This window comes from Hydrogenophaga sp. ANAO-22 (genome assembly GCF_042466645.1).
Classification (GTDB): Bacteria; Pseudomonadota; Gammaproteobacteria; order Burkholderiales; family Burkholderiaceae_C; genus Hydrogenophaga.
This window is the reverse complement of the sequence record NZ_CP159956.1, coordinates 5,505,267-5,561,787: the sequence shown is the minus strand read 5'-3', so window position 1 is coordinate 5,561,787 and position 56,521 is coordinate 5,505,267. Positions and strand designations below refer to the sequence as shown.

The 56,521-nt window shown below is 67.6% G+C and carries 50 protein-coding genes, 1 other RNA gene and 1 pseudogene (2 of these 52 only partly in view); 19 read left to right on the top strand and 33 right to left on the bottom strand.

Annotation, left to right across the window (positions count from 1 at the left end):
- Positions 1–1,461 carry the 5' portion of an NAD+ synthase gene (locus ABSY19_RS27010; RefSeq protein ID WP_382157455.1) on the bottom strand. Its footprint begins 219 nt before the window's first position, so the window shows 1,461 of its 1,680 coding nt (coding positions 1–1,461); the start codon lies at positions 1,459–1,461; its stop codon lies off the left edge, out of view.
- A 56-nt stretch (positions 1,462–1,517) separates the two neighbouring features.
- On the opposite strand from ABSY19_RS27010, the gene ABSY19_RS27005 reads away from it, so the two are divergent.
- The gene (locus tag ABSY19_RS27005; RefSeq protein ID WP_382157453.1) at positions 1,518–2,687 is read left to right on the top strand and encodes a GNAT family N-acetyltransferase; all 1,170 of its coding nucleotides are present in this window, start codon (positions 1,518–1,520) and stop codon (positions 2,685–2,687) included.
- 11 nt (positions 2,688–2,698) lie between these two features.
- On the opposite strand, the gene ppa is transcribed toward ABSY19_RS27005, so the two are convergent.
- On the bottom strand, positions 2,699–3,238 hold the full coding sequence (ppa, locus tag ABSY19_RS27000) for an inorganic diphosphatase (protein WP_382157451.1): 540 nt from the start codon (positions 3,236–3,238) through the stop codon (positions 2,699–2,701).
- A gap of 302 nt (positions 3,239–3,540) precedes the next feature.
- Between ppa and ABSY19_RS26995 the strand changes: the two genes are divergently transcribed.
- A complete protein-coding gene (locus ABSY19_RS26995) occupies positions 3,541–5,604 on the top strand; it encodes a sodium-translocating pyrophosphatase (protein ID WP_382157449.1) in 2,064 nt (687 codons plus the stop codon).
- A 16-nt stretch (positions 5,605–5,620) separates the two neighbouring features.
- On the opposite strand, the gene ABSY19_RS26990 is transcribed toward ABSY19_RS26995, so the two are convergent.
- Positions 5,621–5,746, bottom strand: coding sequence for a hypothetical protein (locus ABSY19_RS26990; protein WP_382157447.1), 126 nt, complete (start codon positions 5,744–5,746; stop codon positions 5,621–5,623).
- Between the two features lie 356 nt (positions 5,747–6,102).
- Positions 6,103–6,171: pseudogene (locus ABSY19_RS26985) on the bottom strand (hypothetical protein); the annotation flags it as partial.
- Between the two features lie 192 nt (positions 6,172–6,363).
- On the opposite strand from ABSY19_RS26985, the gene ABSY19_RS26980 reads away from it, so the two are divergent.
- The 4 genes from ABSY19_RS26980 (at position 6,364) to glp (ending at position 10,340) form a co-directional block, all read left to right on the top strand.
- On the top strand, positions 6,364–7,194 hold the full coding sequence (locus ABSY19_RS26980) for a metal-dependent hydrolase (protein WP_382157445.1): 831 nt from the start codon (positions 6,364–6,366) through the stop codon (positions 7,192–7,194).
- Between the two features lie 94 nt (positions 7,195–7,288).
- Complete coding sequence (gene moaA, locus ABSY19_RS26975; protein WP_382157443.1) at positions 7,289–8,404, top strand: GTP 3',8-cyclase MoaA; 1,116 nt, start codon at positions 7,289–7,291, stop codon at positions 8,402–8,404.
- A gap of 8 nt (positions 8,405–8,412) precedes the next feature.
- Entirely contained in the window at positions 8,413–9,036 is a 624-nt protein-coding gene (mobA, locus tag ABSY19_RS26970) for a molybdenum cofactor guanylyltransferase MobA (RefSeq protein ID WP_291118881.1), read from the top strand.
- A 26-nt stretch (positions 9,037–9,062) separates the two neighbouring features.
- Positions 9,063–10,340: a gephyrin-like molybdotransferase Glp gene (gene glp / locus ABSY19_RS26965; RefSeq protein WP_382157441.1), complete on the top strand. Its 1,278-nt coding sequence runs from the start codon at positions 9,063–9,065 to the stop codon at positions 10,338–10,340.
- Between the two features lie 6 nt (positions 10,341–10,346).
- Here the strand turns inward: glp and ABSY19_RS26960 are convergent, their stop codons facing one another.
- From ABSY19_RS26960 to ABSY19_RS26945, 4 genes are all read right to left on the bottom strand, one after another.
- Positions 10,347–13,433: an efflux RND transporter permease subunit gene (locus tag ABSY19_RS26960; RefSeq protein ID WP_382157439.1), complete on the bottom strand. Its 3,087-nt coding sequence runs from the start codon at positions 13,431–13,433 to the stop codon at positions 10,347–10,349.
- A gap of 16 nt (positions 13,434–13,449) precedes the next feature.
- A complete protein-coding gene (locus ABSY19_RS26955; RefSeq protein WP_382157437.1) occupies positions 13,450–14,607 on the bottom strand; it encodes an efflux RND transporter periplasmic adaptor subunit in 1,158 nt (385 codons plus the stop codon).
- A gap of 115 nt (positions 14,608–14,722) precedes the next feature.
- Positions 14,723–15,157, bottom strand: coding sequence for a ribonuclease HI (gene rnhA, locus ABSY19_RS26950; RefSeq protein WP_382157435.1), 435 nt, complete (start codon positions 15,155–15,157; stop codon positions 14,723–14,725).
- Between the two features lie 41 nt (positions 15,158–15,198).
- Positions 15,199–15,978, bottom strand: coding sequence for a class I SAM-dependent methyltransferase (locus ABSY19_RS26945; protein WP_382157433.1), 780 nt, complete (start codon positions 15,976–15,978; stop codon positions 15,199–15,201).
- 102 nt (positions 15,979–16,080) lie between these two features.
- Here ABSY19_RS26945 and gloB point away from each other — a divergent pair, with 102 nt between their 5' ends.
- Together gloB and ABSY19_RS26935 are read left to right on the top strand one after the other, a co-directional pair.
- Positions 16,081–16,854: a hydroxyacylglutathione hydrolase gene (gloB, locus tag ABSY19_RS26940; RefSeq protein ID WP_382157431.1), complete on the top strand. Its 774-nt coding sequence runs from the start codon at positions 16,081–16,083 to the stop codon at positions 16,852–16,854.
- Positions 16,851–18,518 (top strand): transglycosylase SLT domain-containing protein, encoded by a 1,668-nt coding sequence (locus ABSY19_RS26935; protein ID WP_382157429.1) that lies wholly within the window; start codon positions 16,851–16,853, stop codon positions 18,516–18,518. The genes gloB and ABSY19_RS26935 overlap by 4 nt, the downstream gene beginning before the upstream one ends.
- A 23-nt stretch (positions 18,519–18,541) precedes the next feature.
- Here the strand turns inward: ABSY19_RS26935 and ABSY19_RS26930 are convergent, their stop codons facing one another.
- The 5 genes from ABSY19_RS26930 to dnaX form a co-directional block, all read right to left on the bottom strand.
- Positions 18,542–19,606: an ABC transporter substrate-binding protein gene (locus ABSY19_RS26930; RefSeq protein ID WP_382157427.1), complete on the bottom strand. Its 1,065-nt coding sequence runs from the start codon at positions 19,604–19,606 to the stop codon at positions 18,542–18,544.
- Positions 19,607–19,749: 143 nt separating this feature from the next.
- Positions 19,750–20,154 (bottom strand): MAPEG family protein, encoded by a 405-nt coding sequence (locus tag ABSY19_RS26925; protein WP_291120797.1) that lies wholly within the window; start codon positions 20,152–20,154, stop codon positions 19,750–19,752.
- Between the two features lie 32 nt (positions 20,155–20,186).
- Positions 20,187–20,798 carry a recombination mediator RecR gene (gene recR / locus ABSY19_RS26920; protein ID WP_291120795.1) on the bottom strand — a complete coding sequence of 204 codons (612 nt, stop codon included), beginning with the start codon at positions 20,796–20,798 and terminating at the stop codon, positions 20,187–20,189.
- Between the two features lie 30 nt (positions 20,799–20,828).
- Entirely contained in the window at positions 20,829–21,161 is a 333-nt protein-coding gene (locus ABSY19_RS26915) for a YbaB/EbfC family nucleoid-associated protein (protein WP_066266019.1), read from the bottom strand.
- Between the two features lie 38 nt (positions 21,162–21,199).
- The gene (gene dnaX, locus ABSY19_RS26910; RefSeq protein ID WP_382157425.1) at positions 21,200–23,113 is read right to left on the bottom strand and encodes a DNA polymerase III subunit gamma/tau; all 1,914 of its coding nucleotides are present in this window, start codon (positions 23,111–23,113) and stop codon (positions 21,200–21,202) included.
- Positions 23,114–23,186: 73 nt separating this feature from the next.
- Between dnaX and ffs the strand changes: the two genes are divergently transcribed.
- From ffs to ABSY19_RS26895, 3 genes are all read left to right on the top strand, one after another.
- Positions 23,187–23,283, top strand: an RNA gene (gene ffs / locus ABSY19_RS26905) — signal recognition particle sRNA small type.
- 16 nt (positions 23,284–23,299) lie between these two features.
- A complete protein-coding gene (locus tag ABSY19_RS26900) occupies positions 23,300–23,653 on the top strand; it encodes a DOPA 4,5-dioxygenase family protein (RefSeq protein WP_382157423.1) in 354 nt (117 codons plus the stop codon).
- 10 nt (positions 23,654–23,663) lie between these two features.
- Positions 23,664–23,996 carry an SMR family transporter gene (locus tag ABSY19_RS26895; protein WP_382157421.1) on the top strand — a complete coding sequence of 111 codons (333 nt, stop codon included), beginning with the start codon at positions 23,664–23,666 and terminating at the stop codon, positions 23,994–23,996.
- A gap of 1 nt (position 23,997) precedes the next feature.
- Here the strand turns inward: ABSY19_RS26895 and ABSY19_RS26890 are convergent, their stop codons facing one another.
- From ABSY19_RS26890 to ABSY19_RS26880, 3 genes are read right to left on the bottom strand one after another with little or no spacing between them, the layout of a single operon-like run.
- Positions 23,998–25,260, bottom strand: a complete 1,263-nt coding sequence (locus tag ABSY19_RS26890; RefSeq protein ID WP_382157419.1) for a TIGR03862 family flavoprotein — start codon at positions 25,258–25,260, stop codon at positions 23,998–24,000.
- The gene (locus ABSY19_RS26885; protein ID WP_382157416.1) at positions 25,257–28,607 is read right to left on the bottom strand and encodes a UvrD-helicase domain-containing protein; all 3,351 of its coding nucleotides are present in this window, start codon (positions 28,605–28,607) and stop codon (positions 25,257–25,259) included. The genes ABSY19_RS26890 and ABSY19_RS26885 overlap by 4 nt, the downstream gene beginning before the upstream one ends.
- A complete protein-coding gene (locus ABSY19_RS26880; protein ID WP_382157414.1) occupies positions 28,604–31,231 on the bottom strand; it encodes a PD-(D/E)XK nuclease family protein in 2,628 nt (875 codons plus the stop codon). Before ABSY19_RS26880 ends, ABSY19_RS26885 begins: the two co-directional genes overlap by 4 nt.
- Before the next feature lie 124 nt (positions 31,232–31,355).
- Here ABSY19_RS26880 and trxA point away from each other — a divergent pair, with 124 nt between their 5' ends.
- The 4 genes from trxA to ABSY19_RS26860 all read left to right on the top strand — a co-directional run bounded on the left by trxA (position 31,356) and on the right by ABSY19_RS26860 (position 35,306).
- A complete protein-coding gene (gene trxA / locus ABSY19_RS26875; RefSeq protein WP_291120781.1) occupies positions 31,356–31,688 on the top strand; it encodes a thioredoxin TrxA in 333 nt (110 codons plus the stop codon).
- Between the two features lie 184 nt (positions 31,689–31,872).
- On the top strand, positions 31,873–33,135 hold the full coding sequence (gene rho / locus ABSY19_RS26870; RefSeq protein ID WP_159594444.1) for a transcription termination factor Rho: 1,263 nt from the start codon (positions 31,873–31,875) through the stop codon (positions 33,133–33,135).
- Positions 33,136–33,221: 86 nt separating this feature from the next.
- The gene (locus tag ABSY19_RS26865) at positions 33,222–33,476 is read left to right on the top strand and encodes a type B 50S ribosomal protein L31 (RefSeq protein WP_382157412.1); all 255 of its coding nucleotides are present in this window, start codon (positions 33,222–33,224) and stop codon (positions 33,474–33,476) included.
- Positions 33,477–33,572: 96 nt separating this feature from the next.
- Positions 33,573–35,306, top strand: coding sequence for an ArnT family glycosyltransferase (locus ABSY19_RS26860; protein ID WP_382157410.1), 1,734 nt, complete (start codon positions 33,573–33,575; stop codon positions 35,304–35,306).
- Here the strand turns inward: ABSY19_RS26860 and phoR are convergent.
- The 7 genes from phoR to pstS form a co-directional block, all read right to left on the bottom strand.
- Positions 35,296–36,615: a phosphate regulon sensor histidine kinase PhoR gene (gene phoR, locus ABSY19_RS26855; protein WP_382157408.1), complete on the bottom strand. Its 1,320-nt coding sequence runs from the start codon at positions 36,613–36,615 to the stop codon at positions 35,296–35,298. The two genes, ABSY19_RS26860 and phoR, sit on opposite strands and share 11 nt — an antisense overlap.
- Positions 36,612–37,343, bottom strand: coding sequence for a phosphate regulon transcriptional regulator PhoB (gene phoB, locus ABSY19_RS26850; RefSeq protein ID WP_382157405.1), 732 nt, complete (start codon positions 37,341–37,343; stop codon positions 36,612–36,614). Before phoB ends, phoR begins: the two co-directional genes overlap by 4 nt.
- Positions 37,340–38,041, bottom strand: coding sequence for a phosphate signaling complex protein PhoU (phoU, locus tag ABSY19_RS26845; protein ID WP_382157403.1), 702 nt, complete (start codon positions 38,039–38,041; stop codon positions 37,340–37,342). Before phoU ends, phoB begins: the two co-directional genes overlap by 4 nt.
- Positions 38,042–38,074: 33 nt before the next feature.
- Positions 38,075–38,869: a phosphate ABC transporter ATP-binding protein PstB gene (pstB, locus tag ABSY19_RS26840; protein WP_382157401.1), complete on the bottom strand. Its 795-nt coding sequence runs from the start codon at positions 38,867–38,869 to the stop codon at positions 38,075–38,077.
- Between the two features lie 42 nt (positions 38,870–38,911).
- Positions 38,912–39,766: a phosphate ABC transporter permease PstA gene (pstA, locus tag ABSY19_RS26835; RefSeq protein WP_382157399.1), complete on the bottom strand. Its 855-nt coding sequence runs from the start codon at positions 39,764–39,766 to the stop codon at positions 38,912–38,914.
- Positions 39,767–39,777: 11 nt separating this feature from the next.
- A complete protein-coding gene (pstC, locus tag ABSY19_RS26830; RefSeq protein WP_382157397.1) occupies positions 39,778–40,758 on the bottom strand; it encodes a phosphate ABC transporter permease subunit PstC in 981 nt (326 codons plus the stop codon).
- A gap of 108 nt (positions 40,759–40,866) precedes the next feature.
- Entirely contained in the window at positions 40,867–41,898 is a 1,032-nt protein-coding gene (pstS, locus tag ABSY19_RS26825; protein ID WP_382157395.1) for a phosphate ABC transporter substrate-binding protein PstS, read from the bottom strand.
- Positions 41,899–42,108: 210 nt separating this feature from the next.
- On the opposite strand from pstS, the gene ppx reads away from it, so the two are divergent.
- A complete protein-coding gene (gene ppx / locus ABSY19_RS26820) occupies positions 42,109–43,593 on the top strand; it encodes an exopolyphosphatase (RefSeq protein ID WP_382157393.1) in 1,485 nt (494 codons plus the stop codon).
- Between the two features lie 99 nt (positions 43,594–43,692).
- Positions 43,693–44,148: a hypothetical protein gene (locus tag ABSY19_RS26815; protein ID WP_382157391.1), complete on the top strand. Its 456-nt coding sequence runs from the start codon at positions 43,693–43,695 to the stop codon at positions 44,146–44,148.
- On the opposite strand, the gene ABSY19_RS26810 is transcribed toward ABSY19_RS26815, so the two are convergent.
- The 5 genes from ABSY19_RS26810 to ABSY19_RS26790 form a co-directional block, all read right to left on the bottom strand.
- Complete coding sequence (locus ABSY19_RS26810; protein WP_382157389.1) at positions 44,149–44,631, bottom strand: SixA phosphatase family protein; 483 nt, start codon at positions 44,629–44,631, stop codon at positions 44,149–44,151.
- 19 nt (positions 44,632–44,650) lie between these two features.
- Complete coding sequence (gene ppk1, locus ABSY19_RS26805; RefSeq protein ID WP_382157387.1) at positions 44,651–46,729, bottom strand: polyphosphate kinase 1; 2,079 nt, start codon at positions 46,727–46,729, stop codon at positions 44,651–44,653.
- A gap of 76 nt (positions 46,730–46,805) precedes the next feature.
- Positions 46,806–47,906, bottom strand: a complete 1,101-nt coding sequence (locus ABSY19_RS26800) for a glycosyltransferase family 4 protein (RefSeq protein ID WP_382157384.1) — start codon at positions 47,904–47,906, stop codon at positions 46,806–46,808.
- A 30-nt stretch (positions 47,907–47,936) separates the two neighbouring features.
- Complete coding sequence (locus tag ABSY19_RS26795; protein WP_382157382.1) at positions 47,937–48,851, bottom strand: UDP-2,3-diacylglucosamine diphosphatase; 915 nt, start codon at positions 48,849–48,851, stop codon at positions 47,937–47,939.
- Positions 48,851–49,693 (bottom strand): GNAT family N-acetyltransferase, encoded by an 843-nt coding sequence (locus ABSY19_RS26790; protein ID WP_382157380.1) that lies wholly within the window; start codon positions 49,691–49,693, stop codon positions 48,851–48,853. The genes ABSY19_RS26795 and ABSY19_RS26790 overlap by 1 nt, the downstream gene beginning before the upstream one ends.
- A 161-nt stretch (positions 49,694–49,854) precedes the next feature.
- Between ABSY19_RS26790 and ABSY19_RS26785 the strand changes: the two genes are divergently transcribed.
- Positions 49,855–50,427 (top strand): DOMON-like domain-containing protein, encoded by a 573-nt coding sequence (locus ABSY19_RS26785; RefSeq protein WP_382157378.1) that lies wholly within the window; start codon positions 49,855–49,857, stop codon positions 50,425–50,427.
- 11 nt (positions 50,428–50,438) lie between these two features.
- Positions 50,439–51,641 (top strand): exo-beta-N-acetylmuramidase NamZ domain-containing protein, encoded by a 1,203-nt coding sequence (locus ABSY19_RS26780; RefSeq protein ID WP_382157376.1) that lies wholly within the window; start codon positions 50,439–50,441, stop codon positions 51,639–51,641.
- A gap of 4 nt (positions 51,642–51,645) precedes the next feature.
- Here the strand turns inward: ABSY19_RS26780 and ABSY19_RS26775 are convergent, their stop codons facing one another.
- The 5 genes from ABSY19_RS26775 to ABSY19_RS26755 all read right to left on the bottom strand — a co-directional run.
- Entirely contained in the window at positions 51,646–52,137 is a 492-nt protein-coding gene (locus tag ABSY19_RS26775) for a GNAT family N-acetyltransferase (RefSeq protein ID WP_382157374.1), read from the bottom strand.
- Complete coding sequence (gene glmM / locus ABSY19_RS26770; protein ID WP_382157372.1) at positions 52,134–53,477, bottom strand: phosphoglucosamine mutase; 1,344 nt, start codon at positions 53,475–53,477, stop codon at positions 52,134–52,136. Before glmM ends, ABSY19_RS26775 begins: the two co-directional genes overlap by 4 nt.
- A 66-nt stretch (positions 53,478–53,543) precedes the next feature.
- Entirely contained in the window at positions 53,544–54,374 is an 831-nt protein-coding gene (gene folP / locus ABSY19_RS26765; RefSeq protein ID WP_382157370.1) for a dihydropteroate synthase, read from the bottom strand.
- 71 nt (positions 54,375–54,445) lie between these two features.
- Positions 54,446–56,365, bottom strand: coding sequence for an ATP-dependent zinc metalloprotease FtsH (gene ftsH, locus ABSY19_RS26760; RefSeq protein WP_382157368.1), 1,920 nt, complete (start codon positions 56,363–56,365; stop codon positions 54,446–54,448).
- 144 nt (positions 56,366–56,509) lie between these two features.
- Positions 56,510–56,521, bottom strand: partial view of an RlmE family RNA methyltransferase gene (locus tag ABSY19_RS26755; protein WP_382157366.1) — the 3' end only. The gene runs 660 nt beyond the window's last position; 12 of the gene's 672 nt are visible here — the last part of the coding sequence; its start codon lies beyond the right edge, outside the window — the gene reads right to left on this strand; it ends in the stop codon at positions 56,510–56,512.

Here is a 56,521-nt window from a genome sequence, read left to right as displayed (position 1 = left end):
GTATTCCGGCAGGCTGTCCTGGTCCTTCTGATCGGGGCGCAGCTCGGCGCTGGGTGGGCGCGTAATGATGCGTTCCGGAATCGGGTTCGCACCCGTGCCATAGGGATCGTGCGCGTTGCGCCAGCGGGCCAGCTTGAAGACCATGGTCTTGGCCACGTCCTTGATGACGGCAAAACCGCCGGCCATGTCGCCATACAGCGTGCAATAGCCCGTGGCCATCTCGCTCTTGTTGCCGGTGGTCAGCACGATGCTGCCGAACTTGTTGGACAAGGCCATGAGCAGGGTGCCGCGGATGCGCGCCTGCAGGTTCTCTTCCGTCGTGTCTTCGGGCAGGCCGGCGAACTCGCTGGCCAGGCTGGCCTTGAAGGCTTCGAACTGGGGCGCAATGGCGATCTCGTCGTAGCGCACGCCCATGCGCGCAGCCATGTCGCGCGCATCGATCCAGGAGATGTCGGCCGTGTACGGCGACGGCATCATCACCGTGCGCACACGGTCCTTGCCCAGCGCGTCGACCGCGATGGCCAGCACCAGCGCCGAGTCGATGCCGCCCGACAGGCCCAGGATGGCGCCTGGGAATCCGTTCTTGCCCAGGTAGTCGCGCACGCCCAGCACCAGCGCATGCCATAGGTCGGCCTCCGGGCTGTGGGCGCGGTCGGTCTCGGCGGTGATCTGCCAGCCAGCCCCATCCCGCGTGAAGGCCACATCGAACAGCGTCTCCTCGAAGCTCACCGCGCGACCAGCCAGGGTGCCGTCGGCACCGAGCACGAAGCTGCGCCCCTCGAAGACGATCTCGTCCTGCCCGCCCACCAGGTGCGCGTAGACCAGCGGCAGGCCGGTGGAGCGCACCCGCTCGCGCATGGTGGCTTCGCGCTCGCCGCCCTTGCCGGCATGGAACGGCGAAGCATTGATGACGGCCAGCAGGTCGGCGCCGGCGGCCCGGGCGTCGGCGGCGGGGGCGTCGAACCAGGCGTCTTCACAGATCAGCAGGCCCACGCGCACGCCTTCCACCTCGATCACGCAGGGCGCGTGGCCCGGCACGAAGTAGCGGCGCTCATCGAACACCTGGTAGTTGGGCAGCTCGCGCTTGGCGTAGGTGTGGGTCACCAGGCCCTCGCGCAACACGCTCGCCGCGTTGTGCAGGTAAGCCACGGCCACGCTGCGTTCACGCCGTTCGATCGTGGCCCCAGGCGCCCGCGCCGGATGTCCCACCACGATGTGCAGGCCTTTGAGGTGGGCCGTCCCGGCCGCGATGACTTTGAGGGCATCATCACACGCATCGATGAACGCCGGCCGCAGGAAAAGGTCCTCGGCCGCGTAACCGCAGAGGGCCAACTCGGGCGTGAGCAGCAGGCGCGCGCCACGGGCATGGGCCTGGGTGGCGGCGTCGACGATTTTCCGGGCGTTGCCCACCATGTCGCCCACCACGAAGTTGAGCTGGGCCACGCAAATGGAGAGAGTCATGGGGTCTGGAAACCTTGCTGGAGAGACCGCGAAAACGCGGTGGGCGGGAGCCGTGTTTGTCTGAAATCGATTATGTCACCCGGGTCTTCGCCTCGCCGCAGGCGGTCGATGCCGGCGCCTGGAACGCGTTGCTGGACAACGAGCCCGACCCCAGCCCCTTCATGCGCCATGAGTACCTGTCGGCGCTGCACGAAAGCGGCAGCGCGCGAGAGGCCACCGGCTGGCAAGCCCAGTTCGTGACACTGTGGCGCGGCGACGTGCTGCACGCGGCCTGCCCGATGTACCTGAAGAGCCATTCCTACGGCGAGTACGTGTTCGACTGGGCGTGGGCCAACGCGTACGCCCAGCATGGCCTGGACTACTACCCCAAGGCGCTGGTGGCCGTGCCGTTCACGCCGGTGCCGGGTGCGCGCCTGCTGGCCCGCGATCCGGCTTCGCGCGCGGCGCTGGTGAAGGCCTTGATCGAGCACACCCGGGAGGAACAGCTGTCGTCGTTGCACCTGCTCTTCGCGCAACCCCGCGACATCGACGCGTGCCACGCCGCCGGCCTGATGCTCAGGCACACCGTCCAGTTCCACTGGACCAACCAGGATGCGCAAGGCCAGCCCTTCGACGACTTCGAGCACTTCCTGGCCAGCCTGCAGCAGGAAAAACGCAAGAAAATCCGGCAGGAACGGCGCAAGGTGGCCGATGCGGGCGTGCGCTTCCGCTGGTCGCGCGGCGCCGACATATCAGAGGCCGACTGGGACTTCTTCTACCGCTGCTACGAGCGCACCTACCTCGAGCACGGCAACGCGCCCTACCTGAGCCGGGATTTTTTCCGCCGCATGGCGACCACCATGCCGCAACACTGGCTGCTGTTCATCGCCGAACGCGAAGGCCGGCCCATGGCCTGCAGCCTGATCGGCATCGACGACCACACCCGCGTGGCCTACGGGCGCTACTGGGGTGCGCTGGAGCGCGTGGACTGCCTGCACTTCGAGGCCTGCTACTACCAGCCATTGGCCTGGTGCATGTCACACGGCTTTGTCCGTTTCGAAGGGGGCGCCCAGGGCGAACACAAGATGGCGCGCGCCCTGCTGCCGGTGAAGACGACCAGCGCCCACTGGCTGGCACATCCCGCGTTCGCGGACGCGGTGGAACGCTTCCTGGAACGCGAAGGCCAGGGGATCGGGGAGTACCTCGATCACCTGGCCCTGCGAAATCCGCTCAAGGCAGCGCCTTGAGCCTGGGTTGATCAGGCCTGTTTGGCCTTGTTGTAGTTCGCGATGCCGTCCAGGATTTCCTGGTGGGCGGCGTCCTTGCCTTCCCAGCCGATCACCTTCACCCACTTGCCGGGCTCGAGGTCCTTGTAGTGCTCGAAGAAGTGCTGGATGGTGTTCAGGCGCATCGGGTTCAGGTCTTCGGGCTTCTGCCACTGGGTGTAGATCGACAGGATCTTGTCCGTCGGCACGGCCAGCACCTTGCCGTCTTCGCCGGCCTCGTCCTGCATCTTCAGGATGCCGATCGCGCGGCAGGGCACGACCACGCCGGGAATGAGGGGCACGGGCGTGATCACGAGCACGTCGACCGGGTCGCCGTCGCCAGAAATCGTCTGCGGCACATACCCGTAGTTGGTCGGGTAGTGCATGGCCGTGCTCATGAAGCGGTCCACGAAGATGGCGCCGGTTTCCTTGTCCACCTCGTACTTGATCGGGTCGGCGTTCATTGGGATCTCGATGATCACGTTGAACGATTCGGGAACGTTTTTGCCTGGGGTGACGTTGTCAAGGGACATGTTGATAAGGTCGTGGTTTGAAAAGGGGCTTTTCGGTCCGGCAGGCCTGCCGGCGAACAAAGGCGCGCCTGGATTCGGCCCGGCGCGCCTAGGATTTACCCTGATTTTACCGACTCCAGGCTGACAAACCTGGCCACAAGGAGTGGCCAAGTGGCATTTCCCCGCTAAATTCAAGGGGTTGGCCAATCGCCCTGTTTCAACGCTGTGCAACGCAGCGCAAACCGGCAGCGAGGAAGCAACGCAGCGGGGGCAGCCCCGGAGGCGTTGCCCCCTCCAAGTCGAAACAAGCAGGAGTAATTCTCATGGTTGGACAATCTGCGCTGATCTTTGCGTTGGTCTGCGGGCTGGTGGCCGTCATCTACGGCTTCTGGTCCCGCAGCTGGATTCTTTCTCAGGACGCGGGCAACGCCCGCATGCAGGAAATCGCCGGAGCCATTCAGACCGGCGCCGCGGCTTATCTCGCCCGGCAGTACAAGACGATCGGCATCGTCGGGGTGGTGCTGGCCATCCTCATCGGCGTCTTCCTCGACGGCCCCACCGCCATCGGCTTCGTGCTCGGCGCCGTGCTATCGGGTGCTTGCGGCTTCATCGGCATGAACATCTCGGTGCGCGCCAATGTGCGCACCGCGCAAGCGGCCACCAAGGGCATCGGCCCGGCGCTGGACGTGGCCTTCCGCGGCGGCGCCATCACCGGCATGCTGGTCGTGGGCCTGGGCCTGCTGGGCGTGTCCGGCTTCTTCTGGTTCCTGGTCGGCAACGGCAACCTCACGCCGGCGGCCGATCTGGCCAAGCTGCTGAACCCGCTGATCGGCTTTGCCTTCGGCTCCTCGCTGATCTCCATCTTCGCGCGCCTGGGCGGCGGCATCTTCACCAAAGGTGCCGACGTGGGCGCCGATCTGGTGGGCAAGGTCGAGGCTGGCATTCCGGAAGACGACCCGCGCAACCCGGCGGTGATCGCCGACAACGTGGGTGACAACGTGGGCGACTGCGCCGGCATGGCGGCCGACCTGTTCGAGACCTACGCGGTCACGCTGATCGCCACCATGGTGCTCGGCGCCCTCATGGTCGCGGCCGCGCCCATGCAGGCCGTGCTCTATCCGCTGGTGCTCGGCGGGGTGTCCATCCTGGCCTCCATCGTCGGCTGCTTCTTCGTGAAGGCCAGCCCGGGCATGAAGAACGTGATGCCCGCGCTGTACAAGGGCCTGGCGATCGCCGGCGTGCTCTCGCTGATCGCCTTCTGGTTCGTGACCGGCTGGATCATGCCGGACAACGCCATCACCGCCACCGGCAGCCAGTTGCGCCTGTTCGGTGCCTGCGCCGTGGGCTTGGTGCTGACCGCCGCGCTGGTCTGGATCACCGAGTTCTACACCGGCACGCAGTACTCGCCGGTCAAGCACATCGCCCAGGCCTCGACCACCGGCCACGGCACCAACATCATTGCCGGCCTGGGCGTGTCCATGCGCTCCACCGCCTGGCCGGTGCTGTTCGTCTGCGTCGGCATCGTGGCCTCCTACACGCTGGCGGGCCTGTACGGCATCGCCATCGCCGCCACCGCCATGCTGAGCATGGCCGGCATCGTGGTCGCGCTGGACGCCTACGGCCCCATCACCGACAACGCCGGTGGCATCGCCGAAATGGCCGAGCTGCCCAGCAGCGTGCGCGACATCACCGACCCGCTGGACGCCGTGGGCAACACCACCAAGGCCGTGACCAAGGGCTACGCCATCGGCTCCGCCGGCCTGGCCGCGCTGGTGCTGTTCGCCGACTACACCCACAAGCTGGAAACCTACGGCCACCAGATCAAGTTCGATCTGAGCGACCCGATGGTGATCATCGGCCTGTTCATCGGCGGCATGATCCCCTACCTCTTCGGTGCCATGGCGATGGAGGCCGTGGGCCGCGCCGCCGGCTCGGTGGTGGTGGAGGTGCGCCGCCAGTTCAAGGAGATCCCCGGCATCATGGAAGGCACGGCCAAGCCCGAGTACGGCAAGGCAGTCGACATGCTGACCACGGCGGCCATCAAGGAGATGGTGATCCCCTCGCTGCTGCCGGTGGTGGTCCCCATCCTGGTGGGCGTGTTCCTGGGCCCGAAAGCGCTCGGCGGTCTGCTGATGGGCACCATCGTCACCGGCCTGTTCGTGGCCATTTCCATGTGCACCGGCGGCGGCGCCTGGGACAATGCCAAGAAGTACATCGAAGACGGCCACCACGGCGGCAAGGGCAGCGAGGCGCACAAGGCCGCCGTGACCGGTGACACCGTGGGCGACCCCTACAAGGACACCGCCGGCCCGGCCGTCAACCCGCTGATCAAGATCATCAACATCGTGGCACTGCTGATCGTGCCGCTGCTGCCGCTGGCGGCCTGATCCCGTTCTCGACGGTTCAAAGGGCCCGCTTCGGCGGGCCTTTTTTCTGGGCCGCCCCCGCCAGCAGGCGGACCACCGCGCTGGCACTGGGGGTGAGGCGATCGAGCTGGGCCGCTTCGCCCCGCTCGATCGCTTGCAGCACCAGCTCCTGGATGCCCCCACGGCCGCCACCGCCATGGTGGGCGTGAGCACCTCACGCTCGGCGTTGATGGTCTCGAGCATGAAGTCGGCCAGGTGCTGCATCACCTCGCGGCGCACCAGCGCCCCCGCCGGCCCGAGGTGATGGATCTCGACGAAGAGCATGCGGATGAGCTGCGGGCCGCTGGCCAGGTGCGCGAAATACGCGCCCAGGGCGTGCTCGACCTGGTCCTGCCAAGGCTGTTCGGGCCGCACGGCCTCGCGCAAGGTGCGCAGCGCGGACGCACTGGCCGCGCGGTACAGCTCGAGAAAGCAGGCGTCCTTGTCGGTGAAATGCTCGTAGAACGTCCGCTTGGACACGCCCGCCTCGGCCACCACGGCCGCGATCGACGTGGCCGCCAGCCCCTGGGCCGCCGCCACCGTGGCCATGGCCTGCAACAGGCGCCCACGGTGCTCGTTCGGCACAGAGGCGTCGTCGCTGAGGGGGCTTTTCGGTTTCATGGACGGGCATCTTAGGGCCTGCACCCCCGATCGCTCACCGCTTGACAGCCCGCACCGAAACACTCACCATGGGAATCTGGTACGACTCGGTACCAATCTATTTACCCCCTCACCCACGCCATGACCGAACTCGTTGTCCGCCGCCTGCTGATCGATCTGGAGCAACCCGTGGCCCGCCACTGGTGCGGCGGCGACGCCTTTCTCACCGCCTGGTTCAACGCGCTGTCGATGAGCTTTCCCATCGGCGAACAGTTTTTCATCGACTCGGTGCGCAACGGCTTCAAGACCCTGCCGCCCGAGCGCCAGACCGGGCTGCAGGCCGAGGTCCAGGGCTTCGTGGGCCAGGAAGCCACCCACCGGCGCATCCACGCGCTGTTCAACGCACAGATCGAGAAGCACGGCCTGGTGAACGACTGGGAGCCCCGGGCGCGCGAGCGCCTCCAGTTGCTGGAGGGCACCGACCCGCGCCACGGCCTGGCCATCACGGCGGCCAACGAACATTTCACCGCCCTGTTCGCCGAGTGGCTGTTGTCGCACCCCCAGTTGCTGGACGGCAGCGAACCCCGGTTGAAGACCCTGTGGCTGTGGCACAGCGCCGAAGAGGCCGAGCACAAATGCACCGCCTTCGACCTGTACCAGGCGCTGGGCGGCAGCCACACCTGGCGCACGACCTGGATGCGCCGCATCACGCTGGTCTTTCTCACCGACACCTTGCGCCAGACGGTGAACAACCTGAAGCGCGACGGCACCCTTTGGCGCTGGAGCACCTGGCGCAGCGCGGCCCGCCACATGCTCGGCCGCGACGGCCTGCTGCGCCAGTCCTTCAAGCCCTGGCGCGCCTACTTCCGCCGCGACTTCCACCCGGACCAGCAATCCAGCGAGCTCTCCGCCCACTGGCTGCGCGACAACACCGCGCAATACACCCGGGTGGGACGCGCCGAGCCGGCCTGACCCGGGCCGCCTCGGCCGGAAATGCCCTCGTGGCAACACCGGTACCCCCAGGCATGGCGGTGCGCTCCGGTGGTCGCTCGCCCATAATCGGCCCATGTCCGAACGTGTCATTCCCCTGATCGACCAGCGCCTGGCCTCGGTGCCCGCGCGCGTGCCCCCGGTGGCCTCGGCCCCCACGGGCTGGCTGGTCGACGCGCTGGGCCGCCCTCTGCGCGACCTGCGCATCAGCGTGACCGACCGCTGCAACTTCCGCTGCAGCTACTGCATGCCGAAGGACATCTTCGACAAGGACTACCCCTACCTGCCGCACAGCTCGCTGCTGACCTTCGAGGAAATCACGCGCGTGGCCCGCCAGTTCGTCGCGCACGGCGTGCAGAAGATCCGGCTCACCGGCGGCGAACCGCTGCTGCGCAAGAACCTCGAAATCCTCATCGGACAGCTGGCCGCGCTGCGCACGGTGGAAGGCGAACCGCTGGACATCACGCTGACCACCAATGGCTCGCTGCTCGCGCGCAAGGCACACGCCCTCAAGGCCGCCGGCCTGCAACGCGTGACGGTCAGCCTGGACGGCCTGGACGACACCATCTTCCGCGCCATGAACGACGTGGACTTCCCCGTGGCCGATGTGCTCGACGGCATTGCCGCCGCGCAGGCCGCGGGCCTGGGCCCGATCAAGGTCAACATGGTGGTCAAGCGCGGCACCAACGACCACGAGATCCTGCCCATGGCGCGCCACTTCAAGGGCACGGGCATCGTGCTGCGCTTCATCGAGTACATGGACGTGGGCGCCACCAACGGCTGGCGCATGGACGAGGTGCTTCCCAGCGCGGAGGTGGTGCAACGCATCCACCGCGAACTGCCGCTGGTGCAACTCGGCGCATCGGCCCCCGGCGAAACCGCCGAGCGCTGGGCCTATGCCGACGGCTCGGGCGAGATCGGTGTGATCAGCAGCGTGACGCAGGCCTTCTGCAGCGACTGCAACCGCGCCCGCCTGTCCACCGAAGGCCAGCTCTACCTCTGCCTCTTCGCCAGCCAGGGCCACGACCTGCGCCACCTGATCCGCGGCGATGCCACCGACGAGCAGCTCGCCAGCGCGATCGCGGCGATCTGGCAAGGCCGCAGCGACCGGTACTCCGAACTGCGTGCCAGCCTTCCGCCCGAAGCCAGCACCGGCGCCCGGCGGGTCGAAATGAGCTACATCGGCGGTTGAGCAAACAGATGATCCATTCCCATCAAATCACGGGCCTCGTGCTCGCCGGCGGCCGCGGCTCACGCATGGGCGGCGTCGACAAGGGCCTGCAGAACTTCAACGGCACGCCGCTGGCGCTGCACGCCTTGCTGCGCCTGCAGATGCAGGAAGGCGGGCTGGTCGGCGGTCAGATGGTCAACGCCAACCGCAATCTGGCGGCCTACGAGGCCTTCGGCGTGCCGGTGTGGCCCGACACCCTGGACGGCTACGCGGGTCCCCTGGCCGGCTTCATGACCGGCCTGGAGCGCTGCGAAACGCCCTACCTGCTCACGGTGCCCTGCGACACGCCCCTCTTCCCGCTCGACCTCGCCCAGCGGCTGGCTCAGGCGTTCGAGGACGAGACCACCGAAATCGCCATGGCCGGCGCCCTGGAGGAAGACGGCCAGCTGCGGCCCCAGCCGGTGTTCTGCCTCATTCGGGTGGAGCTCATGGAAAGCCTGCTGGTCTTCACCCAGGCCGGCGGGCGCAAGATCGACCGCTGGACCGACCAGCACCGCACGGTGATCGTGCCCTTCGACCGGCCGGGCGACGACCCCAAGGCCTTCTTCAACACCAACACCCTGGCCGAACTGCACGCCCTCGAAAAGGGCTGAGCGCTCGGCCCTCCGTTCGTTTGTCCATGAAATCCATCGAGCAGATCGCGGCCGAATTGCAGGGCTACGACCCGCAGGCCATCAGCGCCGAACGCGTCAACGACTTCCTTGCCCGCCTGGTCGAGCCGGTCACCGCCACCGAAGACCTGGGCGTGTTCGACGCGCTGGGCCGCGTGCTGGCGCAGGACGTGGTCTCGCCCATCAGCGTGCCGCCGCACGACAACTCCGCCATGGACGGCTTCGCCTTCGACAGCGGGCAGCTGCGCCCGGACGAACCGCTGGGCCTGCGCGTGGCGGGCACGGCCTTCGCGGGCAAGGCCTGGGCCGGCACCGTGGGTGCGGGCGAGTGCCTGAAGATCATGACGGGCGCCATCATGCCGCCTGGGCTGGACACCGTGGTGCCGCTCGAATTCGTGAAAGCGGAAGGTGATCGCGTCGTGGTGCCGCCCAACGTGGTGAGCGCGGGCGACAACCGCCGCCTGCTGGGCGAAGACCTCATGGCCGGCGAAGCGGCCTTGCGCCAAGGCCAGACACTCGGCCCGGCGGCGCTGGGCCTGCTGGCCAGCCTGGGCCTGCCCACCGTGAAGGTGTTCCGCCGCGTAAAGGTGGCGTACTTCTCCACCGGCGACGAGATCCTGAGCCTGGGCGAAACGCCGCGCGAAGGCGCGGTGTACGACAGCAACCGCTACACCGTCTTCGGCCTGCTCACGCGCCTGGGCGTGGAGGTGGTCGATATGGGCGTGGTGCGCGACGAGCCCGCCGAGCTGGAAGCGGCCTTCCGCACCGCCGCGCTCAAGGCCGACGCCATCATCACCAGCGGTGGTGTGAGCATGGGCGAGGCCGACCACACCAAGGCCATGATGAAGCAGCTCGGCGACGTGGCCTTCTGGCGCATCGCGATGCGCCCGGGCCGCCCCATGGCGGTGGGCCGCATCGACGAGGCGGGCAAGAGCGCCGTGCTGTTCGGCCTGCCGGGCAACCCGGTGGCGGTGATGGTCACCTTTCTGGCCTTCGTGCGCCCGGCCCTGCAGCGTCTCATGGGTGCTTCACCCAGCGAACCGGTGCTGCTGCAGGCGCGCAGCGGCGAGGCCCTGCGCAAGAAACCGGGCCGCACCGAGTACCAGCGCGGCATCGTCACCCGCGCACCCGACGGTGCGCTCAGCGTGCGCACGACGGGCAATCAGGGTTCGGGCGTGCTCAGCTCGATGGTCGAGGCCAACGGCCTGATCGTGCTGCACCACGGCCAGGGCAACGTGGCCGTGGGCGACCCCGTGGACGTGATGATGTTCGACGGCGCGATCTGACCCTGCTCACTTGGCCGGGATGGCGGCCTCGTGGTGGCCGTCGTGCTGCGCGGCCTTCGCCCTCGAATGGGACTTGTCGCGCGAGAGCAGCGTGTACATGGTGGGCACGACGAAGATGGTCAGCAGCGTGCCCACGCTCATGCCGCCCACGATCACCCAGCCGATCTGCTGCCGGCTCTCGGCCCCCGCACCGGACGCCAATGCCAGCGGAATGGCGCCCAGCACCATGGCGCCGGTGGTCATCAGGATGGGGCGCAGGCGCAGCGCAGCCGACTGTTTGACGGCCTCGAATTTTTCCAGCCCCTGGTCGCGCAGCTGGTTGGCAAACTCCACGATCAGGATGCCGTGCTTGGTGATCAGGCCCACCAGCGTGATGAGCCCGATCTGGCTGAACACGTTGATCGTGCCGCCCGTCAGCTTGAGCGCGAGCAGCGCGCCCATCATGGACAGCGGCACGCTGAGCATGATGATGAAGGGGTCGACGAAACTCTCGAACTGCGCCGCGAGCACGAGGTAGATGAACAGCAGCGAGAGCGCGAAGACGATGGCCAGCGAGCCCGAGGCGTTGCGGAACTCGCGACTCTGGCCGTTCAGGTCGGTGGTGTAGCCGGCGGGCAGCACCTCGCGCGCGGTCTTGTCCATGAACTGCAGCGCCTCGCCCAACGAGTAGTCGGGCGCCAGGTTGGCCGTGAGGGACGCGCTGCGGCGCTGGCCGAAGTGGTTGAGCTCGCGCGGCACCACCACCTCGCTGATCTTGACCAGCGAGGCCAGGGGAATCATGGCGTCGTTGCGGCCGCGCACGAACAGGCGATCGATGTCTTCGGGCGTGCTGCGGTTGCCCGAGACGGTCTGCACCACCACGTCGTACTGCTCACCGTCGCGCTTGTAGCGCGTGACGATGCGGCCGCCCAGCATGGTCTCGACGGTGCGCGCGATGGCGTCCACGTTCACGCCCATGTCGGCCGCGCGCTCGCGGTCCACGTCCATGCGGATCTCGGGCTTGTTCAGGCGCAGGTCGGTGTCGATCTGCACCAGGCCCGGGTTCTTGCTCAGCTCGTCCTGGAAGCGGCGCACGGTTTGCGCCAGGTTCTCGTAGCTGTCGGAGGTGACGATCACGTAGTTGATCGGGCGCTCGCGAAAGCCCTGCCCGAGCGAGGGCGGCGTGATGGGAAAGGCGCTGATGCCCGGCAGCGACGCCAGGCGCGGCGTGATCTCGCGCGCGATGCGCTGCGTGGAGCGCTCGCGCTCTTCCCAGGGCAGCGCGCGCATGAACACCACGCCCTGCGCCACCGAGGGGTTGCCCACGTTGACGAAGATGCGGTCGAATTCGGGGTAGTCCTGGGCGATGTTCTCGATCGCCTCCGCGTACTTGCGGGTGTAGGCCAGCGTGGCGCCATCCGGGCCGTTGATGTTGGCCAGGATCACGCCGCGGTCCTCGATCGGCGCGAGCTCCTGGCGCATGGTCTGCAGCATCCACGCGCTGACCAGCGCGCTGCCGGCCATGACCGCCACCACCAGCCAGCGAACCCGCAGCGAGGCGCCCAGCACCCGGCTGAAGCCGCGCGTGACCGCATTGAGCACGCGCTCCATGCCCCGGTCGAACCGGCCCGGGTTGGGGTTGTGCCGCAGCAGCTTGGAGCACAGCATGGGCGAAAGCGTGAGCGCCACGAAGCCGGAAACCACCACCGCCCCGGCCAGCGCCAGCGCGAACTCGGCGAACAGACGGCCGGTGCGGCCGGGCGTGAAGGCCAGCGGCGCGTACACCGCCGCCAGCGTGAGCGTCATCGCCACGATGGCAAAGCCGATTTCCCGCGCGCCCTGGATCGCCGCATCGAAGGGCTTCATGCCCTCCTCGATGTGCCGGTAGATGTTCTCCAGCATCACGATGGCGTCGTCCACCACCAGGCCGATGGCCAGCACCAGGGCCAGCAGCGTGAGCGTGTTGATGGAGAAACCGAACATCGCCATCAGCGCGAACGCGCCGATCAGGCTGACCGGGATGGTCATGAGCGGAATGATCGAGGCGCGCAGCGTGCGCAGGAACACGAAGATGACCAGCGCCACCAGCACCACGGCTTCGGCGATGGTGGTGTAGACCGCCTTGATCGAGCGGTCGATGAAGACCGAGTTGTCGTTGGCGATGTCCACGTTCACGCCGGCGGGCAGGTCCTGCTTGACCTTCTCCAGCATCTGCCGCACGGCGGCCGAGAGCTCCAGCGGGTTGGCGGTCGCCTGCCGGATCACGCCGAGCGAGACCGCGTCGCGGCCATTGAGCCGCACCGAGGTGCGTTCGTCCTGCGGCGCCTGCACCACGCGCGCGACGTCGGCGATGCGGATGGTCTGGCCGTTGACGTTGCGGATCGCCACCGCCGAAAACTGCTCGGGCGTCTGCAGGTCGGTGGCGGCGGTCACGTTGAACTCACGCAGCGTGCTCTCGATGCGGCCAGCCGGCACTTCCAGGTTGGAGCGGCGCAGGGCGTCTTCCACGTCCTGCACGGTCAGCGCGTAAGCGGCCAGGCGGTCCGGGTCCATCCAGATGCGCATGGAATAGCGGCGCTCGCCGTACACGCGCACCTCGGCCGCGCCGGGCGCCGTTTGCAGCACGGGCTTGGCCAGGCGGTTGGCGAAATCGCTGAGCTGCAGCGCGCTGTGGGTGTCGGAGGTAAGGGCCAGCCAGATCACGGGCGAGGCGTCGGCCTCCACCTTGGCGATCACCGGCTCGTCCACGTCCTGCGGCAGGCGCTGGCGCACGCGGCTGACCTTGTCGCGCACATCGGCGGCGGCCGAGTCGGGGTCGCGCTCGAGCTTGAAGCGCACCGTGATCTGGCTCTGTTCCTGGCGGCTGATCGAGGTGATCACGTCCAGCCCCTCGATGCCCGCGAGCGAGTCTTCCAGCGGCTTGGTGACCTGCGACTCGATCACCTCGCTGGACGCCCCGCCGAAGCGCGTGGAGACCGTGACGGTGGGCTCATCGATCTTGGGGTACTCGCGCACCGTCAGGCCGTTGAACGACACGATGCCCACCAGCAGGATGAGCAGGGACAGCACCGAGGCGAACACCGGGCGCCGGATCGAGATCTCAGGCAGTTGCATGCGAGTTCCTGAGGGTTCAGCGCGCCGGCGCCGGGGCCGTTTCAGCGGCGGCAGGCGCAGCCATGTTCACGACCCGCACCGCGGTGCCATCGCGCTGCAGCCGCTGCTGGCCGGCGATCACCACGGTGTCGCCCTGCCGCAGGCCGCTGACCACCTCGACATCCGAACCCCGGCGCGCGCCCAGGGCCACTTCCACCCGGCGCGAGTGGCGCTTCTTCGCGTCGCCCTCGCCCTGTTCGTCGAGCACGTAGGCGTACTGCTTGCCGGCCTGGGGCACCAGGGCTTCCTCGGGCACCACCAACGCGCGCTCGTTGACCGAGAAGACGATCAGCACGCGCGCGAACATGCCGGGACGCAACACGTTGTCGGCTGCGGGCGGCATGACGGCCCGCACGGAGATGGAGCGGCCATTGGCGTCGAGCAGCGGGTCCACGGCCAGCACCTTGGCTTCGAACGAGCGGTTCGGCAAGGCATCGAGCTGCACCTGCACCACCTGGCCCGGGGCGAGCTGGGTCTGGTAGCGCTCCGGCAAGCGGAAGTCCACCGTGAGCATGGACGTGTCCTCGAGGTTCACGAGGTTGTCGCCGTCCTTCACGTAGGCCCCCAGGTTGATGCTGCGCAGGCCCACGGTGCCCGCGAACGGGGCGGTGATGCGCATGCGCTGCAGCCGCGCGTCGGCCAGCGCCACCTGGGCTTCGGCCACCTGCAGGTTGGCCTGGCTTTCCTCCACCACGCGCTGGGCCACGAAGTTCTGCGCCACCAGCTCCTGGTTGCGCTTGAGGTTGGCGCGCGCGATGGACAACTGGGCCTGCGCCTGGCTCAACTCGGCGCGCTGCAAGGTGTCGTCGAGTTGCACCAGCAACTGGCCCGCCTTGACCCGGGCGCCGTCCGCGAAGACGATCCGGGCCACCCGGCCGCTGGTCTCGGGCTTGAGCGTCACGCTCTGGCGGGAGCGCAGGGTGCCCACGGCCTGGGCGTCGTCCTGCAGCCGGATGGCCTTCACCCGCGTCACCTCCACGCCGGGTGCGCCACCGGCCGTTGCACCGGAAGCGCCCGGTCCGGTGCCGGCCACAGGCGGGGCTATGGCATCCCGGTTCTGCAGCCACCAGGCCGCACAGGAGGCCAGACCGATGCCAACGACGGCCACCACCACGTAAAGCGCTTTGTTCGCCATGGATTCCACTGCCGGGGAAAAGGACGCCTTACCCCCGTGGGGCATGGCACAGATCGATGAAACGAAATGTAGCAGTGGGTGGGGGCCGCCGGTGACGGGATTTCCCCTGTAGGACTCAGGCCGGCACGCCTCGGTTGGCCAGGGCGTCGGCCCGTTCGTTGCCCGGGTCGCCGGCGTGGCCTTTGACCCAGTGCCATTCGATCTGGTGGGGTCCGGCATGCACCAGGCCATCGAGCTTGCGCCAGAGGTCGGCGTTCTTCACCGGCTGCTTGGCCGCCGTGACCCAGCCCTTGCGTTTCCAGCCGTGGATCCACTCGGTGATGCCCTGGCGCACGTACTGGCTGTCGAGGTACAGCGAGACCCGGCAGGGGCGCTTGAGCGCGGCCAGGCCTTCGATCACCGCGGTGAGTTCCATGCGGTTGTTGGTGGTTTCGCGCTCGCCTCCCCACAACTCCTTCTCGAAACCCTCTGACTTGAGGTACACGCCCCAGCCGCCAGGCCCGGGGTTGCCCTTGCAGGCACCGTCGGTGTAGATCACCACATGGTTCAAAAAAAACTCCTGAATACAAAAAGGGAGGGGCGCGGCGGCGTTCAGTGCCGGTGGGTCACCGACACCGGGGCGGCCGAGGTGGCGCGCCTGGGCTTCCAGGCCGGGCCCAGCAGGCGCATGCCGCGCACGCGCTTGACCGCCACCGCGAAATACACCGCGCCGAAGATGGGCCACCAGCGGGCACCGGCGCGGTCCAGCCAGGCGTAGCGCTGCAACCAGGTGTCGGTGCGCATCGCCGGGCGGTAGCAGCCAAAGCGGTCCGACTCTACTTCAAAACTGAGCAGCCTCAGCCAGTCGCGCAGGCGCCAGGGACCGATGAAATCCCCTGCTTCAGGCAGGTACAGGCTGGAGGCGCCGAAGGCGTTGAGGCCCACCCGGGCGCAGAACCGGCCGCGCCCCTGGCGCAGGCCCCACAGGCTCGTGGGATTGAAGCCCGAGATCACCACCCGGCCTTCGGGCACCAGCACGCGCTCGACCTCGCGCAGCACGTGGTGCGGGTCGGCGCTGAACTCCAGCGTGTGGGGCAGCACCACCAGGTCCAGGCTGGCCTCGGGGAACGGCAGGGCGGCCGCGTCGGTGATCAGGGCCACGCGCGGGGCGCGGCCCTCGGCCCTGGCCGGCAGCACCTCGGGCAGCGCCAGCCAGCGGTGCGGCATGCGGTTGGCCTGCAGGCCCTCCAGCTCGGGCAAACCGAGCTGCAAGGCGTTGTAGCCAAAGAGGTCGGCCACCGCCAGGTCGAACTGGGCCTGCTCCCACGCCAGCAGGTACTGGCCGGGCGCGGTCGAAAACCAATCGGTCAACCCTATAATTTTTGCGGTCATGTGCGGTGGGGCCGAAGCCGGTTCCGGCAGGAAGTCTGCGACACTGCAAACCACCGGGAAGGCCAGCCCCGCACTCTACACGCCCTACCCGACATCCGTCCCATGCACCTCATTCCGATCCCGGCCTTCAGCGACAACTACATCTGGGCCCTGCACGACGGCGCCCAGGCGCTGGTCGTGGACCCTGGCGAAGCCGCGGGCGTGGCCCGGTGGCTGGCACAGGAAGGCCTGCGGCTGGACACCATCCTGATCACCCACCACCACGCCGACCACACCGGTGGCGTGGCCGAACTGCGCGAGGCCACTGGCGCGCGTGTGATCGGCCCGGCCTTCGAGCCCATGCCCGAGCCGCTGCAGCGCGTCGGCGAAGGCGAGTCGGTGGAGGTGCTCGGCCTGCGCTTCGAGGTGATCGAGGTGCCGGGGCACACTGCCGGCCACATCGCCTACTACACACCCGCCCTGGACGGCGCACCGCTGCTGTTCTGTGGCGACACGCTGTTCTCGGGCGGTTGTGGACGCCTGTTCGAGGGCACGCCGGCCCAGATGCTGGACTCGCTCACCCGGCTGGCCGCCCTGCCCGCCTCCACCCGCGTGTGCTGCACCCACGAGTACACGCTGTCCAATCTCAAGTTCGCGCAGGCGGTGGAGCCCGGCAATGCCGAGCTGGCGGCCTACACCGCCCACTGCCAGGCGCAACGCGCGCAGAACTTTCCCACGCTGCCCAGCTCCATCGGGCTGGAAAAACAGATCAATCCTTTCTTGCGCACCGGCGAAACCGCCGTCGTGCGCTCCGCCCAGGCCCACGAGCCGGGCACTGCCACCGATGCCGTGTCGGTTTTCGCCACGCTTCGCGAATGGAAAAACGTTTTCAGATGACCCCTGCCTTCCCGACCGCCCTTCCCGCTCCCGCCTGTGCTCCCCTGTCCACCGGCCCCGCCCGCCGCTGGCTGACGCTGGCCGGCACGGCCCTGGTGCTGCTGGTGTCCGGCTGCGCCACCACGGCGCTGCCCGAAGCCGGCAGCGGCGCCACCGGCGCGCCCAACGCCACGCCACCCGTCGCCGCCAACGCGCCGCGCCTGCCCTCGTACCGCCTGCCCAGCGATGTGCCCCTGAGCACCATCGGCACGGCCGAAACCGCGCTCTCCAGCGTGACGACGCTGGACGCCCCGGCCGACCTCTGGGACCGCATCCGCCGTGGCTTCGCCATGCCCGACCTCGAAGGCGACCTGGTGCGCGACCGCGAGCAGTGGTACGCCACCCGGCCCGACTACATGCAGCGCATGACGGAGCGCTCCAGCCGCTACCTGTTCCACATCGTGGAGGAGATCGAGCGCCGCAACATGCCCATGGAGCTGGCCCTGCTGCCCTTCATCGAAAGCGCCTTCAACCCGCAGGCCGTCTCCAGCGCGCGCGCCGCAGGCATGTGGCAGTTCATGCCCGCCACCGGCCAGTCGTTCGACCTCAAGCAGAACGCTTTCCGCGACGATCGGCGCGACGTGCTCGCCTCCACGCGGGCCGCGCTCGACTACCTGCAGCAGCTGTACGGCCGCTTCGGGGACTGGCACCTCGCGCTGGCGGCGTACAACTGGGGCCAGGGCAACGTCAACCGCGCCATCACCAACAACCAGCGCCTGGGCAAGCCCACCGGGTACACCGACCTCAACATGCCGGCGGAAACGCGCCTGTACGTGCCCAAGCTGCAGGCGGTGGAGAACATCCTGGCGCGGCCCGAGGCCTACAACACCACCCTGCCCCTGATCGGCAACCACCCCTTCTTCGACACCGTCGCGCTGGAGCGGGACATGGATGTCGCTCTCATCGCCCGCCTGGCCGAGGTCGCGGAAAAAGACTTCCGCGCGCTCAACCCCTCGCTGCGCCAGCCCATCGTGATGGCCGCCGGCACGCCGCATGTGCTGCTGCCCTGGGACAACGCGTTGATCTTCCAGCGCAACCTGCAATCCCACACCGGCCCCCTGGCCAGCTGGACGGCCTGGGTCGTGCCCACCACCATGTCCGTGGCCCAGGCCGCCGACCGGGCGGGCATGAGCGAAGCCGAGCTGCGCGCGGTCAACAACATTCCGCCGCGCATGCAGGTGCGCGCCGGCTCCAGCCTGCTCGTGCCGCGCACCGACAAGCGCAACGGCGACGTGCCGGTGCACGTGGCCGACAACGGCCAGATCAGCTTCCAGCCGGAGGTCATCCTCAAGCGCACCACCGTCAAGGCGCGCAAGGGCGAGAACCTGACGCGCCTGGCTCAGCGCTATGGCGTGAGCCCGGTGAGCGTGGCGGGCTGGAACAAGCTGGCCGTGAACGCGGCGCTCAAACCGGGCCAGCGCGTCACGCTCATGCTGCCGCAGCGGGTCGCGGTGGCCAAGGCCTCCCCGCCGAGCAAGGCCCCTGCCAAGAAGTCGGCCACGGCCACGCCGGCGCGCAAGGCCTCGCCCACCGCGAGCAAGCCGGTGAAGACCAAGTCCAAGACCGCCACCAGCGCGAGCAAGACGCGCGTGGCGTCCAGCGGCAAGTCCGACAAGAAGAACTGAGCGATCGGGCGCTCGCGCCAGGATCAGGCCCGGAACCGGGCCTTGGCCTTGCGTGCGAAGTCGTTGGTGAAGGTAAGCGCCAGATCCACACGCTGCAGCGAGCCGGGCTCCTCGAACTGCGCCAACATGCGCGCCGCCGTGGCCGGCCCGGTCTCGGGCATCATGCCGTCGACCGTCCAGGCCTCGCGCACGCGGGCGAAGGCCGCCAGGTACAGCGCGCGGTCACCCTGAAAGTAGCGCTCGGGCACCACCTTGATGATGTCGGATGGGCCCGCCGTCTGCAGCCATTTGAGCGCGTGCACCATCGCATCGGCCATCGCCTGGCTGGCCTTGGGGTACTGCGTCAGAAAGCTCCCCGGCGCGCACAGACAGCCGGAGGGCAAGGGACCGCCAAAAACCTCGGCCGTGCCGCGCGTGCTGCGCGTGTCGGCCACCACCTTGAGCGCACCCATCTGCTCCAGTTGCGTCACGGTCGGGTCGGTGTAGCTGATCGCATCGAGCTCACCGCGGCGAAACGCCTGAACCGCCGCCGCGGCATTCGCCAACGGCACGTAGCGCACATCGGCGGCGCGCAGCCCGACCTTGCCCAACACCAGGCTCGCCACGCGGTGCGAGGCCGCACTGGTGGCCATCACCCCCACGCGGCGGCCGCGCAGGTCGGCCACCCCGCCGTTGTGGCCCATGGTCTCCAGCGACACCCCCACCACCACCTGCGGCGCTCGCCCCTGCAACACGAAGGACTGGAGGTTCTGGCCACGCGCCTGCAGTGCGATCGTGTTCGGGTACGGGCCGGACAGCACATGGGCCGCACCGCTCTGCAAGGCGTGCAGCGACTGCGCCACATCGGGAAACTCGCGCACCTCCACATCGATGCCTTCCTGGGCAAAGTACCCGAGGCGTTCCGCGATGGTCAGTGGAAGGTAGCAGAACGAGGAGCGGCTATCGACCGCAATCGCCAGTTTGGGCGCACCGGGTCGAGGTGTGGGTGGCGCCGCAGAGGCCGGCGCCGGCTGCGCGCGCAAGGACGGTACGGCGACCGACGCCACGCTCAACGCACAGACACGTCCCCAGTTTCGGCGACTCCACATGACCCGGTTTCCTCTCTCGGCACATTCTTTGGATGAGCCTTGAGACTAGAGGGCGGGCCGCAAACCCGCATCAGGACCAATCCCGAGCGGGTTTGTACCGAGCACTTGCAAGCTGATGTAACGGCGTCGAACGCAAGCGCGCGTCAAACGAAAAGGATCGCGAGATTGACGATCAGTGCCAGGGTCCACGCGAGGCTGCGCGCCGTGGCGAGGTTGGCCACGTACATCATGATGTAGAGCACCCGCAGCACGACAAACAGAAAGGCGAGAACGTCCAGGCGAACCTGTGAAGCGCCGAGCTGGTGCGCGATGATCACTGCGCCAATGAAGAACGGCAGCGCCTCGAAACTGTTGGCCTGCGCGGCGTTCGCGCGTGCCCGCCAGTCGCTCTGGCGCGCCAGCCATTCGCGCGGGTGCTGGTTGTCGAAACCACCATCGCGGCGCGGCTTGGAGAACGTGCCCGATTTGGCGAGCCAAGCGCAGCCGATCGGCAACAGCGAAGCCACCACCACCGCCCAATACGCCACGGTCAATCCTGCCAGTTTCATGATGAAGCGCTTTCGAGAAGAAATGGCGCCGGTCAGCGCCGGTCCACCAGGGCATGGGCGATCGTGCCCAGGTCCACGTACTCCAGCTCGCTGCCCACCGGCACACCCCGGGCCAGGCGGGTCACTTGCACATCCGTGCGGCCCTTGAGCGCCTGTGCGATCACGTGGGCCGTGGTCTCACCTTCGGCGGTGAAGTTCGTGGCCAGGATGACTTCCCGCACCTCGGGCTCCCCTTGTTCGGCCGGCGCGCTGATGCGGTCAAAGAGTTTCTGCAGACCGATGTCGCGCGGGCCCACGCCATCGAGCGGGCTGAGCTTGCCCATGAGCACGAAGAACAGGCCTTTGTAGGCACCGGTGCGCTCCATCGCGGCCTGATCGGCGGGTGTCTCCACCACGCAAAGCTGGCTGCGGTCGCGCCGGGGATCGCGGCAGGTGGGGCAGATGTCGTCTTCGGTGAAGGTGTGGCACAGGCTGCAGTGCTTCACCGAGCTGGCCGCGTGCTCCAGCGCGCGGGCAAGCTGCACGGCGCCGTCGCGGTCATGCTGCAGCAGATGGAAGGCCATGCGCTGTGCCGACTTCACCCCCACGCCAGGCAGGCGGCGCAGCGCCTGCACAAGCAGTTCGAGCGAGTGGTTTTCAGCCATCGGTGAGCGAAGGAGCCCGCGCGATGGGGATCAGAACGGGAACTTCATGCCGCCCGGCAGGCCGGGCATGCCGGCCGTGAGCTTGCCCATCTTCTCGGCCGAGGTTTCTTCGGCCTTGCGCACCGCGGCGTTGAACGCGGCGGCCACGAGGTCTTCCAGCATGTCCTTGTCGTCGGCCAGCAGGCTGGGGTCGATGGTGACGCGCTTGACGTCGTGCTTGCAGGTCATGAGCACCTTCACCAGGCCCGCGCCCGATTCGCCCGTGACCTCGATGAAGGCCAGCTCGTCCTGGGCTTTCTTCAGGTTGTCCTGCATGGCCTGGGCCTGCTTCATGAGGCCGGCGAGTTGTCCTTTGTTGAACATGGTCTTCCTAACGTTCCGAGTGAAAAAAGAAAAGAGGCTCAGGCCGTGGTGATGGCCTTGAGGGTACCGGGCACGATTTTGCCGCCAAAGTCGCGCATCATGGTCTGGACGAAGGGGTCGTTCAGGATGTGCGCCTCGGCCTCGCGCTGGCGGCGCGCCGCTTCCGCCGCCACGCGGCGCGCGGGCGAGTCCGAAACGCTGCCGATCTCGACCGAGAGGCGCACCTCGTGGCCGATGGTCTTCAGCGCCGTGGCCAGGCGTTCGCGCGTATTGCCCTGGTTGAGCGAGCTGCGCTCCACGCGCAGCATCCACTGGTCCGTGTCGCGCGCGATCAGTTGCGATTGCAAGCCCAGCTCGCGCACCAGCGCGGTGATGGCTTCCGCGCGCACGAGCTGCATCACAGTCTCGAACCAGAAATCGCCTTCGACGCTGCCACCGGGCGCGGCGGGCAACACAGTTTGTGTGCCGTGTTCGTCGCGGGCCTGTGGCTGATCCGCCGGGCCGGGTTCACCGGCATCGCGCACCGGGATGGCCATGACACGGGGTGGCGCCGGTTCGGCCTCTTCCCAGGGTGGGCCATCGTCCTCGGGCCAGGGCGCATCGTCCACCGGTTCGGCGGGCATCTGCGGCGCGGCGGCGGGTGCCGACACAGCCATCGCGGAGGGCTGCGGCGCCCTCACGGGCGCGGGTGGAGCGACGGCCGGCGGCGGGTTCACCACCGGCAAACGCACCATCGGCACCGGCGTGGGCGCCAACGCAGCCGCGGGTGCGACCACCTCCGCGACGGGCGCTTCAGCCGTTTTCAGTGTTTTTTTTTCCGCCGCGGCGCTGACAGCGGCCGTGTTGGCGGGTTTGAAGGCCATCAGCCGCAGCAGCACCATGGTGAGCGCGGCGTACTCGTCGGGGGCCAGGCCCAGCTCGCCGCGCCCGTGCAAGCACAGGCTGTAGAGCAGTTGCGTCTCGTCGGCCGGCAGGCTTTGCGCCAGCCGCGCGATCTGCGCTTCATCGGGGTCGTCCAGGCCTTCGGCCTGGGCGCGGTCGGGCACGGCCTGCAGCACGGCCATGCGCTGCAGCACGCCGGTCATCTCTTCCAGCGTGGACGCGGCGTTCAGGCCATTCACGCGCAGCGCGTCCACGGTATCGACCACCGTGGCGCCATCGGCGCGGGCCAGCGCATCGATCAGGCGCAGCACATAGGAGCGGTCCACCGCGCCCAACATCTGGCGCACCGTGGCCTCCTGCAACTGGCCGCCGCCAAAGGCGATCGCCTGGTCGGTGAGCGAAAGCGCGTCGCGCATGGAGCCGCGAGCGGCGCGCGACAGCAGGCGCAGCGCCTGCACCTCGGCAGGCACGTTTTCGGCTTGCAACACCTGTTGCAAATGCTCCAGCACGGTTTCGGGTGCCATCGGCCGCAGGTTGAACTGCAGGCAGCGCGACAGCACGGTCACCGGCACCTTCTGCGGGTCCGTCGTGGCCAGCACGAACTTGAGGTACTCGGGCGGCTCTTCCAGCGTCTTCAACATGGCGTTGAACGCCGTGTTGGTCAGCATGTGCACCTCGTCGATCATGAAGACCTTGAAGCGCCCCTGCACCGGCTTGTAGACCGCCTGCTCCAGCAGGGCCTGAACTTCGTCCACGCCCCGGTTGGAAGCGGCATCGAGCTCGGTGTAATCGACGAAACGGCCACTGTCGATGTCGGTGCAGGCCTGGCACACGCCGCAAGGCTCGGCGGTGATGCCACCCTGCCCGTCGGCACCCAGGCAGTTGAGCGACTTGGCCAGGATGCGCGAGACCGTGGTCTTGCCCACGCCACGCGTCCCGGTGAACAGGTAGGCGTGGTGCAGGCGCTGGGTCGTCAAGGCATTCGAGAGCGCTTGCACCACATGGCCCTGCCCCACCATTTCGGTGAAATTGCGCGGGCGGTATTTGCGGGCCAGGACGACATAGGACATGGCGACGATTCTAAGCGGCGGGTATTGCAAGGTGATCCGGCATCGACACCCCCCATCGCCTACAATCGACCTCGACGGGCCTTCCCGCATGGTGAAGCGGCCAACCGGGTCAGGTGGGGAACCAAGCAGCCCTAACTGTGAATCCAGTGCCGGGGTCAAGGCTCGTCACCTTCTTCTCATCCCACCATGTCCGTGCGCGACCCCGCCTCCATTGCCAGCTGGCATGCCCACGTGTACTTTGGTGCGGACACGCGCGATGCCGCCTGGGCTTTGCGCGAAGTCATCGCCGCCGAACTCGCCGCCCACGTGCAGATCGGGCGCTTCCACGAAAAACCGGTCGGGCCGCACCCGGCCTGGACCTACCAGGTGGCTTTCGATGCCCCCGAGTTCGCTCACGTGGTGAGCTGGCTCGCCCTGAACCACGCTGCGCTGGATGTGCTCATCCACCCCAACACCGGCGACGCGCTGAGCGATCACCGCGACGGCGCGCTGTGGCTGGGCAAGTCCTATCCCTTGAACCTGCAGGCCCTGGTGGACTGAACGGCCGGCGATGAACCCCTGGATCCTGCTCGGGCTGGCCATTGCCGCCGAGGTCGTCGGCACCTCCGCCCTGAAAGCCAGCGAGGGCTTCAGCAAGCTCTGGCCTTCGGCGATCGTCGTGGTGTCCTACGGCGCGGCGTTCTACCTGCTGTCCCTGACCTTGCGCACCATTCCTGTGGGCATCGCCTACGCCGTCTGGTCGGGCGTGGGCGTGGTGCTCATCGCATTGATCGGCTGGCTGGTGTTCGGCCAGAAGCTCGATGCCGCCGGCATGCTGGGCATGGGCCTGATCGTGGCGGGCGTCCTGGTGCTCAACCTGCTCTCGAAAAGCTCGGCCCACTGAATCAGGTGGCCAGCCAGCGGCGCACGCCCTCACCGGCCGCCACCCCACTGGCCAGGCAGGCCGTCAGCAGATAGCCCCCGGTGGGCGCTTCCCAGTCGAGCATTTCGCCCGCACAGAACAGGCCCGGTCGCGACCGCACCATCAGGCCATCGTCCAGCCCCTCCCAGCGCACGCCACCGGCGCTGCTGATGGCTTCGTCAATGGGTCGCGCGGCGGCCAGCGTGATGGGCAAGGCCTTGAGCGCGGCGGCCAGTCGGGCAGGCTCGTGCATCGCGTCCTTGCTCAACAATTCATTGACGATGGCCATCTTGATGCCCTCCAAGCCGAGCCGGCTCTTGAGGTGGCTCGAGAGGCTGCGCGAACCGCGCGGATGCGCCACCTGGGCCAGCACCTGTTCGGCCGTGCGGTCGGGCAGCAGGTCCAGTTCGAACGTGGCCCGGCCCTCGCGCGCGATCTGATCGCGCAACAGGCCCGACACGGCATAGATCAGGCTGCCTTCGACACCAGTGGCCGTGGCGACGAACTCGCCCTTGCGCTGAAAACCGTTCCCCAGGCTGTCCGTGAACCGCACGGCCACCGACTTGAACGGCTGGCCCGCGAAACGCTCCAGGAAGAAAGGGCTCCAGCCGCCCGCCACGTCGAAGCCGCAGTTGCTGGGCTGCAGCGGCGCCACGTCAACGCCCTCGGCCTGCAGCCGGGGCACCCAGGCGCCGTCGGAGCCCAGGCGCGCCCAGCTCGCGCCGCCCAGTGCAAGCACGGCGGCGCGGGACTGCACCCGCAGCGGCCCCTGCGGCGTGTCGAACACCAGGGCTGTGCCGTCCCAGCCCGTCCAGCGGTGGCGCATGTGGAAGCCCACCGGCGTGCCACCGGCCTCGGGATGGCGCAGCCGGTGCAGCCAGGCCCGAAGCAGCGGCGCGGCCTTCATGTCGGTGGGAAAGACGCGCTGCGAGCTGCCCACGAACGTGCTGATGCCCAGGCCGGTGGCCCAGTCGCGCACGGCCCGCGGCCCGAAGGTCTCGAGCAGCGGGCGCAGGTGGTCTGCCTGCGCGCCGTAGCGGCCCACGAAGGCCGGCAGCGCTTCGGCGTGCGTGAGGTTCATGCCGCCCTTGCCCGCGAGCAGGAACTTGCGGCCCACCGAAGGCATGGCGTCGAACAGGTGCACGTTGAGACCGGCACGGCCCATGACTTCGGCGGCCATCAGGCCGGCGGGGCCGCCGCCGATGACGGCCACATCGACAGGCAGAAAAGAACTCGAATCGGTCATGAAGAACTTGATGCAACGGCCAGCTCGATGAGCCGGCCCTGAGCGTTGATGAAGGCCAGCCGCACGGCTTCGCCCGGCCGGGCCTGCGCCATGGCCTGGCGGTAACCCTCCATCTGCGCGAGCAGCTCGGGCTGGCGCTCGGGGTGGGCGGCGCTCTTGTAGTCCAGCACCCACCAGTCGCCGCTGTCGCGGCGGCGCACCAGGCGGTCCAGGCGCAGCAACTCGCCCTGGTGGAAAAGCTCGACCTCGTTGCCCCAGTGATTGAGCGCCTCCGCATCCCAGGCCCAGGCAGCCTCGCCGCTCACGATGCGTTGGGCCATGGCGAGCACATCGCGCGCCTGGACCGGGTCGAGCGCGAACTCGCGCGCCACGGCCTGCGTGTGTTCGGGTGCCCAATCGAAACCCTGGGCCGGCGTGGGCCTCCATTCCAGCAGGCGGTGCAGCGCCAGGCCGATGCGGTTGGCGGTGTCGTCCACGGGCAGTGCGACTTCCGCATTCACCACGGAGGCGGTCTCCACGGTCAGAGGAGGCAAGCTCGGCAGGTGGAAGACCTGGGCTTGCACCGAAGGGGGGCCACCGGCGTCGGCCGCGGGCGACGGTGCCTCCAGCGGCGCGGCCAACGGCTGCAAACGTGCGTACCAGGTGGTGGTGCCGCGCTTGTGCGGTTCGAAGCTGGAGATCACCAACCGCGACTCGGCACGCGTCAGGGCCACATAGAGGGCGTTGAGTTCCTCCAGCGAGCGCGCCTGCTGCTCCTGCTGCAAGGCCTCCACCGCGCAGGCCGGTGGCGATTTTTCGCTGGCCAGGAACACGAAGCGGCGCGGCAGCGGGTCTTCGCCCGGCCAGTCCACCAGCACGCCCATGCTCTCGGGCCGGGCGGAGCCGGAATCGGTGTCGAGCATGAGCACGGTGTGGGCTTCCAGGCCCTTGGCCCCGTGGATGGTGAGCAGGCGCACAGCGCCGGGCGTCTGCACTGCGGTGGCCTTGATGCCACCCGCCTTGAGCGCACGCACGAAGCGGTACGGGGTGAGGAAGCGGCCGCCATCCTGCGCGAGCGACTGGGTCAGCAGGTCGCGCAGTTGGGCGAGCACGGTGGCGCGCTGGCTCGCGGGCACGGCTTGCGCGAAGCGCGCGAGCACGTCCCCATGGTCGTAGAGGGCGGACAGCGCATCGTGCGGCGGCAAGCTGAGCAGCCAGCCCCGATAGAGCGCGAGGCGCCGCGCGGTGTCCTGGAACTGCGCAGCCTGCACCGGGGTGGAGGCGGCCGCCGCCTGTTCATCGGCGGGCAAGGCGCCGAAACGCTGCAGCACCTCCCACCACGAAGGCCGAGGGGTTGGTGAGCTCGCGCCATCGGTGCGCGGCGGCGTCCAGCGCTGGCGCAGGCGCGCGAGCTGGGCCAGGTCGTCGTCGCTCCAGCCACACAGCGGCGACTTGAGGGCCCGCGCCAGGCTCAGGTCGTGCCGGGTCGAGACCAGGGCGTCCAGCAACGCCACCACGTCCTGCACCGCGGGCGCTTCGCCGAGTTCCAGCTTTTCGGGTTGTTCGCTGGCCAGGCCGCGTTCGAGCAGCGCCTCGTGCATCCGGGCCAGGCGCTCGCGGCGGCGCGACAGCACCATGATGTCGTCGGGCAGCAGGCGCCCGTCGGCCACCTCGGTGGCGATCCAGTCGGCGGCCTGCCCGGCTTCCAGCGCGGCCAGGCTGTCTTCGGGCAGCACGCGCGGCGTGGTCAGGCTGTCGCGCCACACGGGCTCGCCATCGTTCCCCGACTGATTTCGCTCCAGCAGGCTGCGTGGCAGCTGCGGCAGACACAACACCTCGCCTTGCGCGGTGCTTTCGGTGGTGTGGGGACGGTAGTCGCTGCCGTATTCGCCGGCCTGCACCGCCGCCCCCATGGCGGCGTTGAGCGCGTCCACCACCGCTGGCGCACAGCGGCGCGTGTGATCGCAACTGAGCAACGCACCGGCCAGGCCTTGCACCACGAAGGCCTGCGCCGCCTTGAACACCTGCGGCTCGGCGCGACGGAAGCGGTAGATCGATTGCTTGGGGTCGCCCACCAGGAACACGCAGGGTGCCTCGCCCGGGCCCGCGCCCGCATAGGCCGAGAGCCAGCCGTAGAGGGCCTGCCATTGCAACGGGTTGGTGTCCTGGAATTCGTCGATCAGCACGTGGCGCACGCGCGCGTCCAGCCGCTGCTGGAGCCAGCCCGAGAGCTCAGCGTCGCCCAGCAGGCGGCGCGCCGCACCCTCCACGTCGTTCATGTCGACCCAGCCGCGTTCGCGCTTGAAGGTGGCAAAGCTCATGAGCAACACGCGGGCCAGGCGTGAGAGGCGCTGGTGGTGCAACCAGGCACGGTGCTGGCGCAGGGCCTCGAGCGTTCGCAGCGCCAGTTGCTGCGCGGCACGCACGGCCTCGATGCCGGCGAGCTTGTCGCTGAACTTGCGCGGCTCGTCCTTCTGCGTGAGCAAGGCCGTGAGCGCCCCCGTGCCATCGGCCTGGCCCAGCGCCTGCTCCAGCTCGACGCCCTTGGCGGAGAAGGTCGGCGCGCTCGCGCGCCCCAGGGCCTGCGCGGCTTCGCGCAGCAGCGTGAAGGCACGGGCGTCCTGCACCAGCCATTGCACCGGCTCGTCGAACCCCGCGAACTCCGGGTAGCGCTGCGCCATCGGCTCGACCGATGCCCCGACCACACCTGCCGCATCGGCCAGCGCGAACTCCACGCGCTTGTCGAGGGTCTTTTTCAGTGCCACCAGCGTCTGGTGGCGACCGTGCTCGGCCACGCTGGCCATGAAGTCCTCTCGCTCGAGGGGACTGGCGGCGAGCGCCGCGTAGAAACGCGGCCAGACCTGGGCCACCGCGCGCGCGTCGTCTTCGAGCAACTCGTACTGCACCGGCAACTGCAGTTCCTGCAGCACCGACAGCGGCGCTCCGCGCAGCAACGCGGCGAACCAGCTGTGGAAGGTGCGCACCTGCACGGGACGACCCATGGCGGTGACGCGCGCGTACAGGCCTCGGGCCTCGGGCACGCGCCGCCGGGCATCGGTCTCGCTCAGACCACGCGCGCGCAACTCATTGGCCAAGGCGTCGTCGGCCAGCGTGGCCCAGCGGCGCAGCTCGGCGTTGAGCCGGTCGCGCATTTCACCGGCCGCCTTCTTGGTGAAAGTGATCGCCAGGATGTCCTGCGGCGCGCAGCCGTCGAGCATCGCGCGCAGGATGCGCGAGACCAGCATCCAGGTCTTGCCCGCGCCGGCACAGGCTTCCACGGCAATGCTGCGCGCGGGATCGCAGGCCAGCGCATAGAAGGCTTCGCGCGCGGCAGGCGCGCCGTTGATTCGGTAGGCGGGTGCCGTCATGCGGGCGTCCAGAAATCTTTGCGGCACAGGCCCCGTGCGGCGCAGAAGTCGCACACGCGGCCTTCGCCGAGCGCCGGCATGGGCTGGCCGGCGGCCACGCGCGCCATGTCGTGCGCGAGGCCGGCCTGCAGGTGCTCACGCGCCATCAGCACGTCCGGTTGCTCCACGAGCCAGGTGGGGCCGTCCTTGCCGCTGTCGCCGCGTTTGTCGGTGATGCTGAGGTAGGCGGCGCGCAGGTTGTCGTCGGGCAGCAGGGCCGCGTAGAAGGCCAGCTGGGTGTCTTCCAGTGGCTCTTTCACGCGGTCGTGGGTCTTGCTGCGGCTTTCGGTCTTGTAGTCGATCACGAAGGGAATCGGTCCTTCGGGGCTGTGCTGCGCATCGATGCGGTCCAGCTTGCCGTAGAGCTTCCAGGGTCCTGCGTTCGCGACGCGTTCGGCCTCGGCCTGGACGAAGCGCGGGCCCGGCCGGTCGTCGGTGGCTTCGAAACCGGCCAGCCAGTCCAGATAGCCCTCGCGCAGCGCGGGCCACACCGCCTGGTAAGGCAGGAAACCGGCCCCACCCTCGCCCGCGTTCAAGCCCATGGCGGTGGCGGTCTCGTCGGCCAGCCGGTCAAGCCAGGCCTGGTCCACCTCGCGTCCCGGGCGGGTGTCGCCGCGCTGCTCATGGAAGGCGCGCAACACCGCGTGCAACCAGTTGCCCATGTCGCGCTGATCCGGCTCGGCTTCGAGCTCGGCGGCCTCGACCAGGCGCAGCTGGCGCAGCGCGAAGAAACGGTAGGGGCAATCGCGCAAGTCCTGGTAGGCGCTGGCCGAGAGCGACTCGGGCAACACATCGCTGGCGGAAGGCGCGGGCCTCGGTTGGGTCGCCGGCGTGAGCGGGCGCAGGTCACGTGGATCCACCCCTGGTTGCACCGGCAACGCCTGTACCCAGGCACTCGGCAGCACGGCCTCGCCGCGCTCCTGCGTGCGCCACAGCAGATCCAGATGCGGCAAGGCGAGCGTGGCCCGCCAGGCGCTGGCCGCGGCCTGGGCCAAGGCCTCGCGGGACGGCAGACCCAGCAACTCGCGCTGCGCCGTCGTCCAGTCGCCGGGCGGCTCGGGGCTGGGACTCAGGTGCGTCTCGTCGCAGCCTGGCACCACGGTGGCGGCGAAAGGCCGCCCCAGCAGCTGCGCCATGGGCAGAACCACCACGGCCGCGTCGCCCGCGCTGCGGGGCATGAAGCTCGCCCCCTCCAGCACATCGCGCACCCAGGCGGTGAAGGCGCTGAGGGACAGGCGCGCACCACCGCGCGTGGACCCGTCCACCGCCTGGGTCACGCCGGCCAGCTCCATGGCCGCGCCTTCCCCCAGACGCAAGGTCTGCACCAGTTGTTGTCCGGCGGGATCGCTCTCGAACGAGGTCCACAGGCCACAGGCCTTGAGCGCCGCGGCCAGGTCGCCCAGCCACATCGTCAAGGGTCTTCCCACCTGCAAGCCCTCGAGCCAGGCGGGCAGGCCTTCGGGAATCACCGCGGCAAGCCGCTCGTGCTGCAGCGCGGCCTTCCAGCGCGACACACCCGCTTCGCGCGCGAGCTGTTCCAGTTGCTGCACCTGTGCCTCGGGCCAGGCCTTGGCCTGCTTGAGCAGGTCCAGCACATCGTCCATCGAGGCGCGCGCATCGACCGCGCGCAGCACGCTCATGAGTTGCGCGGCCGCGTGGGTGGTGGAGAGCTTCCAACCGGTCTCGTCGCGCACCGACACACCCACACGATGCAGCATGGCGCTGACGCGCCGGGTAAGCAGTCGGTCGTTGGCCACCAGCGCCACCGGCACGTGTCCGTGGTTGACCTGCGCGATCACACAGGCCGCGGCGCGCTGGGCTTCGTCTTCCGCGTCGCCGCAGGCGTGCAGACCCGGCAAACCGCTGGCGCCATCGTCCATTTCGCCGAGCGACAACACCAGCGATTGTTCACCCCAACGCGCGGCCAAGGCCATGGCCAACGGGTCTTCCTGAAAGCCCTGCAGCACCACCAGCAGATCGGCGTGGCCGCCGGGCTGCGCCATCGGCGCCCACAGCACATCGGTGGCATAGGCGGAGGTGCTCACCCAGGTCAGCGCCAGCGTGGCCAACAGCCCCTCCCAGTACAACGAGGAAGCGGCGGGCGCCAGCGACGCGCGCAGCGGTTCGGCCCAGGTCAGCCGTTCCTCGGGCGGCAGCGCGGCGGCCAAAGGGGCCAGCTGTCGCGCGGCCTCCACGAGGCGACCCACCATGATGGCGCGCAAGGCGGCATCGGCACGCGCGGGTGCCACGCGTTCGATCAGGGCTGCGGCCATCAGGCTGTCGCGCGCCATGTCCATGCTCAGATCGCCCGGACCCGGCAGGAAGGGCCGCAGGCTGGCGGCCCAGTTGCGGCTGGATTCGAAACGCGGGGCAAACCCGCTCGGGTGCGACGCCGCCCAGGCCTTGCGCCCGGCGTCCATCAATTGGGCATAGGGCACCAGCACCACCACACGGCTGGCGGGCACGGCACGGTCCTGCATGGCCTGATCGATGTGCGCGATCCAGCGCGCCCATTGGCGCATCGATGGATGGCCCTCACCCGCGGCCGGCGAACCGGCCTCTCGGATCGAGCTTACAGGCGTCATGGAAATGGGTGTTTCTGTCACAATGATGCGGACCGTGCGCTCAGAGGGTGTGAGAACACCTTGAACTGCTGGCATGTGACCCAAACTGTAACCCCTCCCCGTTCAACGACTTTTAGGATGAATCATGGCCAGCGACCTGATCAAACACGTTTCCGATGCCAGCTTCCAGGCTGATGTGCTGGAGGCCGGAGCGCCGGTGCTGGTGGACTTCTGGGCCGAATGGTGCGGCCCTTGCAAGATGATTGCGCCGATCCTCGATGAAGTGGCCGGCTCGTACAACGGCAAGCTCAAGATCGCCAAGCTCAACGTGGACGACAACCGCGACGTGCCCGCCAAGTTCGGTATCCGCGGCATCCCCACGCTGATGCTGTTCAAGGATGGCCAGCTGGCCGCCACCAAGGTCGGCGCCGTGAGCAAGGCGCAGCTCACCGCCTTCATCGACCAGCAACTGGCCTGACGCCTTGCTGAAGGGTGCCCGGGTGCAACGCCCGGGCACGGTTTCCCCGGCCCCCTATTTCCTGTCATAATTTGCTTCAGCGGGCCTGACAGACGCCCGCCCTTCTTTCCGCGCACCGTCCGCCATCCGGACGCCGGCGCCCCCTCCCCCGGTTTTGACTCAACTCCCTTTCGGAGTGAATTCCATGCACCTTAACGAACTCAAGGCACTGCACGTGTCTGAAGTCCTCAAGCAGGCCGAAGCGCTTGAGATCGAAAACCCTGGCCGCATGCGCAAGCAGGAGCTGATGTTCGCCATCATCAAGAAGCGCGCCAAGGGCGGTGAACTGGTGTATGCGGACGGCGTGCTGGAAGTGCTGCCCGACGGTTTCGGCTTCCTGCGGGCCCCGGACACCAGCTACACGGCGAGCACCGACGACATCTACATCTCGCCCAGCCAGATCCGCCGCTTCAACCTGCACACCGGCGACATGATCGAAGGCGAGGTGCGCATCCCCAAGGACGGCGAACGCTACTTCGCCCTCAACAAGCTCGACAAGATCAACAGCCTGCCCCCCGAGGACAACAAGCACAAGATCATGTTCGAGAACCTGACGCCCCTGTTCCCCAAGGAACAGATGCGACTGGAACGCGACATCAAGAGCGAAGAGAACATCACCGGCCGCGTGATCGACATCATCGCCCCCATCGGCCGCGGCCAGCGCGCGCTGATCGTGGCCCCGCCCAAGAGCGGCAAGACGGTGATGATGCAGCACCTGTGCCACGCCATCACGGCCAACCACCCCGAGGTGGTGCTCATGGTGCTGCTGGTCGACGAGCGCCCCGAGGAAGTGACCGAGATGCAGCGCACCGTGCGCGGCGAGGTCATCGCCTCCACCTTCGACGAACCGGCGGCCCGCCACGTGCACGTGGCCGAGATGGTGATCGAGCGCGCCAAGCGCCTGGTGGAGCTGGGCAAGGACGTCGTGATCATGCTCGACTCCATCACCCGCCTGGCCCGTGCCTACAACAACGTGCTGCCCTCCAGCGGCAAGGTGCTCACCGGCGGCGTGGACGCCAACGCTCTGCAGCGGCCCAAGCGCTTCTTCGGCGCGGCCCGCAAGATCGAAGAAGGTGGTTCGCTGACCATCATCGCCACGGCCCTGGTCGACACCGGCAGCCGGATGGACGAAGTGATCTTTGAAGAATTCAAGGGCACCGGCAACTGCGAAATCCACCTGGACCGCCGCCTGTACGAAAAACGCGTGTTCCCCTCGATCCAGCTCAACCGCAGCGGCACGCGCCGCGAGGAATTGCTGCTTCAGCCCGAAATTCTGCAAAAAACCCGCATCCTGCGCCAATTCATGTACAACATGGACGAAATCGAGGCGATGGAGATGGTGCTCAAGAGCATGAAATCGACCAAGAACAACTCCGAATTCTTCGACATGATGCGTCGGGGCGGTTAAGGCTATAATCCAAGGCTTTGCTAATTGCGGCAAGTACAACGAAACGGTTTCGTTGCGGCTGCGGCACCTGAACTGAAAGAAACGCCATGAAAGACGGTATCCACCCCAACTACCGCGAAGTCTGCTTCCAGGACCTCTCCAACGGTTTCAAATTCGTGACCCGCTCCTGCGCGAACACGAAAGAGACCATCAAGATGGAAGACGGCCGCGAGCTGCCGCTGTACAAGCTGGACACCTCCAGCGAGTCGCACCCCTTCTACACCGGCACGCAAAAAAGCGTGGACAACATGGGTGGCCGCGTCGAGCGCTTCCGCAACCGTTACGCCAAGACCGCCAAGTAAGCGGCGTGTGCCCGGGCTTTTCCCGGGTGTTCGCACCTTGCTCAGAAAAGCAGCCCGATCCGGCTGCTTTTTTTTCGCCCCTGTATATTCGCCGCAGTGAACCAGCCCACCCCCGCCATCGTCACCCAGTCGGCCGTGCGCCGTCTGCCGCGGCTCGCGCTCATTCTGTTCTGCGTGGCCTATGTGCTGCCCGGTTTCCTCGGCCGCGAGCCCTGGAAGAACGCCGACGTGTCCGCATTTGGCGTGATGCTGGAAATGGCCGCCGGCCACAGCGGCTGGTGGAGTCCCCAGGTGCTGGGTCTGGCGGTCGAAGAAGCCGGTCCCTTGCCCTACTGGCTGGGCGCGGCCTTCATCCGGCTGCTGCCCTTCGTCTCACCCGATTTCGCGGTCCGCATCCCGTTTGCCTTGCTGCTGGCACTCACGTTGATCTGCACTTGGTACACGGTGTACCACCTGGCACGCCAACCCGCCGCGCAACCGGTGGCCTTTGCCTTCGGTGGCGAAGCACAACCCACCGACTACGCGCGCGCCTTGGCCGATGCAGGCCTGCTGGCACTCATGGCCTGCCTCGGTCTGGCCCAGCTCTCGCACGAAACCACGCCTGACCTGGCCCGCCTGGCCTGGGTGTCGCTGCTGCTGTTCGCGGCGTCGCGGCTCGCGCATGCGGGCAGCCGTCGGCCGCTGCGCAGCGTGTTCGCCTGGGGTGTCGCCGTGCTCGGGCTGGTCTTCAGCGGCGCGCCCTGGATCGCGGTGCTGCTGGCCAGTGGACTGCTTCTGATTCTGTGGCTCTCGCGCCGCACGCCCCCCTCGTCCGTTCCGCAGACCGACTGGTTGCTGGAGGCACCTGTCTCGGGGCGCGACCCGTTGCTGTCGGCGGCGCTGTCGCTGGTGGTGGTGTTCGTTGTGGCGATTTACCTCGGTCAAGTGCCCGCCCCGGCCCTGCAAACGCCTTGGGCCGAAGTGCAGTGGCGCAGCTGGGGCAAGCTGCTGGTGTGGTTCACCTGGCCCGCCTGGCCGCTGGTGCTCTGGACCCTGTGGCGCTGGCGCCACCAGTTGCTGCGGCCCCATGTGGCGCTGCCCTTGTGGGCGGCGCTGGTGAGCGTCGCGGACAGCGCGCTGTCGGACGAACGGGATCGCGCCCTGCTGTTGGGCCTGCCCGCGCTGGCTTCGCTGGCGGCCTTCGCCCTGCCCACCCTGCGCCGCAGCGTGGCCGCGCTGGTGGACTGGTTCACGCTGGTGTTCTTCTCGGGCTGTGCGCTGGTGATCTGGGTGATCTGGCTGGCCATGCAGACCGGCGTTCCCGCCAAGCCCGCCGCCAACGTCGCCCGCCTCGCGCCCGGGTTCGTGCCCGAGTTCTCCTTCCTGCTTTTCGCCGCCGGTGCGATCGCGACGGCCGCCTGGCTCTGGCTCGTGGCCTGGCGCGTCGGCCGGCACCGCCAGGCGCTGTGGAAGAGCCTGGTGCTGCCCGCGGCCGGCAGCACGTTGTGCTGGCTGTTGTTGATGACGCTCTGGCTGCCTCTGCTGGATTTCGGCCGCAGCTACGGCCCGATCTCGCGGAGCATCGCGCGCCTGGTCTCGCCCCAGAGTTGTGTGCTGGTCGATGGCCTGAGTCAGGCGCAGATCGCGGCCTTGCAGTACCACGGCCGCCTCGAGTTGGTGCGCACCGGTGCCTCGGATGAAAACCGGTGCCGCGGCCTGGTGGTGGATCCCGAGAACCAACGCTCGCTGGACCAGCGCGTCGACCTCACGCAATGGGCTTTCAAGGCCACGGTGCGTCGGCTGACCGACAACAAGGAAAGCCTGCTGGTCTACCAGCGCGTCAGCCGCTGACGCGCTCGCGCACGCGCGACGGGGGCAAGGCAATCGCGAAAGTCGAGCCTTCGCCCAGGACGCTCTGCACCTCGATGTGGCCGCCATGGCGCTGTGCCACGTGCTTGACGATGGCCAGCCCCAGGCCGGTGCCGCCGGTTTCCCGCGAACGGCTGCGATCCACGCGGTAGAAGCGCTCGGTCAGGCGCGGCAGGTGTTCTGCGGCCACGCCCGGCCCCGTGTCGTTGACGAAGAACTCCACCCAACCGTCCGCACGCCGCCGCCAGCCCGAGCGGATGCGTCCGCCGCCCGGCGTGTAGCGCACCGCATTGCTCATCAGATTCGACATCGCGCTCAGCAACTCCGTGCGGGCACCCGAGACCCAGAGATCGGGGCCATCCAACGGTTCGATGTCGTGCGGCGTGGCGGCAATCGCGTGCGTCAGTCCCCTCGCCTCGGCCACCACATGGTTCAGCAGCTCGTCGGCATCGATCCACTCGCCCGGCCCGGGTGCGGGACTGCCTTCCAGCCGGGAGAGGGTCAGCAAATCGCTAACCAGGGTCTGCATGCGGTGGGCCTGCTGGCTCATGAGACCGAGGTAACGCGTGCGGTCCGCCTCTTCCAGCGGGATGCTCTGCATGGTCTCCACAAAGCCGCTGAGCACCGTGAGCGGCGTGCGGATCTCGTGCGACACGTTCGCCACGAAGTCGCGCCGCATCGTCTCGGCCAGCTGCACGGCGGTCACATCGCGCGTGATCATCAGCTTGCGCTTCTTGCCATAGGGGTGGATCTGCAGCGAAATCTTGGTGGGCTGCGACGGCCGTGGGCCGGGCCCGTCGATCTGGATCTCGTGGCCGAAATCGCCCCCCGCCAGGTACGCGGTGAAGGCCGGGTTGCGCACCAGATTCCTCACGTACTGCCCAAGATCGCGCTGGGGGTCGAAGCCGAGGTGGTTGGCGGCGGTGAGGTTGGACCACTCGATGCGTCCGGAAGAATCGAGCAGCACCACGCCATTGGGCGAAGCCTGGATGGCTGCCAGGAAATCTTCCAGGCGCGCGTCGCTGCTCTGCGCCTTTTTCTCCAGCTTCTTGATGACCTTGCGGCAGCGCTCCACGAGCTCGCCCCATGCGCCGCTGAGATTGGGGGCCCGGGTCGCCTCGCCCTTGTTGAGCCAGCGCATCACGCGCCGCGCCCTCAGGCCATCCACGAAAGACCACACCAGGGCGCCCACGAGGCCGCCAGCGAAGGTGATACCGGGCGACTCATGGGCCCAGCCCCAGACCGCTCCCAGAGCGACCAGGAGCAGCAATTCAATGGCACGACGGGTCATGCGGCCGGGATCGGGGCGCCTTGAGCCGGTTTTCCGGTGTGATTCATCGCCGTGAGGCGGTAGCCCGCGCCGCGCACCGTTTCCACCATGCCGGACGCTTCACCCAATGACTCTCTCAATCGCTTGACGTGCACGTCCACGGTACGCTCCTCGATGAACACATGGTCTCCCCAGACCTTGTCGAGCAGCGTACCACGGGTGTGCACCCGCTCGGCGTGTTTCATCAGGTAGTGCAGCAGCTTGAATTCCGTGGGCCCGACCTTGAGTTCCACACCCCGGAAGGTCACGCGGTAGGTGGCGGCATCCAGCGCCAGTTCACCCACCTGCACCGAGTCGTTCACGATCTCGGGGGCCCGGCGGCGCAGCACGGCGCGGATCCGCGCGAGCAGCTCCTGGGTGGAGAAGGGCTTGGTGATGTAGTCATCGGCACCGGCATCCAGGCCCTGCACCTTGTCGCTCTCGTCGCTGCGCGCGGTGAGCATGAGGATGGGCACGGTCTTGGTGCGTTCGTTCTTGCGCCACTGGCGCGCCAGCACGGCGCCGCTTTCGCCAGGCAACATCCAGTCGAGCAGGATCACGTCGGGCAGCACCGCATCCACCTCGCGCTGGGCAGCGGCGCCATCGAACACCACAGTGGGCGCGAACCCGTTGTGGCGCAGGTTGACCGCGATCAGTTCGGCGATGGAGGGTTCGTCCTCGACCACGAGAACGCGTGGCAGCTTTCTCATCCGACCACCGACTCCACGGCCGACATGGGCACGTGCCGCACGTCTTCACCCTTGACGATGAAGATGATCTGTTCCGCGATGTTCTTGGCATGGTCGCCCACACGCTCGATCGACTTGGCCAGGAACAGAAGATCCAGGCTGGGCGAGATGGTGCGGGGGTCTTCCATCATGTAGGTGATGAGCTTGCGCAGGAAGCCGTTGTACTCGTGGTCAATCGCGTCGTCGCCCTTGATGATGGCCACGGCCATGGCGGTGTCGAGGCGCGCGAACGAATCGAGCGACTTGCGCAGCAGCGCGGCGGCCAGGTCGGCGGCCATGCGCAGCTCCGAGCTGGGCAGGTTGCGCGGCGAACCATTCTGGATGATGGACTTGACCATGCGGGCGATGCGGGCCACTTCGTCACCGGCGCGCTCCAGGTTCTGCGTGGTGCGGGAAATGGCCATCAGGAAACGCAGGTCGCGGGCGGTGGGCTGGCGACGGCCGATGGTGGAGATGATCTCGTGATCGATCTGCACTTCCATCTGGTTGATGCGGTTTTCGTTCTCCATCACCTGCTCGGCCGATTCCAGGCTCATGTGGATCAGCGCATAGACCGCCTGGTGCAGCTGGGACTCGACCAGGCCGCCCATTTCGAGCACGTGCGTGGAAATGGAGTTCAGCTCGGCGTCGAACTGGCTGGAGATGTGTTTGTCGGTCATGTAGGGCCTCCTTGGGTCGCTGAATGAGCGGGCTCAGCCGAAACGGCCCGTGATGTAGTCTTCCGTCTCCGTCTTGTTCGGCTTGAAGAAGATCTGCTCGGTCGAACCGAATTCGATCAGCTCGCCCAGGTACATGTAGGCGGTGTAGTCGCTGCAGCGGGCAGCCTGCTGCATGTTGTGCGTGACGATGGCGATGGTGTAGTCCTGCTTGAGCTCGTGCACCAATTCTTCCACCTTGCCGGTGGAGATCGGATCCAGCGCGGACGTGGGTTCGTCGAGCAGCAGCACCGACGGCTTCACGGCCACGCTGCGCGCGATGCACAGGCGTTGCTGCTGGCCGCCGGAGAGCGACAGGCCGCTCTGGTTGAGCTTGTCCTTGACCTCGTTCCAAAGGGCCGCCTTGGACAGCGCCCATTCCACCCGATCGTCCATCTCGCCGCGGCTGAGATCTTCGTACAGCTTCACGCCGAAGGCGATGTTGTCGTAGATCGACATCGGGAACGGCGTCGGCTTCTGGAACACCATGCCGATGCGCGCGCGCAGCAGGTTGATGTCCTGCTTGGAGTCCAGGATGTTCTGGCCGTAGAAATTGATTTCGCCCTCGGCGCGCTGGCCGGGGTACAGGCTGTACATGCGGTTGAGCGTGCGCAGCAGCGTGGACTTGCCGCAACCCGAGGGGCCGATGAAGGCGGTGACCTTGCGCTCCTCGATGTTCATGTTGACGTTCTTCAGGCCCTGGAACTTGCCGTAGAAGAAGTTCAGGTTGCGCAGCTCCAGCGCATTCTTGGCGGTGGCCGTGGCGGCCGAGGCAGTGGCGGTGTTGGGCATGGTCGGTTCCGTGTCGGGTATTCGGTTGTGCGGGGACGGGGCTCAGCCCGCCTTCTTTTCGCGCAGGAAGACCCGCGCCACGATGTTGAGGGCCAGCACCGAGAGGGTGATCAGCAACGCGCCCCCCCAGGCCAGTCGAATCCAGTTGTCGTAAGGGCTCAGGGCGAACTGGAAGATCACCACTGGCAGGTTGGCCATGGGCGCACCCATGTCGGTGCTGAAGAACTGGTTGTTCAGGGCGGTGAACAGCAGCGGCGCGGTTTCGCCGCTGATGCGGGCCACGGCCAGCAACAAACCGGTCATCACGCCGCTCTTGGCCGCGCGCAGCGTCACCAGCGTGGCCACTTTCCAGCGCGGCGCGCCCAGGGCGAAAGCCGCTTCGCGCAGGCTGCCCGGCACCAGGCGCAGCATGTTCTCGGTGGTGCGAACCACCACAGGCACCGCGATCAGCGACAGCGCCAGGCTGCCGGCCCAGCCGGAGAAATTGCCCAGCGTGGCCACGGCGATGGCGTACACGAACAAGCCCAGCACGATGGAAGGGGCCGACAGCATGATGTCGGTCACGAAACGCGTGAGCTCGGCGGTCTTGCTGGTATCGCCGTACTCGGCCAGGTACACGCCGGCAAAGATGCCGATGGGCGTGGAGACCAGCACCGAGAAGCCCACCATCATCAGGCTGCCGACGATGGCGTTGGCCAGGCCGCCGCCATCCGTGCCCGGCGCCGGCGTGGACTGGGTGAACATGTTCCAGTCCAGCGCGGCCAGGCCGTTGCTGAACAGCACGCTGAGGATCCAGAGCAGCACGAACAGGCCCAGCACCATGGCGCCCATGGACAGGGTCAGGCCGATGGCATTGGCGCGCTGGCGGCGCTTGTAGAGGCGGTGGTTGAATTCCATGGTGTGGTGTCTCAGAGACCTTTGGCCTTTTCAGCGCGCAGCAGCATGATCTTGGCGGCTGACAGCACGATGAAGGTGATGACGAAGAGCAGGAAACCGAGGGCGAACAGGGTGGAGAGGTGGAAGTCGGCCGCTTCACCGAACTCGTTGGCCAGCGTCGAGGCGATCGAGGTGCCGGGCGAGAACAGCGAAGTCGGCAGGCGGTTGGCGTTGCCGATCACGAAGGTCACGGCCATGGTCTCCCCCAGCGCGCGGCCCAGGCCCAGCATGATCCCGCCGATCACGCCTTTTTGCGTGTAGGGCAGCACCACGCGGCGCACCACCTCCCAGGTCGTGCAACCGAGGCCGTAGGCCGATTCACGCAGGATGGGCGGCACGATCTCGAACACGTCGCGCATCACCGCGGCAATGAAGGGCAGCACCATGAAGGCCAGCACGATGCCGGCGGCCAGGATGCCGATGCCGTTGGTGGCACCACCGAACAGGGGCCCGATCAGCGGCATCGAGCCCAGCAGGCCTTGCATGCCGGGCTGCACGTAGTCGGCGAACAGGGGTGCGAAGACGAACAGACCGAACATGCCGTAGATGATGGACGGCACGGCCGCCAGCAACTCAACGGCCGTGCCCAGGGGGCGGCGCAGCCAGACGGGGCAGTTTTCGGTCAGGAAAAGCGCGATGCCGAAGGCCAGGGGAACGGCAATCAGCAAGGCGATGCCGGCGCTGGCCAGCGTGCCCACGATGGCGATCGCGGCGCCGAACTCCTCGTTGACGACGTCCCATTCGACACGCCAGACGAAACCCAGGCCGAACTTCTGGAAAGCCGGCCAGGCATTGACAAACAGGGAAATGATGATGCCCATCAGGGCGACCAGCACCAGCAGCGAGAAGCCCTGGGTGACCCGGTGAAAGAAGATGTCCTCGATGCGTTGCCGTTTGGCAATCGACACCATGCTGGGATTCCCGGACGCTGCCGGCGCAGATTTCGAACTCATGGTTGTTCCCACGCTCATGTTGACTCCGTATTGTGATCCTGAGAACAACGGGATCCGCCGGCCAACCCTTTCCAGCCGGCGGATGTCATCGGACAAGTCGGTTGCTGATTACTTCTGGATCTGCGACCAGACCTTGGAACGGATCTCGTTCGTCAGGCTGTCGGGCAAGGCCACGTAGTCCAGGTCGGCGGCCATCTGCTTGCCGCTCTTGAAGGACCAGTCGAAGAACTTCAGCACTTCGGCGGACTGGGCCTTGTCGGTCGGCTGCTTGTACATCAGGATGAACGAGGCGGTGCTGATGGGCCAGCTGTCGGCGCCCTTGGCATCGACCATGGACACGCCCATGCCCGGCACGCTGAACCAGTTCACGCCAGCAGCCGCGGCGGCGAACGACTTGTCGTCCGGGCTCACGTACTTGCCGTCCTTGTTCTGCAGTTGCAGGAAAGGCATGTTGTTCTTCTTGGTGTACGCGTATTCCACGTAACCCAGCGAACCCTTCACACGGGTCACGTTGGCGGCCACGCCTTCGTTGCCCTTGCCGCCGACGGAGGAAGCGGCCGGCCATTTCACGGCGGCGCCCTTGCCCACCTTGTCGGCCCAGTCCTTGCTCACGGTGGACAGGTAGTCGGTGAAGTTGAAGGTGGTGCCCGAACCGTCCGAGCGGTGGATGACGGTGATGGCCTGGTCAGGCAGCGCTTTGCCGGGGTTCAGGGCGGCCAGCTTGGGGTCGTTCCACTTGGTGATGGTGCCCAGGAACATGTCGGCCAGCACGGGGCCGGTCACGCGCAGTTCGCCCGGCTTGAAGCCTTCGAGGTTGATCACGGGCACCGTGCCACCAATGATGGCGGGGAATTGCACCATGCCGTCTTTGTCGAGGTCTTCACCGGAGACAGGGGCATCGGTAGCACCAAAGGCCACAGTTTTGGCCTTGATCTGGCGGATGCCACCCGAAGAACCGATGGACTGGTAGTTCAGGCCAACGTTGGTTTCCTTCTTGTAGGCCTCAGCCCACTTGCCATAGATCGGGTAGGGGAAAGAAGCGCCTGCGCCGGTGATGTCGGCGGCCAGTGCGGAACCCATGCCAGCGGTCGCCATGGCGGCTGCGGCCACGGTCTTGAGGAAAATTCGTTTGTTGATCATGAAGTGACTCCTAGCGGTTGGGGATTCAGAACAAGGAGGACTTTAGGCAGGCAATATGACATCCATGTGACATCGAACGCTTGTCACACAACAGGCGATCATTCCTGAGACCACCGACAGGCGGCGCTTCACGGCCATGCGTCACAATCCGGGTTTTCCCGCTCAATCCAGCCCCTGGGGCCACCCCTCGGCCCCGCGCCGTCGTCTCGCATGCAAAACGGAACCCTCCTCGCCGCCATCGACCTCGGCTCCAACAGTTTCCGGCTGGAGATCGGCCGTTACCACTCGGGCCACATCGAGCGCATCGAATACCTGAAGGAAACCGTGCGCCAGGGCACCGGGCTGGACGAGGAAAAGAACCTCAGCCAGGCCGCCATGGAGCGCGGCTGGGAGTGCCTGGCACGGTTCGCCGAGCGGCTGCACGGCTTCAAGAAACAGCAGGTCCGGGCCGTGGCCACGCAGACCCTGCGCGAAGCGAAAAACCGCGACGAGTTCCTGCGCAACGCCCAGGCCATCCTGGGGTTCTCGATCGACGTGGTGTCGGGCCATGAAGAAGCCCGCCTGATCTACCAGGGCGTGTCCCGCCTCCTGCCCCACTCGGACGAAAAGCGCCTGGTGGTGGACATCGGCGGGCGCTCGACCGAGATGATCCTGGGCCAGGGCTACACGGCGCGCGCCATGGAGTCGTACCGGCTGGGCAGCGTGGCCTGGTCCACGCGCTACTTTCCGCGCGGCCAGTTCACCGCATCGGCCTTCAAGACCGCTGAAGTGGCGGCCAAGGCCGTGATCGACGAGGCGCTGGACAAATTCCCCCCGCCCGAATGGACCATCGCCTACGGTTCCTCGGGCACCGTGGGGGCGGTTGCCGACATGCTGGCGGCCAATGGCTGGGCCTCCGGCGTGGTCACGCGCGCCGGGCTGGACTGGCTGACCGAGCGGATGATCAAGACCGGCAGCGCCGACCAGTTGCGCCTGGAGGGCCTGAAAGACGACCGGCGCCCGGTGATCGGCGGGGGTGTGAGTGTGCTGCGCGCCATCTTCGACCTCTTCGGCATCGAGCAGATGGTGCCGGCCCAGGGCGCGCTTCGCCATGGCGCGCTCTACGACCTGATCGATCGCGACACCGACGGCGGCGACGTGCGCGAGCGCACCGTGCGCTGGCTGGCCCACCGTTTCTCGGCCGACGATGTGCAGGCCCAGCGGGTCAGCGAGGTCAGCACCGCCCTCTTCGCTCAGATTGCGGCGCTCGACGCACAGAACGAGCGCTACTCGCAGAAACTGGCGTGGGCGGCACGCCTGCACGAGATCGGCACGCACATCTCGCACGAACGCTCCCACCACCACGGCGCGTACATCCTGGACAACATGGATGCCCCGGGCTTTTCCCTGCCTGAACTGCACCGCATGAGCCAGCTGGTGATGGGCCAACGCGGCAAGCTGCGCAAGCTCGAAGACGCCCTGATGGACGAGCTGTTCGCCAAGCAGCTCATGGCGCTGCGCTTGGCCGTGCTGCTCTGCCACGCGCGCCAGATGCCGGAGTACCAGTCGGTCAAGCTGAGCTACAAGCCGCGCGCCTTCAAGCTCTCGACCAACCCGGGATGGGCCAAACGCTACCCGCAGTCGGCTTGGCTGCTGGGGGAAGAAGTGGTGGCCTGGCAGAAGTCGGCCTGGAAGTTCACGGCGGACATCCGGTAGCGCCCACACTGTCACACAGTTGTCACTATTTCGAGGTAGACGGAAAACGGTATATACGGTTTATACTCCGGCCCCTTTTGTCATCCCCGGAGTGCATTCATGGCCAGTCAGAGCAACAAAACCAGCCCCAAGAAACCCAAGCTGGTGCGCGACAGCTTCACCATCCCCAAGACCGAGTTCGCCGCCATCGACCAGCTCAAGACCCGTGCGATCGCACTGGGCTCCAGCGTCAAGAAAAGCGAACTGCTGCGCGCTGGTTTGATGGTGTTGCAAGGCCTGAACGACGCGGCCTACAAAGTGGCCCTCGCTGCCGTGCCCACGCTCAAGACGGGCCGCCCGACGGTGACCGACAAGCCGGCGGCCACCAAGCCCGCGACCAAGGCGATTGCCAAGCCGGCCGCACCCGCTGCCACCCAGCCTGCGGCCAAGGCGGCATCCCCTGCCGCCAAGCCCGTGGCCAAAAAAGCAAGCGCAAAAAAGTCGGCCCCCGCACCCAAGGCCGCCGTCAAGCGCCCGGTGGTCCGCCGCGCGGCACCCGCCAAAAAAGCCGTCTGATCAGATCAGCTCGGGCGTCTGCACCGTGACCACCACGGTCTGGCCCACGTCATCGCGCTCGCGGTGGCGAAGCCACCACACGGCGCCCTTCTTCACCGAACAGTCCTCTTCGGTCAGGCCCAGCAGGCGGGCCACCACGCGCCCCAGCGTGGGCTGATGGCCGACCACCACCACCGGCGACTTGCCGTAGGGCCATTGCACCAGCTCCAGCAAGGCCAGCGGGTCGCCATCGGGTGAGAGGTCGTCGCGCAGCTTGTACTTGCGGCCCAGCGCCAGCACCGTCTCTTCACAGCGCACCGCCGGGCTGCTCCAGATGCGAGCGCCATCGGGCAGTTGCCGATCCAGCCAGGCGGCCATGCGGGTGGCCTGTTTTTCGCCGCGCGGGGTCAGCCGCCGCGCCAGATCCTGGGAATCACCAGGCCGCCCGGTCAATGGTTCGGGGTGGTCGTGCGCCTCGGCGTGCCGCCACAGAATCAGGTCCATGGTCCGGTTTTCCATGTCGTCAGCCTTTGCTGCCATACAGGGCCATCAGGCTGGCCTGCGCCGAATGCAAGGTGATGCGGCCCCGGCCGTTGCCGTTGGCCCCGGCGGGCACGTAGCTGCCGTCCGGCCGCAGCAGCCAGGCGTCCTTGGTGTCGTGCAGGTAGGCCTGCAGGCACTCGTCGATGATGCGATGGCGCAGCGCGTTGTCGGTCACGGGCCACGCGAGTTCGATGCGCCGCAGCATGTTGCGGTTCATCCAGTCGGCGCTGGAGAGCCAGAGCTCCTCCACCTCGCCGGTGCGGAAGTAGAACACCCGGGAATGCTCCAGCAGGCGCCCGATCACCGAGCGCACGTGCACGTTGTCGGTGAAGCCCGGCACCTGAGCGGGCAGGATGCAGGCGCCGCGCACGATCAGGTCGATCTTCACGCCCTGCTGCGAGGCCACGGCCAACGCACGCGCCATCGGCTCGTCGGTCAGGGCGTTCATCTTCAGGACGATGCGCGCGTCCTGCCCGGCCTTGGCGGCGGCACCTGCGGCCTCCACCTTGTCGAGCATGGCCTTGTGAAGATGGAACGGCGCGATCAGGGCCTTGTTGAGCTTGGGCAGGCGGTTCTGGCTCGCCAGGTGCAGAAAGATCTGCTCCAGGTCGGCGGTGAGCGCGTCATCGGCCGTGAGGTAGCTCAGGTCGGTGTAGAGGCGCGCCGTGCCGGGGTTGTAGTTGCCGGTGGACAGGTGGGCGTAGCGGCGCAGGCCCGTGGCCTCGCGGCGCGTGACCAGCAGCATCTTGGCGTGCGTCTTGAGGCCCACCACGCCATAGACCACCTGGGCGCCCACCGACTCCAGCCGCTCGGCGTAGTTGATGTTGGCCTCTTCGTCGAAGCGCGCCTTGAGCTCCACCACCGCCGTCACTTCCTTGCCACGGCGCACGGCTTCGCGCAGCAGGTTCATCAGCTCCGACTTGGCGCCCGTGCGGTAGATGGTCTGCTTGATGGCCAGCACATCGGGGTCTTCCACCGCTTCGCGCAGGAAGCCCAGCACCGCATCGAAACTCTCGAAGGGCTGGTGGATGAGCACGTCGCCCTGCCGCAGGCGCTCGAAGTACGACTGCCCGGGTGTGAGCTGGGCCGGCCAGCCCGCGCTGTAGGTCTCGAAGCGCAGCGCGGGTGCTTCGACCTGGTCGATCAGCTGGTTCAGCCGCACGAGGTTGACCGGGCCGGGCACGCGGTACAGCGCCCGCTCGGTCAGCGCGAACTGCTCCAGCAGGAAGTTGGAGAGGTGGATCGAGCAGCCGGCCGAGACCTCCAGCCGCAGGGCCTGGCCATAGTGGCGCTGCTGCAAGCCCTTGCGCAAGGCGGTGCGCAGGTTCTTCACCTCTTCCTCGTCCACCGCCAGATCGGAATGGCGGGTGACACGGAACTGGGAAAACTCGGTGACCTGGCGTCCAGGAAAGAGGTCGTTCAGGTGCGAACGGATCAGGCTGGAGATGGAGACGAAGTGCGTCTGTTTGGAGCCTTTGACCGGTGGCATGCGGAAGAAGCGCGGCAGGATGCGCGGCACCTTCACGATGGCGATCTCGTTCTCGCGGCCGAAAGCGTCCTTGCCCGTGAGGCGCACGATGAAGTTGAGCGACTTGTTCGCCACCTGCGGGAACGGGTGGGCCGGGTCCAGCCCCACCGGCATCAGCAGCGGCTGCACTTCCTTGATGAAGAACTCCTTGACCCAGCGGCGCTGGCGCGGATTGCGCTCGCCGTGCGAGATCAGCTTGATGCCCTTCTTCTCCAGCAGCGGCAGCAACTCGTCGTTGTAGATGGCGTATTGCTGGGCGACCAGCGAATGCACCTTGTCCGAGAGCTGTTCGTAGGACAGCGAGGTGAAGGGGCCGCGCTGTTCGTTGGCCCGCGCCGCCGTCAGGTGGGGCGCCACACGGACTTCGAAGAACTCGTCCAGGTTGCTGGAGACGATGCTCAGGTAGCGCAGGCGCTCCAGCAACGGCACGTCGGCCCGGCGCGCCCAGTCCATCACGCGTTCGTTGAAGGCGAGGATGCTGTGATCGCGATCGAGGAGGGGTAGCTTCTGATGCAGGGTGTTGCCGCTCATGGATGCCGCTGGAATCGAAGGGTTCGCCTGCTGCCCGCCGCTCCCGGCCGGTGATCCCTGGCGCACCATGTGTCGATTATTCAACGATTGGATGACGTTTGTGTGACAGTACCGTGCCATCCACCTCCTTCATGGCGCGAACCGCGGACCTCGGTCGGCGGGGCCGGGGCAGGACGCTGAGGTGGGACACGAACAGCGTCGCCGCCCGCCCCCATCCGAACTGGAGGGCGCGATCCCGCGCTTCGTGGCGTTTGACCTTGAGCGCGTCCTTCCAGGCCTCGCGCAGATCGTCGCGCAGGGCACCGGCCCCGCTGTTGCCAATCACCTGCAGGGGGCCGTCCACCGGGTAGGCGGCCACCGGCACGCCACAAGCCATGGCCTCGAGCATCACCAGGCCAAAGGTCTCGCTGCGACTGGGAAACACGAACACGTCCGCCGCCGCGTACACCTGCGCCAGCTCATGGCGGGGCAGCACCCCGAGCCAATGCACATTCGGGTAGCGCTGGCGCAACGCCGAGGTCAACGGCCCCACACCGCACACCACCTTGCTGCCAGGCAGGTCCATGCGCAGAAAGGCATCGATGTTCTTCTCGTAGGAGAGGCGGCCCACGAACAGGCTGACGGGGTGCGCCAGCGGCCCCAGCGGCGCATAGCTGGTGGGTGGGTCCGTCAGCGAAAAAAGGCGCGTGTCCACGCCGTGCGTCCAGGCGCGCAATTGGCCAAAACCCCGCGCCTTGAGCATGTCGAGCACGCCCTGCGTGGGCACCATCACGCCACTGCTGGGGCGGTGGAAGCGGCGACACAGCGCGTACCCCCACGACACGGGGACGCCCAGGGCCGCGTGCAGGATCTCGGGAAATTTGGTGTGGAAGGCGGTGGTGAACGCCAGTTTGCGCCGCAGGCAGTGGCGCCGCGCGGCCCAGCCCAGCGGACCCTCGGTGGCGATGTGGATCGCGTCCGGTTCGGCCGCGTTGATCAATTCGCGCATGCGGCGGCCGGGAAACAGCGCGACGTCGATGCCTGCATAACCAGGGCAAGGCCTCGTGCGGAACTGGCCCGGATGGATCACCACCACCTCGTGGTCGCTGGCCTGCAGCTGCCGCGCCAGTTCCACGAGCGTGGTCACCACGCCGTTGACCTGGGGTTGCCAGGCGTCGGTCACGATCAGGATTTTCATGCGATGCGTCTCCCCCTGGCGAAAGCCGACTCAGGACGGTTGGCCCTCGGTCTGCGGTTCTGGCGACCGCTCCTCGTGGGACAGCGGCGTTGTGGCCTGCTCGCTCCAGTGCACCAGCTCGAGGCGGCCATCCAGATGCTCCACCAGCGCGGTCAGGCTCTCCACCCAGTCGCCGTCGTTGCAGTACAGCGTGCCGTCGATGTGCCGCATTTCCGCCCGGTGGATGTGGCCGCAGACGACGCCCTGGTAGCCGCGCGAGCGGGCTTCGGCCGCCACCGCGCGCTCGAAATCGGTCACGTAGTTCAGCGCGCTCTTGACCTTGTGCTTGAGGTACTGCGAAAGCGACCAGTAGGGCAGGCCCAGGCGCGCGCGCAGCGAATTGAGGTGGCGGTTCAGGCGCAGCGTGAGCTCATAGGCGTTGTCGCCCAGGTAGGCCAGCCACTTGGCGCACTGGATCACGCCGTCGAAGTGGTCGCCGTGCACCACCCACAGGCGTTGGCCGTCGGCCGTGGTGTGCACCGCCTCGTTCGCGACCTCGATGCCGCCGAAGTTGTGGCCGTCGAACTGGCGCGCGAATTCGTCGTGGTTGCCCGGCACGAATACCACGCGGCAGCCCTTGCGCGAGCGCCGCAGCAGCTTCTGCACCACGTCGTTGTGCGCCTGCGGCCAATACCATTTGCGGCGCAGTTGCCAGCCGTCGATGATGTCGCCCACCAAGTACAGGGTGTGGCTGGGGTGGTGCTTGAGGAAATCGAGCAGCGGCCGCGCCTGGCAACCCGCGGTGCCCAGGTGCAGGTCGGAAATGAAAACGGCCCGGTAGCGGGCACGTTCGGAAGGTTCCTGCGCGTCGTCGTCGCTGCCGCCACCGGCGGCCCAGACGCCGCCCGCCTGCGGCAGGCCGGACTTCACCGCCCAACCGCCCAGAACGTCGAGCGCGGCTCGCATCAGGCCCCCAGGAAATGCTTGCGGTAGCGCGCCGGCAGGTCCGAGATGCGCATCAGCATGGGCAGATCGGCCGCGTTGAAGTCCGGGTCCCAGGCCGGAGGGCCCAGCACCTTGGCGCCCAGGCGCAGGTAGCCCTTGATCAGCGCGGGCGGCTCCACGTCGAGTGTGTCGTCGAGCTGCTCGATCGGCAGTGGCAGGCGGGGCCGCACGTGGCAGTCGATGGGCGCCAGGTGCGTCGCCTTCACCTGCCGCCAGATGCTGGCCGCCGCATGGCCCCCGCCCACCATGCCGTGCGGGCCTTCGTGCTGCATCGGGATGCTGGCGCAGCCGATCATGGTGTCGAGCTGGTTGCGCACCATGAACTCGGCCAGCGCGCCCCACAGCGCCATGATCACGCCACCGTGGCGGTGATCGGGGTGCACGCAGCTGCGGCCCAGTTCGACCATGCGCTCGCGCACGGCGCGCAGGCGGGTGAGGTCGAATTCGGTGTCGCTGTAGGTGCTGCCCACGCGCTTGGCCTGGGCCGGGGTCAGCACGCGGTAGGTGCCGATCACGCGCTGGGTGGTGGCATCGCGCACCAGCAGGTGTTCGCAGAAATCGTCGAACAGGTCCACGTCGTGGCCGGGCACCTGCTGCGGCAGGCGCGCGCCCATCTCGGTGGCGAACACGTCGAACCTCAGCCTTTGCGCTTCACGAACCTCGTCCAGATGCCGCGCCCAGGAGACGGCGATGCCACCGCTGACGGGCTGCGGCGCTGGCGAGAAAAGCGGGCGGGGATGAAGTGACCCCCGTGGCAACGAGACCGGCGAAAGGTCCAGCGTGGGGGTGGGCAGTTCTTTCATGGCGGGCTCCTGGGTCAGTGCGCCCACCAGGGGCGCGGAGTTGAGTGAAGCTGTGGTCATGAACAGGCAGTGTGCGAACCACGGGTGTCTCCCGCATGGCAATCGCATGAAGTTTTGGTGACAACGGCCCACCCCCAGGGGGCCTGCCAGAATACGGAGCTGTGAACCCCAACCCCGCCCCCCTCCGTGCGCAGTTGCGCTGCCACCCCGCCACGCCCTGCGGTGTGGTGCTGGCGGTGTCGGTGGAGGTCCGCGTCCACGCCGATGGCTTGCGGCTGCGCTACGCGCTGCGGGGGGACACCACGGCCTTGCGCATCCCGGCACCGGCCGCGCCCGTGCCCACCGACGGCCTGTGGCGGCACACCTGCCTGGAGGCCTTCGTGGCCGCCGACGGCGAGGCCGCCTACCGCGAGTTCAATTTCTCGCCGTCGAGCGAGTGGGCCGCCTACCGGTTTTCATCCGAACGCCAGCGCGATGAAGCGGCCGAAGCCCACGACCGCGCGTTGCTGCGCCCCCCGCTGGCCCACACCACGCCGCGCGCCCTCACGCTCACCGCGCGCCTGCCGGCCGCCGTCCTGCCCCGCAGCCCTTCCGCGCTGTGCCTGGGCCTGTGCGCCGTGATCGAAGAACGCAATGGCCAACTGAGCTACTGGGCGCTGCACCACCCGAACGAACGCCCCGACTTCCACCACCCCGACGGCCGCGCCCTGCGGCTGGCCGCACCCCTGCCCTGAACCAAGACCCCATGCAATTCGGCATCGAACGTTTCCTGCAAGACCCTGCCCTGCGCGCCCCCTTGAAAGACCGGCGCGTGGCCCTGCTCGCGCACCCGGCCTCGGTCACGCGCGACCTGACGCATTCGCTGGACGCCCTGGCCGCCCTGCCCGACGTCCGGCTCAGCGCCGCCTTCGGCCCGCAACACGGCCTGCGCGGCGACAAGCAGGACAACATGGTCGAGTCGCCCGACTTCAACGACCCCCGGCTGGGCATCCCGGTGTTCAGCCTCTACGGCACGGTGCGGCGGCCGACCGACGCCATGATGGACAGCTTCGACGTGCTGCTGGTCGACCTGCAGGACCTCGGCTGCCGCATCTACACCTTCATCACCACGCTGCGCTATGTGCTGGAGGCCGCCGCGCGGCACGGCAAGGCGGTGTGGGTGCTCGACCGCCCCAACCCGGCGGGCCGCCCCATCGAAGGCCTCACGCTGCGCGAAGGCTGGGAAAGCTTCGTGGGCGCCGGTCCCCTGCCCATGCGCCATGGCATGACCATGGGCGAACTGGGCCACTGGTTCATCGCCACGCTCGGCCTGCAGCTGGAGTACCGCGTGATCACCATGGCCGGCTGGCAGCCCGAGGCGGCACCGGGGTTCGGCTGGCCCGAAGGCCGCACCTGGGTCAACCCCAGCCCGAACGCGGCCAACCTGTCGATGGCGCGCGCCTACGCCGGCACCGTGATGCTCGAAGGCACCACGCTCAGCGAGGGCCGGGGCACCACCCGGCCCCTGGAGCTCTTCGGTGCGCCCGGCATCGACACCCGCCGCCTGATCGCCGACATGCAGGGCCTGGCTCCGCAGTGGATCAGGGGCTGCGTCTTGCGCGAGTGTTTCTTCGAGCCCACCTTCCACAAGCACGTGGGCCAGATGTGCGCGGGCGTGCAGATCCATGTGGAGGACCCGACGCACTACGACCACGCGGCCTTCAAGCCCTGGCGCCTGCAGGCGCTGGCGTTCCGGGCCTTGCGGCTGCAGGCGCCGGACTACCCGCTGTGGCGGGATTTCGCCTACGAGTACGAGCACGACCGGCTGGCGATCGACCTCATCAACGGCGGGCCGCTGTTGCGCGAGTGGGTGGACGATGTGTCTGCAGCGCCCGATGTGCTGGACGCCGCGGCGGCGGCCGACGAAGCCGCCTGGGCCGAGGCGCGCCGGCCCCACCTGCTTTACTGAGCGTTCAGAGCCACTTCTGCAGGAACTGGGCGCTGCCCATGGCCGGGTCGAGCTGGTAACCGGCAAAACCGATGCGCTCGTAGAGGCGCATGGCGGGCTGGTTGCCGGACAGCACCTCCAGCGTGAGTTTCACCGCGCCGCGCTCGCGCGCGATGAGTTCGGCCTGGGCCAGCATCTGCTCGGCAATGCCGCGGCCCCGGTGGCTCGCCAGCACGGCCACGTCGTGCACGTTCACCAGCGGCTTGCAGGCGAAGGTCGAAAAGCCTTCGATGCAATTCACCAAACCCACCGCTTGCCCGCCGTCAAAGGCCAGCACGCTGTAGGCCTGCGGCCGCGCCGCCAGGCTGGCCACCAGGTTCGCTTTGGCAAAGGCCGACAACCCCTGCCCCCCACCCGCGGGGTCGCTGGCGTAGGCATCGAGCAGCAGGACCAGCGCCGCCGCGTGCGCGGGGTTGGCGTAGTCGGCGCGCAGCGTGGTGATGCCGGCCGTGGTCACGCCGGCACCTGTGCCTGCACCGCAGCGGCCAGACGCTCGGCGCAGGCCTGGGCCTGCTTGGCGTCACGCGCTTCCACCATCACGCGCAGCAGGGGCTCGGTGCCACTGGCGCGGATCAGCACGCGGCCGCTGTCGGCCAGTTCGGCCTCCACCGCGCGGGTCTCTTCGTCCAGGAAGGTGTTGGTCTTCCAGTCCTGACCGGGCTTGAGCCGCACGTTGATCAGGGTCTGCGGGAACAGCGTCACGTCGGCCAGCAACTGGGCCATGGTCTTGCCGCTGTCGACGCAGGCGTGCAGCACCTGCAGGGCCGACACCAGGCCGTCGCCGGTGGTGTGGCGGTCCAGCACCAGCAGGTGGCCGGAACCTTCGCCGCCCAGGATCCAGCCATGGCGCTCGAGTTCTTCCAGCACGTACCGGTCACCCACCTTGGCGCGCACGAACTTCACGCCGCGCGACTTGAGCGCGACCTCCACCGCCATGTTGGTCATGAGCGTGCCCACCACGCCCGGCACGTCTTCGTCGCGCGCGATGCGGTCCGCCACGATCAGGTACAGCAGTTCGTCGCCGTTGTAGAGGCGGCCCTGGGCATCGACCATCTGAATGCGGTCGGCATCGCCATCGAGCGCGATGCCGTAGTCGGCGCCGTGGGCCTTCACGGCCTCCAGCAAGGCCTGCGGGTGGGTGGCACCCACGTGGTGGTTGATGTTCAAGCCATCGGGCGAACAACCGATCTTGATGACCTCGGCACCCAGCTCGTGGAACACGGCGGGCGCGATCTGGTAAGCCGCCCCATTGGCGCCATCCACCACGATCTTCAGGCCCTTGAGCGTGAGGTGGTAGGCGCAGGTGCTCTTGCAGAATTCGATGTAGCGGCCGGCCGCGTCGTCCAGCCGGCGCGCCTTGCCCAGCAAGGCCGACTCCACCCACACGGGCGGCTCTTCCAGCGCGGCCTCGACCGCCAGCTCCCAGTCGTCCGGCAGCTTGGCACCCTGGGCGCTGAAGAACTTGATGCCGTTGTCGGCAAACGGGTTGTGGCTGGCCGAAATGACCACCCCCAAGCTGGCCCGCTGCGCCCGCGTGAGGTAAGCCACCGCGGGCGTGGGCACCGGGCCGAGCAGCACCACGTCCACCCCCGCCGAGTTGAAACCCGATTCGAGCGCCGACTCCAGCATGTAGCCGGAAATGCGCGTGTCCTTGCCGATCAGCACGGTGGGGTGTGCCTCGGTGCGCCGCAACACGCGTCCCACGGCATGCGCCAGGCGCAACACGAAATCGGGGGTGATGGGGGCCTGCCCGACGGTGCCTCGGATGCCGTCGGTGCCAAAGTATTTGCGGGCCATGTTGCTCCTGTCCTCTCTCTTGTTGTGGGATTCGGGTTCCCGCATTATCGCGGGCGGCCCTGACGGTCAGCTGATTTGCAATGCCTGCCAGACCTTGAGCGCGTCCACCGTGTCACGCACGTCGTGCACACGCACCACGCGCGCACCGCGCTCCACCGCCAGCAAGGCCGCCGCCACACTGGCCGCCGCGCGGTCGGCGGGCCGCTCGTGGCCGGTGACCGCACCCAGTGTGGACTTGCGCGACCAGCCGGCCAACAGCGCATAGCCCAGGGGCAGCAACTCCGCCTGACGCGCCAGCAGGCTCAGGTTCTGGGCCACGGTCTTGCCAAAACCGATGCCGGGGTCGAGCACGATGCGCTCGCGCGCCACGCCGTTCGCCATCAGCACGCCGGCTCGTTCGGCCAGGAAGGCGAGCACGTCGGGCAACACGTCGCCGTCCATGGGGGTCACCTGCATGGTCTGGGGATCGCGGTGCATGTGCATCAGGCACACGCCGCAGCGCGGGTGCGCCGCCACCGCCTGCAGCGCGTCACCGCGCCGCAGGGCCCAGATGTCGTTGACGATGTCAGCCCCCGCGTCGAGCACCGCCCGCATCACCTCGGGCTTGTAGGTGTCCACCGAGATCGGCACGTCCAGGCGCACCGCCTCCCGGACCACGGGCAGCACGCGCGCCAGCTCCTCCTCCAGCGGCACCGCCGGGCTGCCCGGGCGCGTCGATTCACCGCCGATGTCCAGGATGTGGGCGCCCTCCTTCAGCAACTGCTCGCAATGCCGCAGCGCGGCGGCTGTGCCGGCATGCAGCCCGCCATCGGAAAACGAATCGGGCGTGACGTTGACGATGCCCATGACGCGCGGGCTCGTGAGGTCGATATCGAAACGGGTGGTTTGCCAGCGCATGGAAAAACAAAAGAACGGTAGAAACAACAACGGGGCCGAAGCCCCGTATGTACATGAAGAATCCGCGCCGCTCAGGCGGCCGAGGGTGTGGGGTCGGTGGTCACCGCCGGGGTGCCTCCGCTGCCCCCACCGCCACCCACCGAGGGGTTGCGCGGCGTCCAGTCCTTCGGCGGGCGCGGCGGCTTGCCGGCCATGATGTCGTCGATCTGGTCGGCGTCGATGGTTTCCCATTCCAGCAGCGCGGTGGCCATGGCGTGCATCTTGTCGCTGTGCTGCTCGATCAGGTCGCGCGCCAGCTTGTACTGGGCGTCGATGATGCGGCGCACCTCGGCGTCCACCTTCTGCATGGTGGACTCGCTCATGTTGGTGGTCTTGGTCACCGAACGGCCCAGGAACACTTCACCTTCGTTCTCGGCGTAGACCATCGGGCCCAGCGCGTCGGTCATGCCGTAGCGCATCACCATGTCGCGGGCGATGGTGGTCGCGCGCTCGAAGTCGTTCGAGGCGCCGGTGGTCATCTGGTTCATGAACACTTCTTCGGCGATGCGGCCACCGAACAGCATGCTGATCTGGTTCAGCATGTAGTCCTTGTCGTAGCTGTAGCGGTCCTGCGCGGGCAGGCTCATGGTCACGCCCAGCGCGCGGCCGCGCGGGATGATGGTGACCTTGTGCACCGGGTCGCACTTGGGCAGCAGCTTGCCGATCAGCGCGTGGCCCGACTCATGGTAAGCCGTGTTGCGGCGCTCTTCCTCGGGCATGACCATGCTCTTGCGCTCGGGGCCCATGAAGATCTTGTCCTTGGCCTTCTCGAAGTCCTGCATCTCCACCACGCGTGCGTTGCGGCGCGCGGCCATCAGGGCGGCTTCGTTGCAGAGGTTGGCCAGATCGGCACCGCTCATGCCCGGCGTGCCGCGCGCGATCACGCTGGCGTTCACGTCGGTGCCCAGCGGCACCTTGCGCATGTGCACGTTCAGGATCTGCTCGCGGCCGCGGATGTCGGGCAGCGTCACATAGACCTGGCGGTCGAAGCGGCCCGGGCGCAGCAAGGCGGCGTCCAGAATGTCCGGGCGGTTGGTCGCGGCGACCACGATCACGCCCAGGTTGGTTTCGAAACCGTCCATCTCCACCAGCATCTGGTTGAGGGTCTGTTCGCGCTCGTCGTTGCCACCGCCCAGGCCCGCGCCACGCTGGCGGCCCACGGCGTCGATTTCGTCGATGAAGATGATGCAGGGCGCGTTCTTCTTGGCGTTCTCGAACATGTCGCGCACGCGGGCCGCGCCCACGCCGACGAACATTTCCACGAAGTCGGAACCCGAGATGCTGAAGAACGGCACCTTGGCTTCACCGGCAATGCCCTTGGCCAGCAGCGTCTTGCCGGTGCCCGGCGGGCCGACCAGCAGCAAACCGCGCGGAATGCGCCCACCCAGCTTCTGGAACTTGGCCGGGTCTTTCAGGAAGTCCACGACTTCCTTGACTTCTTCCTTGGCCTCGTCGCAACCCGCCACGTCGGCGAAGGTCACGGTGTTGTTGTTCTCGTCGAGCATGCGGGCTTTGCTCTTGCCGAAGCTGAACGCCCCGCCCTTGCCGCCGCCCTGCATCTGTCGCATGAAGTAGATCCAGACGCCGATCAGCAGCAGCATCGGTCCCCAGCTGACCAGCAGGGTCATGAGCAGCGAACTCTCTTCGCGCGGGCGCACGTCGAACTTGACGTTGTTGTTGATCAGGTCGCCCACCAGGCCGCGGTCGAGGTAGGTGGCGGTGGTGCGCACGCGACGGTCGTCCTGCGTGATGGCCACGATCTCGGTGCCGCCCTGGCCTTCCTGGATGGTGGCGCTCTTGATGCGCTGGGCTTTGACCTCGTCGAGGAATTCGGAATACCCCATGTAACCCGAACCCGCCGCGGAGCGCGTGTCGAACTGCTTGAAGACGGTGAAAAGCACCATGGCGATGACCATCCACACGGCGATTTTCGAAAACCACTGGTTGTTCAAGTGCAGCTCCTGGAGACGATAGTGACTGACAAGCTCATATGTTTCCCATTCTAGGACTTTCAAGCCCCCATGCCCCTGGGGCATGACGTGGCAATGTCAATCAAAGGGTTGGCATTTTTCAATGGCGCCAGGGCGTCAAGCCCCTCAACCGACCTT

Bases quoted from the DNA above. Each gene is read 5' to 3' on its own strand.
- ABSY19_RS26880 (WP_382157414.1), bottom strand. From the start codon at position 31,231: ATGACGCCTGTAAGCTCGATCCGAGAGGCCGGTTCGCCGGCCGCGGGT.
- ABSY19_RS26960 (WP_382157439.1), bottom strand. From the start codon at position 13,433: ATGCAACTGCCTGAGATCTCGATCCGGCGCCCGGTGTTCGCCTCGGTG.
- phoU (WP_382157403.1), bottom strand. From the start codon at position 38,041: ATGACCGACAAACACATCTCCAGCCAGTTCGACGCCGAGCTGAACTCC.
- ABSY19_RS26935 (WP_382157429.1), top strand. From the start codon at position 16,851: ATGACCCCTGCCTTCCCGACCGCCCTTCCCGCTCCCGCCTGTGCTCCC.
- ABSY19_RS26810 (WP_382157389.1), bottom strand. From the start codon at position 44,631: ATGGACCTGATTCTGTGGCGGCACGCCGAGGCGCACGACCACCCCGAA.
- ABSY19_RS26915 (WP_066266019.1), bottom strand. From the start codon at position 21,161: ATGTTCAACAAAGGACAACTCGCCGGCCTCATGAAGCAGGCCCAGGCC.
- glp (WP_382157441.1), top strand. From the start codon at position 9,063: ATGAAATCCATCGAGCAGATCGCGGCCGAATTGCAGGGCTACGACCCG.
- ABSY19_RS26895 (WP_382157421.1), top strand. From the start codon at position 23,664: ATGAACCCCTGGATCCTGCTCGGGCTGGCCATTGCCGCCGAGGTCGTC.
- trxA (WP_291120781.1), top strand. From the start codon at position 31,356: ATGGCCAGCGACCTGATCAAACACGTTTCCGATGCCAGCTTCCAGGCT.
- dnaX (WP_382157425.1), bottom strand. From the start codon at position 23,113: ATGTCCTATGTCGTCCTGGCCCGCAAATACCGCCCGCGCAATTTCACC.
- mobA (WP_291118881.1), top strand. From the start codon at position 8,413: ATGATCCATTCCCATCAAATCACGGGCCTCGTGCTCGCCGGCGGCCGC.
- rho (WP_159594444.1), top strand. From the start codon at position 31,873: ATGCACCTTAACGAACTCAAGGCACTGCACGTGTCTGAAGTCCTCAAG.
- pstB (WP_382157401.1), bottom strand. From the start codon at position 38,869: ATGCCCAACACCGCCACTGCCTCGGCCGCCACGGCCACCGCCAAGAAT.
- gloB (WP_382157431.1), top strand. From the start codon at position 16,081: ATGCACCTCATTCCGATCCCGGCCTTCAGCGACAACTACATCTGGGCC.
- phoB (WP_382157405.1), bottom strand. From the start codon at position 37,343: ATGAGAAAGCTGCCACGCGTTCTCGTGGTCGAGGACGAACCCTCCATC.
- ppa (WP_382157451.1), bottom strand. From the start codon at position 3,238: ATGTCCCTTGACAACGTCACCCCAGGCAAAAACGTTCCCGAATCGTTC.
- folP (WP_382157370.1), bottom strand. From the start codon at position 54,374: ATGCGCTGGCAAACCACCCGTTTCGATATCGACCTCACGAGCCCGCGC.
- ABSY19_RS26790 (WP_382157380.1), bottom strand. From the start codon at position 49,693: ATGAAAGAACTGCCCACCCCCACGCTGGACCTTTCGCCGGTCTCGTTG.
- ABSY19_RS26800 (WP_382157384.1), bottom strand. From the start codon at position 47,906: ATGAAAATCCTGATCGTGACCGACGCCTGGCAACCCCAGGTCAACGGC.
- ABSY19_RS26995 (WP_382157449.1), top strand. From the start codon at position 3,541: ATGGTTGGACAATCTGCGCTGATCTTTGCGTTGGTCTGCGGGCTGGTG.
- ABSY19_RS26900 (WP_382157423.1), top strand. From the start codon at position 23,300: ATGTCCGTGCGCGACCCCGCCTCCATTGCCAGCTGGCATGCCCACGTG.
- ppk1 (WP_382157387.1), bottom strand. From the start codon at position 46,729: ATGAGCGGCAACACCCTGCATCAGAAGCTACCCCTCCTCGATCGCGAT.
- ABSY19_RS26795 (WP_382157382.1), bottom strand. From the start codon at position 48,851: ATGCGAGCCGCGCTCGACGTTCTGGGCGGTTGGGCGGTGAAGTCCGGC.
- pstC (WP_382157397.1), bottom strand. From the start codon at position 40,758: ATGAGTTCGAAATCTGCGCCGGCAGCGTCCGGGAATCCCAGCATGGTG.
- ABSY19_RS26955 (WP_382157437.1), bottom strand. From the start codon at position 14,607: ATGGCGAACAAAGCGCTTTACGTGGTGGTGGCCGTCGTTGGCATCGGT.
- ABSY19_RS26925 (WP_291120797.1), bottom strand. From the start codon at position 20,154: ATGAAACTGGCAGGATTGACCGTGGCGTATTGGGCGGTGGTGGTGGCT.
- pstS (WP_382157395.1), bottom strand. From the start codon at position 41,898: ATGATCAACAAACGAATTTTCCTCAAGACCGTGGCCGCAGCCGCCATG.
- ABSY19_RS26930 (WP_382157427.1), bottom strand. From the start codon at position 19,606: ATGTGGAGTCGCCGAAACTGGGGACGTGTCTGTGCGTTGAGCGTGGCG.
- pstA (WP_382157399.1), bottom strand. From the start codon at position 39,766: ATGGAATTCAACCACCGCCTCTACAAGCGCCGCCAGCGCGCCAATGCC.
- ABSY19_RS26815 (WP_382157391.1), top strand. From the start codon at position 43,693: ATGGCCAGTCAGAGCAACAAAACCAGCCCCAAGAAACCCAAGCTGGTG.
- recR (WP_291120795.1), bottom strand. From the start codon at position 20,798: ATGGCTGAAAACCACTCGCTCGAACTGCTTGTGCAGGCGCTGCGCCGC.
- ABSY19_RS26890 (WP_382157419.1), bottom strand. From the start codon at position 25,260: ATGACCGATTCGAGTTCTTTTCTGCCTGTCGATGTGGCCGTCATCGGC.
- ABSY19_RS26780 (WP_382157376.1), top strand. From the start codon at position 50,439: ATGCAATTCGGCATCGAACGTTTCCTGCAAGACCCTGCCCTGCGCGCC.
- ppx (WP_382157393.1), top strand. From the start codon at position 42,109: ATGCAAAACGGAACCCTCCTCGCCGCCATCGACCTCGGCTCCAACAGT.
- moaA (WP_382157443.1), top strand. From the start codon at position 7,289: ATGTCCGAACGTGTCATTCCCCTGATCGACCAGCGCCTGGCCTCGGTG.
- phoR (WP_382157408.1), bottom strand. From the start codon at position 36,615: ATGACCCGTCGTGCCATTGAATTGCTGCTCCTGGTCGCTCTGGGAGCG.
- ABSY19_RS26865 (WP_382157412.1), top strand. From the start codon at position 33,222: ATGAAAGACGGTATCCACCCCAACTACCGCGAAGTCTGCTTCCAGGAC.
- ABSY19_RS26945 (WP_382157433.1), bottom strand. From the start codon at position 15,978: ATGACCGCAAAAATTATAGGGTTGACCGATTGGTTTTCGACCGCGCCC.
- glmM (WP_382157372.1), bottom strand. From the start codon at position 53,477: ATGGCCCGCAAATACTTTGGCACCGACGGCATCCGAGGCACCGTCGGG.
- ABSY19_RS26885 (WP_382157416.1), bottom strand. From the start codon at position 28,607: ATGACGGCACCCGCCTACCGAATCAACGGCGCGCCTGCCGCGCGCGAA.
- ABSY19_RS26980 (WP_382157445.1), top strand. From the start codon at position 6,364: ATGACCGAACTCGTTGTCCGCCGCCTGCTGATCGATCTGGAGCAACCC.